The sequence below is a fragment of the Amycolatopsis sp. 3B14 genome (genome assembly GCF_050958625.1).
Classification (GTDB): Bacteria; Actinomycetota; Actinomycetes; order Mycobacteriales; family Pseudonocardiaceae; genus Amycolatopsis_E; species Amycolatopsis_E thermoflava.
The window spans coordinates 1-54,749 of record NZ_JBHZEN010000011.1 but is presented as its reverse complement, the minus strand read 5'-3'; the positions used below and the strand labels follow the sequence as shown (position 1 = coordinate 54,749).

Genomic DNA, 54,749 nt, shown 5'->3' with positions numbered 1-54,749 from the left:
GCGCTGGAGCAACGCGTCTGGGCCGATTCGCGGGCCCGCGGCGCCGCATACGCCGTGACCTGCGTCGGTGCCGCGGCGGGGCTCGGCGTGCTCGCCCAGGCCGCCGCCCGGCGGCCGTTCGCCCGCGTCGCGGTGACGGCGCTCGCCACGTGGACCGTGCTCGGCGGCCGGGGCCTGGCGGCGGAGGGGGAGGCGATGGCGGTCCGGCTCGAATCGGGCGACGTGCCCGCCGCGCGGCAGCGGCTGGGGCACCTGTGCGGCCGCGACGCCGCCGAACTGGACGAGAAGGGCCTGGCCAGGGCCGCGACCGAGTCGATCGCCGAGAACACCAGCGACGCCGTCGTCGCGCCGCTGGTGTGGGGCGCGGTGGCCGGGGTGCCCGGGCTGCTCGCGTACCGGGCGCTCAACACGCTCGACGCGATGGTCGGGCACCGCACGCCGCGCTTCGAGCGGTTCGGCTGGGCCGCGGCGCGCGGTGACGACCTCGCCAACCTGCTGCCCGCCCGCCTGGGCGCGCTCGCCACCGCCGCGTGCGCGCGCGTGGTGGGCGGCCGCCCCGGCCGGTCGCTCGCGGTGTGGCGGCGCGATGCCGCGCGGCACCCGAGCCCGAACGCCGGGCAGATCGAGGCCGCCTTCGCGGGCGCGCTCGGCGTGCGGCTGGGCGGCGTCAACACCTACGCCGGCCGGGTCGAGGACCGGGGCGCGCTCGGCGACGGCCCGGCACCGGACGCGGGCGACCTGCGGCGCGCCGTGCGGTTGTCCCGCGCGGTCGGGCTGGCCGCGCTCGCGCTGGCCGCGGCGGTGGCGCGATGAGGGGCTTGCTGGTCGCCGGGACCACTTCGGACGCCGGGAAGAGCCTCGTCACCGCGGGCATCTGCCGGTGGCTCGCGCGCCGCGGGCTGCGGGTGGCGCCGTTCAAGGCGCAGAACATGTCGAACAACTCGATGGTCTGCGCCGACGGCGCGGAGATCGGGCGCGCGCAGTGGCTGCAGGCGGTCGCGGCCGGGGTGGAGCCGGAGGCCGCGATGAACCCGGTGCTGCTGAAACCGGGCAGCGACCGGCGCAGCCACGTCATCGCGCTCGGCAAGCCGTTCGGGACGCTGGAAGCGGGCGAGTTCGCCACCGGCCGCCGTGAACTGGCGCGCGTCGCCTTCGAGGCCTTCGAGGAGCTGCGCACGCGGTTCGACGTCGTCGTGTGCGAGGGCGCGGGCAGCCCCGCCGAGATCAACCTGCGCCAGGGCGACTACGTGAACATGGGACTGGCGCGGCGGTTCGGGCTGCCGGTCGTGGTGGTCGGCGACATCGACCGCGGCGGCGTGCTGGCCGCGATGTACGGCACGGTCGCGTTGCTGGAGCCCGCGGACCAGGCGCTGCTCGCCGGCTGGGTGGTGAACAAGTTCCGCGGTGACGAGGCGTTGCTCCGGCCCGGACTGGACCGGCTCGCGGAGCTGACGCACCGGCCGTTGCTGGGGGTGCTGCCCTGGCTGGACGGGGTGTGGATCGACTCGGAGGACGCGCTCGCCGCGGCGGGCTGGCGGCACGAGCAGCAGGCCACCGGTGGTCTGCGGGTTGCCGTGGTGCGGTTCCCGCGCGCGTCGAACGCGACCGACGTGGACGCGCTCGCCGCCGAGCCGGGCGTGACGGTCACGCTGACCGCGGACCCGGACACCGTGCGGGCCGCGGACCTGGTGGTGCTGCCCGGAACGCGCGCCACAGTGGGCGATTTGCGGTGGTTGCGGGAGCGTGGCTTGGAGCCGGCGCTGGCCGCGCGGGCCGCCGCCGGGCGGCCGGTGCTCGGCATCTGCGGCGGTTACCAGATGCTGGCGGAGACCATTGTGGACGATGTCGAGTCGGGCGCGGGCACGGTGCCGGGGCTCGGCCTGCTGCCGACGCGGGTGTCGTTCAGCGCGGACAAGGTGCTCGGCAGGCCGGTCGCGCGGTGGCGCGGGCACGAGGTCGCGGCCTACGAGATCCACCACGGCAGCGCGACGCCGACTGGTGCGGCCGAGCCGTTCTTGGACGGCTGGCGCCGCGGCGCGGTATGGGGCACGACCTGGCACGGCACCCTGGACAACGACGGTTTCCGCCGGGCGTGGCTCGCCGAGGCGGCGGCGCAGGCCGGGGTGAGTTGGTCCCCGGCCGGGGACGCGCCCGGGTTCGCCACCCTGCGCGAGTCGATGCTGGACCGGCTCGCGGACGCCGTCGAGGAGCGCCTGGACACGGATGCCTTGCTGCGGTTGATCGAGCGTGGGGCGCCGGAGGGGCTGCCCGGCGTGCGCTGAGCGTGGTGCTCGCCTGTGGTCGCTGCCGCTGGGATGGGCCGGGGATGTGGTGGTGCGGTTGCGGCTGTCCGGGGCACGGTGTGCTGGGTGGGGTGAGTGGCGCTCGCCTGCGGGGCCGGCGCCGGTGCGCTTGGTGTGAGCGTGGCTTGCCCGCGGTGCTGGCACCGGGGTTCGGCTGGGCGGATGTGGTCGAGCGACGGTTGCGGCGGTTCGGGCGCGGCCTGCCGGGTGGTGCCAGTGCGGGCTGAACGCGGCCAGCGGGTTTCAGCTCAGACGAGCGTCACCCGCACGCCCTCGAGTTCGAAGGCCGACACCAGGCTCGGCTCGGCGGCCGAATCGGTGATCAGCAGGTCGATGTCGAGCGTCGGGCAGATGCGGGCGAACGCGTAGGCGCCCAGTTTCGAGCTGTCGGTCACCACCACGACCTTCTTCGCGCGGTGCGCCAGCAGCTTGTTGATCGCCGCCTCGGATTCGTGGTGCGCGTAGGCGCCCCGCAGCGGGTCGACGGCGTCCACCCCGATGAACGCGAGGTCCAGGCTGACCTCCTCCAGCACCATCCCCGCCAGGTGCCCGGTCAGCTCGAACGACTGCGGCCGCGCCACCCCGCCGGTGCTGACCAGCCGGATGCTCTGCCGCACGGTCAGCTCGTGCGCGATGTTCACCGCGTTCGTCACCACCGTCAGCACCGGCGAACTGCCGCGGTCGTTGAAATCCGGGCGGCTGGCGATCGCCCTGCTGACCTCGGTCGTGGTGGTGCCGCCGTTGAACCCGATCACCATTCCCCGATTCACCAGCCGGGCCGCGGCCTCGGCGATGCGGCGCTTTTCCACCGAGTGCCGGTCGGCGTGGTTGCGGCCGGGGAGGTTGTAGGCGACGTTGCCGGGCACGGCGCCGCCCCGGGCTCTGGTGAGCAATTGGCGGCCTGCCAAATGATCGAGATCGCGCCGGATCGTGGCGGGGGAAACGTTCAGTTTCGCCGCCGCTTGGTCTACCTCGATCCGCCCCTGCTGCCCGATCATTTCGAGCAGCGTGTTCAGCCGCTCATGCCTGTCCACGCATAAGTAATACCGCCTCGCGCGCGCCTTGGAAACCCGATCACCGCAACAGCCCGCCGCGAGGAAATCCGGCGGGCTGTCGGAATTTCACTCACAGACTCCGCAGGAAGGCAAGTGACGGCATGAAGAAATACTCGCCGCCCTTCATCGTGACCGCCTGCGGAATGGGATCGGTCGCCTCGACCACGTTGTTGTGGCCCCATTCCGGGGCGTATTTCTGCGGTGCCCGCGCGCCCTGCCCGATGACCGGGTCGAGACCCGGCCGCGAACCGTCCGGCGGGAACGGGAACGCGGGGTTGTCCGCCCAGATCTGCTGCGTGAACTCGAACTGGTTGCCCAGGTTCGAGTTGAAGGCCATGAACAGCAGGCCGACGTCCTTCGCCGGGCGCAGCCGCGGCGGCAGGTCCGCGTTCGGGTCGTCGTGGCGGCGGCCGTAGGTCTGGCCGCGCCGGGCCATCAGGTGCTTGCGCTCCTCCTCCGGCGCCTCCGCGCCGCCCGAACCACGGGGGTTGGTCTTGCGGATGTGCGCGTGGAACGGGCACTTCTGGCCCAGTTTGTCGCTGTCGTAGCTGAAGTCGTTGCCGACCGGGTGGTGCGAGCCGGGCGCGCTCTGCACGGTCAGCGGGGTGCCGTCCTCGAACCGGCCGACCAGCATCGCGCCTGCCCGCTCCCGGTCCTCGCCGCGCAGCCCGAGGTCGTGCGCGAGATCGCGCTCGGCCTCCTTGAACAGCCGGACGTTCTGCTCCAGCTTGCGGAACACGAAGTAGCTTCCGAAGTGGACGGTCGGGTCCGGCGCGGCCGGGTCGGGCACGAGGACCTGCTCCAGCGGCGCCGAGGGGTCCCAGTCGTTGACGCCGTCGGTGGTGTCCCGCTCGGCGTCGACGTCCTCGGTGAGGAACACCGGCTGGCTGCGCCCGTCGACGTAGCCGAAGTGCTCGATGCCGTCACCGTTCGCGTTGGCGAGCCCGAGCCCGGACTCCTCGCCCAGCACGATCACCGACGCCGGGCGCAGCGCCTCGACCTGGCGGCGCAGGGTGCGGACCGGTCCGGCGGCCGCGTCGCCGAGGAGGAGCACGGCGTCGATCGTCTGCTGGTAGTGGCCCTCCCACTCGGTGACGGCCGGGTCGGCGAGCTTCTCGACCGCCGCCTTCGCGCCCGCGGTGAACGACGGGTCGGCCGGCGCGGTGACGCCGAGCGTGGCGTAGCCGTGTGCGGTCAGGCCGACGCCCAGGTAGGGCGTGCCGCCTGTCTTCGTGAGCTTGTGCGCCTCGACCTCCTGCAGGTGGGTCCGTGCGGACTTCATCAGCCCGCTCAGCCCCTTCAGTAAGGCGCGGGCTTCGGCGGGGTCGCCGAAGCCGAGGAACAGCACGGTGAGGCGGTCCCGGACGTGCGCCTTCAGGATGTTCGGCTGCAGCTCGTCCAGCATGGCGGCCGCTTCACCGGTGGCGGACTTCCAGGACAGCGTGGTGGACAGGTCGACAGGCATGTACGCCCCCTCTTGGCTTCTCCCCAGTTACGGTGGCGGCGCCGCGAGGCCCCTGTCGTGCGGCGCCGTCACCTGCTCCTAAGTCGCGCTGAGTGGCGGCCAAGTACGGATCGGGCGGGTTTTCACCCGATCGGCTCAGGGGTCGAACGGGTCGGCGTCACTCTCCAGGCGTGCGCGCAGCCGGTCCAGGTCGGCGCGCGTCCACGTGTCCGGGCCGGGTTCGAGGTAGGTCTGCGTGATCGCGACCAGGCCGAGCGCGGGCCCCGGCGATCGTGGCCGCGGTGCGCTGCTCCGCCAGTTCCGGCGTGGTGGTCGCCTTCGTGATCAGGCCACGCACCAGCGCGTTGCCGAGGTGGGCGATGGTCTCGAACGACACGCCTGCCGGCCGCAGCCCGAGCAGGTCCGCCACCCCGCGGTGGCTGCGCGCGATCCGGGCGGTGAACGTGCGCTCCGAGTCGGCCAGCGCCGCGACGACCTGGTCGCGGAGGTCCCCGTCGGGAAGGCCGGCTGCGGTCGCGGTCAGCGCCAGGTAGGTCTGCCACACCGGCGAGCCGAGCAGGTGCCGGAAGTCCTGGAGCGCGCTCTCGCGGACCAGCTCCGCGGCGGCGGCGCGGCGGCCGTCCGGGGTGGTGAGCGTGTCCAGCCGCGCGAGGAGGATCCGCCGGACCAGGGCGCCTGCCGCCTCCCCGCCCGTCGCGCCGAGCGGGGCCTGGCCGCGGGCGAGTTCGAGGAGGAGGTCGCCGAGGAAGGCCTCCGTGTTCGGCCACTTCCGGTACACCGCGCTGCGCGCGTCGCCGGCCTGGCGGATCAGCTCCTCGAACGGGAGGTGGTCCAGGCCGACCGTGAGCCCGGTGCGGGCCACGACCTCGGCCGCGGTGGCCAGCATGCGTCGCTGCGTCTCCTGGTCGGAACCGGGCAGCCGCGACGCTGTGGGCCGGGCTGGTGCTGCAACTGGGCACGATCGCGGCGGCAGTCGCCTCGGCGGATTCGCTGGCGGAGCACCTGCGCGGGTGTATGCCGCCTACCGGCCGGACGAGGCCGGCCAGGCTGCGCCGCTGGTCCCGCGTACCTGGTGACGGTGGGGGTGCTGGGCGCGCTCGGCTGGCTCGGGACGGTGTGGGCGCACCGCCGCGGCCGCCGCTGGGCGTGGCCGCTGGCCGTGACGCTGCTGGTGCTCGGCACGGCGCTGGCGGTGACGAACCTGACGATCACCGAATACGGCGGGCAGTTGGTGCCGACGTGGCTCGGCGTGGTGGGACTGGCGCCGTCGATCGCGGGGCTGGTGGCGGTGATACTGCTCCGCCCTGAGCGCGACGCTTGACGGTGGCGGAATTCGCACCGCTGAATGTAGAACTCGCCACGCTGAACGTGGGACTCGCGTGCGTGAGCGTGGGACTCGTGAAGAGCTGGGCTCGGGGCGGGCCGTCGTGGCTTCGTTGCCGCGGCGGCCCGCCCCGGGGCTCTAGGCGATCGGCCGGTCCGTCGGCGCGATCGGCGCCGGCAGGACGTTCCGGCCGGTCAGGTAGGCGTCCACACCGGCCGCGGCGGAGCGGCCCTCGGCGATCGCCCACACGATCAGCGACTGCCCGCGGCCCATGTCACCGGCCACGAACACGTTCTCCACGCTGGTGCGGAAATCCGCGTCCCGCGCGACGTTGCCGCGCGCGTCCAGCTCCACGCCGAGCTGCTCGAGCAGGCCTTCGCGCTGCGGGCCGACGAAGCCCATCGCCAGCAGCACCAGCTGCGCGGGCAGCTCCCGCTCGGTGCCCTCGACCTCGACGAACTTCCCGCCCTCGTTGCGGACCTCGACCAGCCGCAGCGCCCGCAGGTTCCCGTCCTCGTCGGCGAGGAACTCCTGCGTGCTCACCGAGTACAGCCGCTCGCCGCCCTCCTCGTGCGCCGAGGACACCCGGAAGATCATCGGGTACGTCGGCCACGGGTGGGCCTCCGACCGGGTCTCCGGCGGGCGGGGCATGATCTCCAGCTGCGTCACCGAAAGCGCGCCCTGCCGGTGCGACGTGCCGACGCAGTCCGCGCCGGTGTCACCGCCGCCGATCACCACGACGTGCTTGCCCTCGGCCGAAATCGGTGACGACTCCAGCTCGCCCGACGCCACCCGGTTCGCCAGCGGCAGGAACTCCATCGCCTGGTAGATGCCCGGGATGTCGCGGCCCTTGACCGGCAGGTCGCGCCACGCGGTCGCGCCACCGGCCAGCACCACCGCGTCATACTCAGTCCGCAGCTCTTCCGCCGTGATGTCGACGCCGACGTTCACGCCGGTGCGGAACTCCGTACCCTCGGCCCGCATCTGGTCCAGCCGCCGGTCCAGCCTGCGCTTCTCCATCTTGAACTCGGGGATGCCGTACCGCAGCAGCCCGCCGATCGCGTCGGCCCGCTCGAACACGACCACGTCGTGCCCGGCGCGGGTCAGCTGCTGCGCCGCCGCCAGACCGGACGGACCGGACCCGACCACCGCGACCTTCTTGCCGGTGCGCGTCTTCGGGGGCTGCGGCGTGATCCAGCCCTCCTCCCACGCGCGGTCCACGATGGAGATCTCGACCCGCTTGATCGTCACCGGGTCGTCGTTGATCCCCAGCACGCACGCGGTCTCGCACGGCGCCGGGCACAGCGTCCCGGTGAACTCCGGGAAGTTGTTCGTGGCGTGCAGCCGCTCGATCGCGTCGCGCCAGTCGTCGCTCCAGACCAGCGTGTTCCACTCCGGGATCAGGTTGCCCAGCGGGCAGCCCTGGTGGCAGAACGGGATGCCGCAGTCCATGCAGCGGCCGGCCTGCTTCTCCAGCTTGCTGGACGCGAAGTCCTCGTACACCTCGCGCCAGTCGAGCAGCCGCAACGGCACCGGCCGGGTCTTCGGCGTCTCGCGCGGCGTCGTCAGAAAACCCTTGGGGTCAGCCATGTGCGGCCTCCATGATGGCTTCGTTCACGTCCCGGCCCTCGCGCTCGGCTTCCGCCTGCGCGGCCAGGACCCGCTTGTAGTCCTTGGGCATGACCTTGGCGAACCGGGCGATCGTGGTCTCCCAGTCGGCCAGCAGCTCCCGCGCCACCGGCGACTCGGTCTCCACGAAGTGCGCCTCGACCGCGTCCCGCAGGAACTCGACGTCCTCGTCGTCCAGCGGGTCCACGTCGACCATCTCCGGGTTCACCCGCAGCGGCGACAGGTCGAGCACGTAGGCGATCCCGCCGGACATGCCCGCGGCGAAGTTGCGGCCGGTCGGCCCGAGCACGACCACGCGACCGCCGGTCATGTACTCGCAGCCGTGGTCGCCGACGCCCTCCACGACGGCCAGCGCGCCCGAGTTGCGCACGCAGAACCGCTCGCCGACTTTGCCGCGCAGGAAGATCTGCCCGCCGGTCGCGCCGTAGCCGATCACGTTGCCCGCGATGATGTTCGCGGACGTGTCGAACTTCGCTTCCTTGGGCGGCCGCACGATGATGCGGCCACCGGAGAGGCCCTTGCCCACGTAGTCGTTGCCGTCGCCGAACAGCCGCAGCGTGATGCCCTTCGGGATGAACGCGCCGAACGACTGGCCGGCGGTGCCGGTGAAGGTCACGTCGATCGTGTCGTCCGGCAGGCCCTCGCCGCCCCACCGCTTGGTCAGCTCCGACCCGAGCATGGTGCCGACGGTCCGGTTCACGTTGCGCACCGGCAGTTCCAGCCGCACCTTGTCGCCGGAGTTCAGCGCGCCCTCGGCGAGCTGGATCAGCGTGTTGTCCAGCGCCTTCTCCAGGCCGTGGTCCTGCTTGACCACCTGGTGCCGCGCGGCGCGCGGCTCCAGCTCGGGCACGTGGAAGATCGGCGACAGGTCCAGCCCGCGCGCCTTCCAGTGGTCGACCGCGGGACGGGTGTCGAGCACCTCGGCGTGCCCGACGGCCTCCTCGATCGACCGGAAGCCCAGCCGCGCCAGGTACTCGCGCACCTCCTGCGCGATGAACTCGAAGAAGTTCACCACGTACTCGGCCTTGCCGCTGAACTTCTCGCGCAGCTTCGGGTTCTGCGTCGCGACGCCGACCGGGCAGGTGTCCAGGTGGCAGACGCGCATCATGATGCAGCCGGACACCACCAGCGGCGCGGTCGCGAAACCGAACTCCTCGGCGCCGAGCAGCGCGGCGATCACCACATCGCGGCCGGTCTTGAGCTGGCCGTCGGTCTGCACCACGATCCGGTCGCGCAGCCGGTTGGCCAGCAGCGTCTGCTGCGTCTCGGCCAGGCCCAGCTCCCACGGGCCGCCCGCGTGCTTGATCGAGGACAGCGGCGAGGCGCCGGTGCCGCCGTCGTGACCGGAGATCAGCACGACGTCCGCGTGCGCCTTCGACACACCCGCCGCGACCGTGCCGACGCCGACCTCGGACACCAGCTTCACATGGATGCGGGCCGCCGGGTTGGCGTTCTTCAGGTCGTGGATCAGCTGCGCCAGGTCCTCGATCGAGTAGATGTCGTGGTGCGGCGGCGGGGAAATCAGGCCCACACCCGGCGTGGAGTGCCGCGTCTTGGCGATCCACGGGTACACCTTCGCGCCGGGCAGCTGGCCGCCCTCGCCGGGCTTCGCGCCCTGCGCCATCTTGATCTGGATGTCGTCGGCGTTGACCAGGTACTCGCTGGTGACGCCGAACCGGCCGCTAGCGACCTGCTTCACGGCGCTGCGCCGCTCCGGGTCGTACAGCCGCTCCGGGTCCTCGCCGCCCTCACCGGTGTTGGACTTGCCGCCCAGCCGGTTCATCGCGATCGCCAGCGTCTCGTGCATCTCCTGCGAGATCGAGCCGTAGGAGATGGCGCCGGTGGCGAACCGCTTGACGATCTCGGAGACCGGCTCGACCTCCTCGATCGGCACCGGCGGGCGCACGCCCTCCTTCAGCTCGAACAGGCCGCGCAGCGTGAACAGCTTCTTCGACTGCTCGTCGACGGCGTTCGTGTACTCCTTGAACACCTCGTAGCGGCCGGTGCGCGTGGAGTGCTGCAGCTTGAAGACCGTGTGCGGGTTGAACAGGTGCGGCTCGCCCTCGCGCCGCCACTGGTAGTCCGAGCCGATCTCCAGCTCGCGGTGGTTCGGCCGGAACCCGTCGCGCGGGAACGCGCGGGCGTGCCGCTGCCGGACCTCCTCGTGCAGCACGTCGAAGCCGACGCCGCCCAGCCGCGAGGTAGTGCCGGTGAAGCAGGTGTCGATGACCTCCTGCGACAGGCCGAGCGCCTCGAAGATCTGCGCGCCGGTGTAGGAGGCCACAGTGGACACTCCCATCTTCGACATGGTCTTGCGGACGCCCTTGCCCAGCGCCTTGATCAGGTTGCGGGTCGCCTGCTGCGCGGTGACGCCCGGGATCTTGCCGTCGCGGGCCAGCTCCTCGACCGTGGCCATCGCCAGGTACGGGTTGACCGCGGCGGCGCCGTAACCCAGCAGCAGCGCGATGTGGTGCACCTCGCGGGCGTCGGCGGTCTCGGCGATGATGCCGACCTGCGTGCGGGTCTTCTGCCGCACCAGGTGGTGGTGCACCGCGCCGGTGAGCAGCAGCGACGGGATGGCCGCGTGGTCGGCGTCGACCCCGCGGTCGGACAGCACGATCAGCCGCGCGCCCTCGGAGATCGCGTTGGACACCTCGGTGCGGATCTCCTCCAGGCGCGCCAGCAGCGCGTCCCCGCCGCCGTGCACGTCGTAGAGACCGTGAATGGTGACGGCGGTGAACTCCGGCAGGTCGCCGTCGTCGTTGATGTGCACCAGCTTGGCCAGCTCGTCGTTGTCCAGCACCGGGAACGGCAGGACGACGCGGCGGCACGACTCGCCGGTGGCCTCCAGCAGGTTCGGCTGCGCGCCGAGCTGGGTGCCCAGCGACGTCACCAGCTCCTCGCGGATCGCGTCCAGCGGGGGGTTGGTGACCTGGGCGAACAGCTGGATGAAGTAGTCGAAGATCGGCCGCGGGCCGGACGACAGCGGCGCGAGCGGCGAGTCGTTGCCCATCGAGCCGATCGGCTCGGCGCCGGATTTCGCCATCGGCGACAGCAGCGTGTCCAGCTCTTCTTCGGTGTAGCCGAAGGCCTGCTGGCGGCGCACCAGCGACGCGTGCGTGGGCACCTCGCGCTCGCGCTCGGGCAGCTCTTCCAGGCGCACCAGGCCCTGGTCGACCCAGTCGCCGTACGGGTGCTCGGCGGCCAGCTGCCCCTTGATCTCCTCGTCGTCGATGATGCGGCCCTCGGCCGTGTCGACGAGGAACATGCGGCCCGGCTCCAGCCGGCCCTTCTTCACGATCGTCGACTGGTCCAGCTCCAGCACGCCGACCTCGCTGGCGAGCACGACCAGGCCGTCCTCGGTGACCCAGTACCGCGCCGGGCGCAGGCCGTTGCGGTCCAGCACCGCGCCGATCTGGGTGCCGTCGGTGAACGACACCAGCGCCGGGCCGTCCCACGGCTCCATCAGCGTGGAGTGGAACTCGTAGAAGGCGCGGCGCGCCTCGTCCATCTCCTCGTGGTTCTCCCAGGCTTCGGGGATCATCATCAGCACCGCGTGCGGCAGGCTGCGGCCGCCCAGGTGCAGCAGTTCGAGGACCTCGTCGAAGCTCGCCGAGTCGCTCGCGCCGCGGGTGATGATCGGGTAGATCCGCTTGAGGTCACCCGGGATCAGGTCGGTGGACAGCATCGACTCGCGCGCGTCCATCCAGTTCCGGTTACCGCGCAGCGTGTTGATCTCGCCGTTGTGCGCCACGTACCGGTACGGGTGGGCCAGCGGCCACGACGGGAACGTGTTGGTGGAGAAGCGGGAGTGCACCAGCCCGATCGCGCTCGTCACGCGCTCGTCGGTCAGGTCCGGGAAGAACCGCGGTACCTGCGGCTCGGTGAGCATTCCCTTGTAGACGATCGTCCGGGCGGACAGGCTCGGGAAGTACACGTCCTCGTCGGCCAGCAGGTGCTCGGCGCGCTTGCGCACGCAGAACGCGGCGCGCTCCAGGTCCAGCCCGGTGCGCAGGCCTTCGCGCGAGGCCAGGAACAGCTGCGCGAAGTGCGGCATGGTCGAGGCCGCGGTCGGCCCGACGTGCTCGGTGTCCACCGGGACCTCGCGCCAGCCCAGGACCCGCAGGCCCTCCTCCGCGACGAGGCCCTCGATCGCGCTCATCGCACGGCCACGAGCGGTCTCGTCGACCGGCAGGAACGCGGTGCCCACGGCGTAATGGCCCGCTTCGGGCAGCTCGAAGTCGACGACCTCGCGGAAGAACGCGTCCGGGACCTGGATCAGGATGCCCGCGCCGTCGCCGGTCTCCGGTTCCGCTCCTCTGGCGCCACGGTGTTCGAGGTTGCGCAGGGCCGTCAGGGCCTTGGTGACGATGTCGTGGCTGCGTCGGCCGGACATATCGGCGACGAACGCGACACCGCAGGCATCGTGCTCGTATTGCGCGTCGTACAAGCCTTCCGGCTTGCGAACACTGTGGCGGGTCACGGCTGGCCGTCTCCTCACACGTGGGCGCGGCACGGGCTGTTGTTAACGCAACAGCCCTCCTGCGCGATGGTCAGTCGAGAGCAGAAGTCCGAGTCGCCTGAACGAGGGCAGGACTCGGCACACCGGCCACACGTCGTTGGGTGGCCGCCGGTCGGCACGTCTTCGGGCCGCTGGCGCGCATCAGCGAGTTCCCCGGGTTGTGGTGGGCGGGTTCCCGCGGCGCGCCAGTTACCCCCGGGTTCGCCGGGTCTTATGACAGTAGTGTGAACTCGCCGTTATCGACATACGTCGAGCGGACCTCGTGGCATATGCCATACGGACGTTGACGCGACAGCCTCCGGTGTGGAAGTACCGTTGCACCAGCGTTGACCTGCGCAAAGATGTGCCGGTGGGGTGCCGTGATCGATTCACCGGTTCGAGTGAGTGTCCGATTAAGTAATCAAGGTGTTACGGACGCGGAGCGCCTTCCGGCCGGGATACTCGGGGTCATGGACGGCCTGGCGATGCGTTTCCTCGGCCACTCGACGGTCCGACTGGAGATCGCCGGCCGGGTCGTGCTGACCGACCCCGTGCTGACGCGCACGGTGGGTGGGCTGGTGCGAGTCGCGCCGCCGCTGGACCCCGCCGCCTACGCCGACGTCGATCTGGTGCTGATCTCCCACCTGCACGGCGACCACCTGCACGCGCCGTCGCTGCGGCTGCTGGGGCGGGACGTGCCGATCGTGGTGCCGCGCGGGGCCGGCGCGTGGATGCGGCGGCGGGGGTTTTCGGCGGTGGCGGAACTGGACATCGGGGAGCAGTTGCCGTTCGGCGACCTGCGGGTGACCGCGGTGCCGGCGGACCACTCGGGGCACCGCTGGGGGCCGCGTTTCACGCACGGCCCGCAGGCCCGCGCGAACGGTCATGTCGTGGAGGCGCCGGGGGTGCGGGTGTACGTCGCCGGGGACACGGACCTGTACCCGGGGATGGCCGAGCTCGGCCCGGTGGACGTGGCGTTGCTGCCGGTGTGGGGATGGGGGCCGAACCTCGGCCCCGGGCACCTGGACCCGACGCGGGCCGCGGAGGCGGTCGCACTGGTGCAGCCGCGCGTGGCGGTGCCCGTGCACTGGGGGACGCTGGCCGTCCCCGGCCTGGCGCGAACCCCCCGCATGCGGCGGTTGCTGGTCGCACCGCCACGAACGTTCGCGGCGGAGGTGGCGGACCGCGGCCTGCCGACCACGGTGGCCCTCACGGAGCCCGGCGAGCCGGTGCAGCTGCACAGGTCCCCCCGATGAGGCCACCCGCAGAGCCCGCAACCGCGGACTTCGCCCGCCTGAGCGTGGGACTCGCGGGGTGGTGCGCGAGTTCCGCGCTCGTCGGTGTGAGATCGGCGATCGTCGGCGCGGCGGTCACCGGGCCGGGGCGGGTGCGTGATGGGGTGGCTGGGTGAACTGGACCGACCTCTCCAGTGTCGGCTACCCGACCCTCTTCCTGGGCGTCCTCGTCGGCTCGATCGTGCCGATCGTCCCGACCGGGGCCGTCGTCGGTGCGGCGGCCGCGATCGCCATGACGACCGGGCACCTGTCGTTGCCCTTGGTGCTGCTGCTGGCCGCTGCGGGCGCGATGGTGGGTGACGTCGTGACCTTCGCCGTCGCGCGGCTGGGCAGTGACGCGGCGGTCCGCTGGCTGGCCCGCGGGCAGAAGCCGGAACGTCTCGTCGCGGCCCGGCGGCGGTTCGCGCGGCAGGGGTGGCAGCTCGTGGTCGTCGGGCGGTTGCTGCCGGCCGGGCGCATCCCCGTGCTGCTGGCCGCGGGCGCGATCGCCTACCCGTGGCGACGGCTGTTGCCCGCGACGGCCGTGGCGTGCGTGCTGTGGGCGGTCGCGTACGCGTTGCTCGGCGTGCTCAGCGGCGGCCTGTTCGACTCGCCGCTCGTCGCGACGTTGCTGGCCGCCGTGCTGGTCTTGCTGGTCACCGGGGTGATCAACCTGGTGGCGAAGCGCCGCAGGGAAAGGGTGGGGAACCGGGGATGACAACGGCGGAGAGGGGCCGGCTGTTCCGGCGTGGACGGTCGCTCGCGCGGTTCGCCCTGGTGTGGCTGACCACGTCGCTCGCGCTCGTCGGCATGGACGACCTGCTCGACGGCTTCGCGATGCCGGACTGGTGGCAACCACTGGTGTGCGGCCTGCTGCTGAGCCTGCTGACCGCCGTGGTGTGGCCGCAAGTCCTGCGGGTCGCGTTGCCGCTGGCGTTGTTCACGCTCGGCATCGGCAGCTTCCTGGTGCTCGGCGCGGGCGCGGTGGCGGCGTTCGCGGTCGTGCCGGGGGTCGAGGTCAACGGGCTGCGCACCGGGTTCCTCGTCGTGGTCGGGGTGTCCGCGGTCAGCGGCGTGGTGTCGAGCGTGCTGGCCATCGACGAGGACGAGGTGTTCTTCCGCCGCGCCCGCCGTCGGTCGCGCCGCTGCCCGGACCCCGGACCGGACCTGCCGCCCGGGCTGATCTTCCTGCAGGTCGACGGCCTCGGGTACGACGTCGTGCGCCGCGCGGTGCGGGACGGCGACATGCCGACCCTGGCGCGCTGGCTCGCCGAGGACAGCCACGCGCTGGTGCGCTGGCAGACCGATTGGAGCTCGCAGACCGGCGCGAGCGTGTGCGGCATCCTGCACGGCTCCAACCACGACATCCTCGGCTTCCGCTGGTACGAAAAGGACCGCGACCACGTGATGGCGTGCGCCCACCCGCGCGACGCGGCCGAGATCGAGCGGCGGCACTCGAACGGCCGCGGCCTGCTCGCCGTGGACGGCGCCAGCCACGGCAACCTCTTCACCGGCGACGCGCCCCACGTCAGCCTCACCATGAGCGCCGTGTCCGTGCTGCTGCCCAGAGGCCTGCGCCGACGCCGTGCGGACCGCGTCGGGGCGGGCTACTACGCCTACTTCGCCAACCCGGTGAACGCGTTGCGCACGTTGGGTTCCGCGCTGGTCGACATCGTCCGCGAGATCTCGGCGTCAGCGCGGCAGCGGCGGGCGGGCGTGGTGCCGCGGGTGCCGCGCGGCGGGATCTACCCGGTCGCCCGGACCGGCACCACGGTCATCTCCCGGGACGTCGTGGTGTCCGCGGTGCTGGAGGACATGCTCAACGGCCGCCCCGTGGTCTACGCGGACTTCCTCGGCTACGACGAGGTCGCCCACCACTCCGGCATCGAACGGTTCGACACGCTCGCCGTGCTGCGGGCGATCGACCAGCAGATCGGCCGGCTGCACCGGGCTTCCCGGCTCGGGCCGCGGCCCTACCACCTGGTGGTGCTGTCCGACCACGGGCAGACGCAGGGGTGGGCGTTCGCGCACCGGTTCGGCGAATCGCTGGAGCAGCTGGTAGGGCGGCTGTGCGGCGGGCCGGCCCCGGAAGCGGTTTCCGGCGGCCCGGTCGCCACCCGCCTGCGGGAGCGGGTGACCGGGGCGCGGCGCATCGAGCACCGGCCGCGGGAGGACGAGCGGCACGAGGTGACGCGCGTGGCGCCCGGCGTGGTCGTCGTGGTGTCCGGCCACGTCGGGATGGTGTCGTTCACCGAGCACGACGGCCGGGTCTCGTTGGAGACGATCGAGCGTGAGTACCCGGAGCTGCTGCCCGCGCTCGTCGACCACCCGGGCGTCGGGTTCATGCTGGTGCGCAGCGACGTCCACGGCCCGGTCGTGCTCGGCCGCGACGGCGTCCACCGGCTGGCTTCGGGCGAGGTGCTCGGGGAGGACCCGCTGGCGCTGTACGGGGAGCACGCCGCAGACCTGATCCGCCGCGTGGACACCTTCCCGCACTGCGCCGACATCATGATCAACAGTCGGTGGGACCCGGAGACCGGGGAGGCCTCGCCGTTCGAGATCCACGTCGGCTCGCACGGCGGGCTCGGCGGGGAGCAGGAGCGCGGGTTCCTCATCTACCCCAAGGAGTTCGAGCCGCCCGGTGAGCTGGTGGGGGCCGAGTCGCTGCACCGGTTGTTCCGGGTGTGGCTTACGAAGCTGGGCCATCCCGAGCCCGAGTGAGTCAGCCCGCGAGCGTCACCGAACCCAGGCTGGTGAAGTGTGCCGCCACCCGGGCGCCCGGCGAGATCGGCACGGCGTCGGTGAGGCCGCCGGTCAGCACGATCCACCCCTCCTCCAACGCCAGGCCCCGTTCCGCCAGTGCGTTGGCGGCCAGTGCGAGCGCCTCGCCGGGGTGACCGAGCACCGCCGCGCCGGTCGCGCTGTCCACGATCGCTCCGTCGGCCTCCAGCAGGCACGCCTCCAGCGTCAGGTCCAGCCCGGTGGGCGCGACCCCCACCGAGCCGACCCGGAAGACGCTCGACGAGGCGTTGTCGGCGATGGTGTCCGGTGCGGCGAACCGGAAGTCGGCGTACCGCGAGTCGATGACCTCGATCCCGGCGTACACCCGGTCCACCGCCGCCATCGCGGTGGCCGCCGTCACGCCGGGGCCTGCCAGGCGCGAGCCCAGCACGAACACGATCTCCGGCTCGGCCCGCGGGTGGATCAGCTTCGGCAACGGGTCCGCGGCAGGCAGCACCATGGCGTCGGTCAGCCAGGCCATCACCGGGCGGTCCACGCCCATGCGCTCCTGCTTCGCCTTCGACGTCAGGCCCAGTTTGAGCCCGATGAGTTTTTCGCCCCGCGCGAGCCGCAACCGCAACGCCTCGTCCTGCACCGCATACGCGGTGCGCACGTCCAGGCCGGGCCACTCCTCGGTGATCGGGCCGCGCGCCGTTCCCGCGTCCTCCGCCGCCAGCAGCACCCGCGCCGCCTCGGCGATGCTCCACCCGCTCACGCGTCCTCCTTCGACCCGAACACAGCCGTCACACTGCCCAGCCCCGCCACCGTCGAGACCACCGTGTCACCGGGGCGCAACGGGATCGCCTTCGTCATCGACCCGGGCAGCACCACGTGCCCCGGCTCCAGGTCGATGCCCAGCGGGCCGACGGTGTTCGCCAGCCACACCAGCGCGTTCAGCGGCGACCCGAGCACCGCGCCGCCCGCCCCGGTCGCCACCAGCTCACCGCCCGAGTGCAGCGTGCAGCCGGCCAGGCGCAGGTCCACCGAGGACAGTGCGGTCGGCCTGCTGCCCAGCACCACCCCGCCCGAGGACGCGTTGTCGGCGATGGTGTCGACGATCGAAATGCGCCAGTCCTCGATGCGGGAGTCCACGATCTCCAGCGCGGGCACCACGAAGTCCACGGCACGCACCGCGTCGGCCACCGTCACGCCGGGCCCGGACAGCTTCCGCCCGAGCACGAACGCGATCTCCGGCTCGATCCGCGGCTGCAGGAAGCTGTCGACCGGGATCGGCTGGTGCTCGAGGTGGAACATGGTGCCGGTGAGGTGCCCGTAGTCGGGCTGGTCGACGCCCATCTGACGCTGCATCGCGGCCGAGGCCAGGCCCACCTTGTGGCCCTTGATCTCGTCGCCGCCCTCGGTCCACACGCGCACCTGGTCGAGCTGGATCCGGTAGGCGTCCTCGACGGTCGCGCCCGGGTAGGTCTCGATCAGGGGCGCGATGGGCTTGCCCGCCGCGTAGGCCTGCAGCAGGAGGTCGGCCGCCTCCCGCACCGCTGTCGCATCCATGGCCTGAACTTTCGTGGCCGCCCACGCCGATCGCAACCATCGCGTCCCGCTGGGCGGTACGCGTCAGACCCGCGCCCCCTGGTCCGCCGCGACGATCTCCGCCGCGGTCGGGGCGTTGCCCGGATCGGTGAGCCACTGCAACGCGACCCCGACCAGCAGCGAGTAGTAGTGCGAGCCGACGATCCGCACCCGGTCCGGGTCCGCGTCCGGCCCGAGCCCGGCGAACGCCTGCGCGAGCGCCGTGCGCGCGGCCTGCTGGCCCCGCGCGTTCATCTCGCGGATCTTCTCGTCGTGCTGCAGGTAGGCGACACCCTCGAAGTTCACGAACCACAGCTGCCGGTTCGCCTGGATCGACTCGATGATCCGGCCCCAGCGCGCCTCGTTCGTGTCGCCCTCGCCGAGTGCCTGGAACAGCAGCTCGCCCCACTCGGCGTTCAGGTCGTTCAGCGCCCGCGTGAGCAGCCCCTCCTTCGACCCGAAGTGGTAGTTGATCGACGCCAGGTTCGCGCCGGAAGCGGCGGCCAGGTCACGCGCGGTGGTGCGCGCGTAGCCGGCGCGGAGGAGGCAGTCCCGTGCCGCGATCAGCAAGTTCTCCCGGTGTCCCATGTGTGCTACCGTATCATATAAACGTTCGTTTTAAACGGACGTTCAAGGGTTGAGGAAGGGATCTGACATGGGGACTCCTGCTGTGCGCATCCGGGGCTTGCGCTGCAGATTCGAAGGGGAAGCGGGGCCGGTCGACGCGCTGCGCGGCATCGACCTGGACGTGCCGAGGGGCTCGTTCACGGCGATCATGGGCCCGTCGGGCTCGGGCAAGACCACGTTGCTGCACTGCGCGGCCGGGCTGCGGACGCCGACCGCGGGCACGGCCGAGCTCGACGGGGTGAGCCTCGCCGGGCTCGACGAGACCAAGCTGGCCGAGCTGCGCCGGCGGCGCGTCGGGTTCGTGTTCCAGGCGTTCAACCTGCTGCCGGCGCTGACCGCGAAGGAGAACGTCGAACTGCCGCTGCGGCTGGACGGGCGCAAGCCCGACCCGCGCCGGACCGCCGCGCTGCTCGAGCGCGTCGGGCTGGGCAACCGCGGCGGCCACCGGCCGGACCAGCTCTCCGGCGGTCAGAAGCAGCGCGTCGCGGTGGCGCGGGCCCTGATCACCGACCCCGAGGTCGTCTTCGCCGACGAGCCGACGGGCGCGCTGGACATCCGCAGCGCCCGCGAGGTCCTGAGCCTGCTGCGCGGGCTCGCCGACCAGGGCCAGACGATCATCATGGTGACGCACGACCCGGTCGCGGCGTCCTTTTCGGACCGGGTGCTGTTCCTGGCCGACGGCCTGATCGTCGACCAGATGGCCCGCCCGGCGGCGGCCGCGGTCGCCAACCGCATGGCGACCCTGGTCGAGTCGGCAGAGCGGGCCGCCGCGATGGGGGTGAACTGACGTGGTGAGCCTCGCCCTGCGGCTGTTCCGCCACCACCGCGGCGCGGCGATCGCCACCGGCCTGATCGCGCTGATCGGGATGGCGCTGGTGTCGACGATGACCACCCTGCTCGCCACCGGGCTCGCGGACGGCACGGCCGAGGCGGACCGGTCGTTCCTGACCCAGTTCCCGATGATCATGGGCGGCTGGGTGGTGGCGATCGTCGTCTTCGCAATGGTGTCCACGATCGGCGTGACGCTCGGCGGCCGCGCCGGGGAGATCGGCGGGCTGCGCCTGATCGGGGCGACGCCACGGCAGATCCAGGTCATGGTCTCGGCGGAGACGCTCGCGGTTTCGGCGGTCGCCGCGCTGCCCGGTCTGCTGCTGGGTTACCTGCTCGGCTGGATCGTGCTGGCCGCGGTCCGGTCGTCGGGGCTCATCGCCGAATCCTCGGCCTACTCGCCGGGCCTGGCGCTGCCGGTCGCCGGGGTCGTCGTCGTGCTGCTCGCGAGCATCGCGGCGGCGTGGATCGGCAGCCGCAAGATCGCCGGGCGGAGTCCGGTGGACGGGCCCGCACCGGCGGTGCGCAAGCGGTCCCGCCGGTCGCCGCGCCGCGTCCTCGCGGCCGTGCTGCTGGTCGCGGGGATCGGGTCGTCCTCGGCCGTCCTCGCCATGGATGCGGACGACATCGCGACCACCGCGATGACCGGTCCCGCCACCGTGCTCGTCGCGATCGGGCTCGCGGTGCTGGCGCCGGAACTGGTCGTCCTGGTGAACCAGGTCCTGAAGGTCGCCTCGCCCCGCGGCGCGGCCGGGCACCTGGCGGCCGTGAACCTGTCCGCGGCGCCGGAACGGGTGCGGCCCGCGGTCACCTTCCTGACGCTGCTCGTCGGTGTGTCCGCCGGGACGCTCAGCATGCAGGGCATCGAGAACCGGCACTCGGCCGAGGGCAGCACCGCGCAGGTCCTGGCGTCGATCAACTACCTGGTGGTGGTCCTGATCGCGGTGTTCATGGCGATCGCGCTGACCAACAACCTGGTGGCGGCGCTGGGCAGGCGGCAGGAGGAGTTCACGACCATGTCGCTGATCGGGTCGACCTCCGGGCAGACCCGCGGGATGCTGCTGCGCGAGATCGTCGCCGCGACGCTCGTCAGCGTGATCGCGGCCGGGATCGGCGCGCTGGTGTGCGTCATCCCGTTCGCCGTCGTCAAGACCGGCAGCCCGGCGGCCGCGTTCGCCGCCGGGCCGTACCTGCTGAGCATCGTGCTCGGCGCGGTGATCGCGCTCGGGGTCACCACGGTCGCGGGCAACCGCGTGGTCCGCACGGCCGCGGTGCATTGACCTGGTGGCCCGCCGACGGGGCGGGCCACCAGGCGCGCTCACTTCTGGTGCGGCGCCACGTAATCCTTGGCGTCCGGGGCCTCGAACAGCGGCTTCACGTACTTGATGCCGCCCTCGACGCTCGCGTCGGGCTGCGCCACGTAGACCTCGCGGGTCGGCGGCGCACCGGGCTTCGAGAAGTCCAGCGCCGCGACCAGATCACCGGTGTCGGCCGAGGTCGTCTGCTGCAGCGCGGTGAGGATGCCGTCGCGGGTCAGGTCCTTGTTGTCGCAGGCCTTCTTCAGCACCGAACCCCACACCTCGGCCACCGCGTAGCCGTACGGGACACCGGCGTTCGGCGGCTCCGGGAACTTCGCGGCCTTGTACTTCGACAGCACTTCCTTCGCCTTGGGCACGTCCGCGGCCACCGGCACGCTGCTCGCGACGACGTACAGCCGGTCCAGCGCGTTCGCGGCGGGGCTGTTCAGCAGCACCGGGTCGAACGTCGGGTTGTTGCCCAGCAGCGGCACGTTCAGCCCGAGCGCCTTGTTCGCCGCGGCCACCGAACCGGTCTGCGCGGGCGTGGTGGTCAGCATGATCGCCTTGACGCCCTCGCCACGCAGGCCGGTGACGATGTTGGTCAGGTCGTTGTCCGACGAGGTGATCTTGACCTCGCGCAGGTTCAAGCCGTGCTTCTGCGCGTAGTAGCGGGAGCCACGCAGGCCGTTCGCGCCGTACTCGCCGTCGATGTAGATGTGCCCGACCGTGTCGCCGTCCTTGATCATGCCCTGTTCCTGCAGGTAGGACATGCCGTCGATCATCTCGACGTCGTAGGTCGTGCCGACGATCATCACGTACGGGTTGTCCAGCAGCTCCGACGACCAGGACGCCGGGGTCGTGGTCACCTTGTCGGACTTGATGTTCTGCTTCAGCGCCGCCATGATCGGCGACCCGACGACCTGCACGAAGCCGAGCACCTTCGGCTCCAGCTGCGGGTACAGGGTCTTCGCGGTGTCGGCCTTGTAGGCGTGGTCGACGACCTCCAGTTTGACCTGCCGCCCGCACACACCGCCCGCCGCGTTGAAGTCGTTGACCCACAACTGGTTGCCGTGCGTGATGCCGATCGAGAGGTTCTTGAACGGGCCCGTCATGTCGGTCATGACGCCGAGGGTGAGCTCGTTGGCGGTGACGCCGAGATCGGTCTTGACGCCGGAGGCGTCCGAACCGGACGATCCCTGATCGCCCGCCTTGGTGCCGCACGCGGCGATGACCAGCATCGCCGCGAGGACCAGGGAAAGCCGTCGCTTCATCGGGACGTTCCTTCCTTCTTCCGTTCCCTGTGCAGGCCGCCGGTGATCCGGCGCCCGATCGCCGCGAGCCCGCCCGGCTCGAAGAGCACGACGAGGATGATCGCGGCGCCGTAGACGAAGGTGCTGACGAGGATCGGGGTGAACGCGCCCTCGCCGCTCCCGGTGAAGATCCCCAGCTGCGTCGAGTAGAGCGACAACACCTGCGGCAGGCCGAACACGATGAGCGCGCCGACCAGCGCGCCCCCGATCGAGCCGAGGCCGCCGATGATGACCATCGCCAGGTAGGCGATGGAGACGTTGATCCCGTAGGTGCCGAACTCGTTCTCGTCCGGCTTGAGGATGTCGAACCACAGCACGGTCATCACGCCGGCCAGCCCGGCGTAGGCGGAGGACACGGCGAACGCGCCGGCTTTCGCGCGGGCGACGCTGACACCCATCGCGGCCGCGGAGGCCTCGTGGTCGCGCACCGCGCGCCAGGACCGGCCGACCCGGCTGTTCACCGCGCCGCGCGCCAGCACGAACGCGATCACCGTCAGGGCCAGGTAGAGGTACCACATCTTCTCGGCCTGCCGGAACGGCACGCCGAGCACCACGAGCCCGCCGGAGTTGTCGAAGGTGATCCCGAACAGCTCGAACGGCGCCGGGGTGCGGCCGGTGGACGTGCCGCCGGTCAGCCGGTCCGCCGACTGCCCGAAGTAGAGCCCGATGAACACCAGCGACAGCGACGCCACCCCGAGGTAGATGCCGCGCAGCCGCCCGGACACCGGCGCGAACGCCAAGCCGAGCAGGGCGGTCACGACGATCGCCGCGACCATCGAGAACAGCGGGTTCAGCTCGAAGCCGATGACCCGGCCGTCCTCGGTGCCGCTGGCCAGCACGGTGTAGGTGGTGCCACCCATGAGCAGGAAGAACGCGTGCGCCAGCGACAACTGACCGGCCTGGCCCACCAGCATGGTCAGCCCGATCGAGCCGACCGCGCCGGTCATCATCCACTGGCCCGCCTTGAGCCACTCCGAGCCGAGGTACAGCGGCAGCACCAGCAGCAGGGCGAGCAACGCCAGCCACGCCGCCAGCCGCAGCCAGCGCACGGGCTTCGCCGGGGCCTTCGCGGACGCCGAGGTGACCGTCGCCCGCGTCGCGAGTTCAGACACGGGTGATCTCCCTCGTTCCGAACAGCCCGGACGGCCGGATCACCAGGACCAGCAGCATCACCAGGAACACCGCGCTCTTGGAGAAGTCGAACGAGATGTACTGCGCGGACAGCGCCTCGACCAGGCCGACCACCAGCCCGCCCACGACGGCGCCCACGGTCGAGTCCAGCCCGCCGAGGATGGCGGCGGGGAACGCGGCCAGCGCGATCGCGTGCGTGCCGCGGGACAGGCCCGCACCGGAGAAGTCCTGCGTGGCCAGGAACAGCACGGCGACCCCGGCGAGCAGGCCGGCGACCAGCCAGGCCGTCATGGTGACCCCGCGGCTGCGGATGCCCATCAGCGCGGCCGCCTCCCGGTTCTCCGCCTGGGCCCGCATCGCGACGCCCCAGTTGGAGAACTTGAACGCCAGGTAGAACGCGGTGATCAGGACCGCGGCGACGAGCATCGCGACGAGGTGCGTGCGGAACAACGTGATGCCGCCGACCTGGATCGGTTTCGCGTCCCACGCCTCGCCGAGGAACGGGATGCCGACGCCGAGGCGCCGCACGAGCTCCTCGACGACGATCACGTCCACGCCGATCGTGAGCAGCGCCAGGCTGTGCGGATCGGCCAGCTTCGAGCGGGACAGCAGGAGCCGCTCGATGACCACCGCGAGCAGGCCGGCGCCGGCGATGCCGACCAGCGAGGCGCCGACCCAGCCCAGCGACTCCCTGGTCACCACGACCAGGTAGCCGCCGAACAGCACCAGCGAGCCGTGCGCGAAGTTGATCACCTCGGTGGCCTTGAAGATGATCACGAACCCCAGCGCGAGGAGCGCGTACACCGCGCCCTTGCCGAGGCCGTTCACCACCAGTTGCAGGAACGTCTCCATCTACGCGGCCTCCGTTCCCAGGTACGCCTTGATCACTTCCGGGTTCCGCTGCACCTCGGCAGGCGGGCCGTCGGCGATGCAGCGGCCGAAGTCGAGCACCGTCACCCGGTCCGCGATGCCCATCACCAGGCCCATGTCGTGCTCGACCAGCAGGATCGAGATGCCCAGCTCGTCACGCACGTCGTGGATCGTGGCCGCCAGGTCGGCGGTCTCCGCCGCGTTCATGCCCGCGGCCGGCTCGTCCAGCAGGAGCAGCACCGGTTCCACGGCCAGCGCGCGGGCGATGTCCACGCGCTTGACCTCGCCGTAGGGCAGCGCGGCGACCGGTGTGTGCAGCAGCCTGCCGATGCCGAGGAAGTCGCAGATCTCCTTGGCCCGTTCGGTGTGCTTGCGCTCGGCCCGCACCGTCCACGGCGCGCGCAGGGCGCACTCCAGGAACCCGCCGCGGGTGAGGGCGTGCCTGCCGAGCATCACGTTGTCCAGCACGGTCGAGCCCGGCGAGAGCGCCGCGTTCTGGAAGGCGCGGCCGATGCCGAGCTTCGCCATCTTGTGCGGCCGCATGCCGGTCAGCTCCTTGTCGCCGAGCAGCACGCGGCCCTCGCTGGCGCGGTAGAGGCCGCTGATCACGTTGAAGCAGCTGGACTTCCCGGCGCCGTTGGGCCCGATGAGGGCGTGCAGCGAACCGGGCGCCACGGTGAAGGAGACGTCGTCCAGCGCGGTCAGCCCGCCGAAGCGGAGCGTGAGGTGCTCGACGCGCAGTTCCGGGATCATCCGCCCCACCTCGACAGGAAGTGCTTGCGCGGCTCGGCGGCCGCCTCCGCGACCTGGGTGTCCGCGTGCCCGCCCAGGTACAGGCGCTGGACGTCCTCGCTGCGGGACAGCTCGTCGGAGCGCCCGGCGAGCGCTACGGTGCCGACCTCCAGCACCACGGCGTGGTCGGCGACGTTCAGCGCCATCACCGCGTTCTGCTCGACCAGCACGACCGAGGTGCCCTGGGCGTGGATCTCGCGGATGATGCCGCTGATCTGGTCGACCACCTTGGGCGCCAGGCCGAGCGACGGCTCGTCGAGCAGCAGCACCTGCGGCGTGGACATCAGCGCCCGCCCGATCGCGAGCATCTGCTGCTCGCCGCCGGAAAGCAGCCCGGCGCGCTGCCGGGCACGCTCGCCCAGCACGGGAAACAGCTCGTGCACGCGTTTGCGGGCCTTGACCCGCCGCTCCGGCGAGACGGCGATGCCACCGGCGCGCAGGTTCTCGTCGACGGACATGCGGGTGAAGATCTGGCGGCCCTCCGGCACGCCGACCACGCCGAGCCGGACGATGGCCGCCGGGTCGAGCCGGTCGATCCGCGTTTCGCCCAGCCGGACCTCACCGCGCGTGACGACGCCGCGGTGCAGCTTGAGCGTGCCGGAGATCGTCCGGAGCAGCGTGGACTTGCCCGCGCCGTTGCTGCCCAGTACGGCGAGGACCCCGTCGTCGGGTACCGCCAGGTCGACGCCGTGGAGTGCGGCGACCGAGCGGCCGTAGCGGACGTGCAGGTCTCGGACGTTCAACACCGGGGGCGCACACCTCCTCCGATCGCGTGACGGGCGTCACTCTCGGTGGCGGCAATCCTTGATCGGCCCTCGCCGGTCCGACACCCCCACTTGGAGAGGTTTGCCGGACTTTTGCCCAACCGTGCCCTCTCCAGGAGGGGATGTCCGGATCGGATCCGATGTGCGATCGTTGGCGCGTGACCGCAGAGCAGCGCGTCGCCGCGGATCGTGCCGTCGAGCACAGCAACGTGCTCGACGAACTACTGCGCGAGCGCGAAGGTCTGCTCGGGACCCTCGACCGGGTGATAGCCCTGCAGGGCACCGCGCACCTCATCCGGGAGTCACTGGGCGTGCACGCCGCGTTCGTGGGTGAGCTGGAGCGGCCCGGCACCGCCGTCATCCGGTGGATGGCGGGCAACCGGACCGACGCGATCCAGAACCTCGTGGTGCCCACCGGCCAGGGCGTCGGCGGCCGCGTACTGGCGTCCGGCAAACCGGTGAAGGTGTCGGACTACCTGCGGGCGCCGACGATCACGCACCAGTTCGACGCGCAGGTCGCGGGCGAGGGGCTCGCCGCGTTGCTGACCGTCCCGATCATCAGCCGGGTGCGCGGCAAACCGGAGACGCTGGCCATCGCCTACGCCGCGATGCGCGAGCCCGCCGACTTCGGCGACGACGCGGTGCGGCGGCTGGAGGGCATCGCCGACCAGGCCGCGTTCGCGCTCAAACTGGCCGGAGTCGCCGAGTCCGACCGCGCAGACGCGATCTCCGCCGAGCGACGCCGGATGCAGAGCGCGCTGCACGATTCGGTCGGGGCGCTGCTGTTCTCGATCGGCGTGCAGGTGCGGAACCTGCACCAGGACGTGGCGGGCGACCCGGTGCTGGAGGGCCGGTTGTGCCGCCTGGAAGGCGACGTGTCGGCGGCGTCGCGGGCGCTGCGGGAGTCGTTGCTGTCGCTGTCGGAGTCCACACCGGAACGGGCGCTGCCGGTCGAGCTGGCCGAGCACTGCCGCTCGTTCGAGGCGCGCTGCGGGCTGCCTGCCCGGTTCGTGCAGCTCGCGCCCGTGCGGCCACTGGACGCCGAGCGCACGGCACTGCTGGTGTGCGCGGTGCGGGAGGGGCTGCTCAACGTCGAGAAGCACGCGCGTGCCTGCTCGGTCGTGGTGAGCCTCGGGCCGAGCGGGGGTGGCGTGCAGGTCGTGGTCGCCGACGACGGCACCGGCGAGGACGCCGAGGATTCGCCCGGCACCGGGATGGGCCTGCGCTCGCTGGCGGAGCGGGCCGCGCGGCTGGGCGGGCGGGTGAGCCTGGTCCGCGACGAGGACGGCGGCTGCACGCTGCGGGCCTGGGTGCCCGAAGTGCCATGACGGCCACGGTGCTGGTGGTCGACGACCACCCCGTGGTCCGCGACGGGGTCACCCTGCTGCTGCGGGCTGAGCCGTCGCTGAAGCTGATCGGCAGCGCGGAGTCCGGGCGGGTGGCGCTGCTGCGGGTCGGCGAGCTGCGGCCCGACCTGATCCTGCTCGACCTGCGGCTGCCGGACATGCTGGCGCCGGAGGTGATCGCCGGGCTGCGCCAGGTGCACCCCGCGGGGCGCATCGTGGTGTTCACCGCGCACGGCGACCACCAGGGGCTGCTGGCCGCGCTCGACGCGGGTGCCAACGGATGCCTGCTGAAGGACGTGGCGGGCACCGATCTGGTGTCCGCGCTGCGGCGGGTGCTGCGCGGGGAGCGCGTGGTCGACCCGCGAATCATGCCGGACCACTCGTCGCGCTCGGACGCGCTGGCGCGCAGCGGCCTGACCCGGCGGGAGTACGAGGTTCTGCGGCTGGCCGCGCAGGGCCAGACGAACCCGGAGATCGCGGAGACGACCGGGCTGACGCGGAACACGGTGAAGACGTACCTGCAGTCCGCGCTGCACAAGCTGGGGGCGCGCAACCGTGTCGAGGCGATCGGGAAGGCGTCCGAGGCCGGGCTGCTGTAGTCAAGTGGCGCGCGGGGTGGTGCCGGTGAGGCGGCGGCAGAACTTGACGACGTCGCGGGGCGGAATCGTCGAGCTGCGGCGCTTCCCGGAGACCGGCGTGCTGCGCGGGCGGGTGCGCCGGCAGCCGGTCCGCCCGGACTTCCGCGGGTTGACCTGTTTCGACCACGGACCTGCCGATCCCGCCGGAGGCCGGGGCCGCCCTCGCCGCCGCGCTGCCGGCCGCCAAGCCGGTCGAGGTCCTCGACGGCGTGGCGCACACCCCGCCGGTGACGCATGCGGCCGAGTTCAGTGGGTTGTCGCACCGGTTTTTGGAGGCGCACCGCTGACCGGCCACCAGGTGTGAGCCAGCGCCTCCAGCGTCGGCTCCGCCGGTGCCGGGAGGTGCTTGAAGTAGGAGGCGAGGTTCGAGTAGCGGTGCAGCAGCAGGTAGGCGAGGCAGCGTGCGGGGAACTCGTCGTCCGGGGCGAGCCCGTACCCGTTCAGGAGGGCACGCAGGTACTCGGGCGAGCCGCGGGTCACGAAGATCCCGATCGCGGCGAACTCGTACTCGGGCGCACCGCGCATGGCGGGCTCGAAGTCGAACAACCCGGACAGCCGCCACCCGCTGCCGTCGGGGACGGCCAGCACGTGCTCGGCCATCACCTCGGTGTGCAGCAGGACCGGCGACGGCGATCCCAGGACGACCGAGTCCAGAAAGGACGGTATCTGCCGGGCCCACACGTCGTCGAGCGCCGGTTGCCGCGTCACCGCCGACGCCGCCTGCTCGGTGACGAACCCGGCCCAGCTGGACGGACCCAGATCCGGCGCGTTCAGGTCGTGCAGCGCCGCCAAGGCTTCGCCGAGGACGGGCGCCAGCCGGATCTGCTCGGCGGCCGGCACCTCGCCGAGCGGCACGCCGGGCAGGCGGGTCATCAGCAGGTACCGCCAGCCGTCCACCTCGCCGGCGTCCAGGACACGCGGCGTCGCGACCGGCAAGCGGCCGTCGACCACCTGCAGCACCCGGCTCTCGGTGGCGAAGTCGGCAGGGTAGACGGGCGGGTACAGCTTGAGGACCAGCTCGTCGCCACACGCGTAGACCGGCAGCGAACCCGTGACGAACCGGCTCACGTCACCGCGCAGCCCGAGCCGCCGGGCCAGCGCCTCGACTCCGGCGGCCAGGTCCTGGGGGCTCAGTGCCTCGAACTGCTCTTCGGTCTCCGCCGTTGGTAGTCCCACGCAGCGAAGATATCCGCGGCGGCCACCGGTTTTCGGTGGTCGCCATGGGTATGGCTAGGGCTTGCCGCGCGGCCCGAGCTACTGGGTCAGCGGCGCCGGTGGCCCGGTCTTGGGGGGCAGCGCTTGGAACGGCTTCTCGGTCTCCGCCGTCCGTAGTCCCACGCAGCGAAGATATCCGCGGCGGCCACCGGTTTTCGATGGCCGCCGCGGGCGCCGTTAGGGCAGGACCAGGAACGCCAGGCCGTTCGGCACGCCCAGCCCGGTCACGTTGTCGTACCCGGGCGTCGTGTGGATGGTCAGGCCCGGCCAGTCCAGTTCACGCGCCGAGGTGATCAGGCCGCCGCTCGCGTCCACCGAGTTGGCGTAGTCGACCCGCATCACCGCGCCGTCCACGTGGCGCACGTCCTTGATCGCCGGCGTGCCGCCCGCCCGGTAGATCACCGGGTTGACGAATCCGTGGTGGAACCCGGTCAGGCTGTCCGACACCGCCATGATCCCGGCCAGCAGCGGCGACGACAGGCTGGTGCCGCCGATCCGGTACTGGTCGTAGTACACGCCGTCGGGGAAGGTCTGCGTCTGCCCGACCAGGAAACCGGTGTTCGGGTCGCCCACCGCGGAGATGTCGGGCACCACACGGCCCTTCGCCTTGCCGTGCTGGTTCTGCGCCGCGAGCGCGTCCGGCACGACACCCCGCTGGTAGAACGGCTCGTCGAACAGCACGCTGGTGCCGCCGCCGGAACCGGACGTGTACGCGGCGGGGCCGTACGTCCCGCCGGTCAGGGTGCTCTTGCCAGTCTCCCAACCGGTTTCGAACAACGTCCGGCCGTCCTTGCCGACCGCGAGGCTCGTCCCGCCGACCGCGGTCACCCACGCGTCCGACGCCGGGAAGTCCGCCGAGGGGCTGCCCAGCCGCGCCGCCTCGTCACCGTTGTCGCCGGAGGAGAAGTAGACGCCGATGCCCTCCAACGCAGCCTGCTGCGCGATCTGCGTCCACACCCGCACCTCGGCGGCCGGGATGTCCTCGCCCGCGTCGCCGTAGGAGTTGGAGATGATGTCGGCCTCGTGCCCGGCGACGATCCAGTTCAGGGCCTCGTCGAGCGAGGCGTCCTGGCAGTCGGACCCGCCGACGTACAGGATCTTCGCACCCGGCGCCATCGCGTGCACGGCCTCGACGTCCAGCGTCTGCTCGCCGTACCAGCCTGCCGCGTCGCACTGGTCCGGCGGCTCCTGGTCGACGTTGGCGGGGAAGACCTTCTCCGCGAACTGGGACCGCCGCAGCGGGTGCGCCGGATCGTTCCGCCTGGCGTACTCGGCGGCGTCGGCGTACAGCGTGGGTGAGGCGAAAGCGTCCACAATGGCCACTGTGGTGCCGCTGCCGTCCGCCCGCACCCCGTCCAGCCCGTAGGCCGACCGCAGCTGCGCGGGCGTGTAGCCGCACGGCGCGTACGGCCGCTGCTGCCCCTGATACGCCGGGTCCGTGGTGTCGATCTTCTCGCCGTAGTAGGCGCTGCACGGCGGCGCGTTGCGGAAACCGTCCGACGGCGGCACGTCCGCGGGCGATCCGTCCGTGGTGTCCGGCTTCATCAGCGCGCCGGCCTGGTCGACGCCGATCACGCCGAGCACGTCCCCGGCCAGCGCGGCCGGCACCGACAGTTCGCGGTCCGCCGCCCGCAGCACCTGCCCGTCGACGCGGTAGCGCGCCAGGTCCACGCCGAAGGCCTGCTCGACCTGGCCGGTGGTGCCGGTCGCCTCGACGTAGGCCCGGTTGGCGGGGACGTCGCCGATGCTGAACCCGCTGCCGGACAACCAGTTCCGCACCGCGCCGAGCGTCGCGTCGGTCGCGGCGAACCGGTCGCGCACCTGGTCCGGCGTCAGGTACCGGCGGAACGACGGGCTGGACGGGTCGGACACGGCGCGGGCGGTGGCGTCCGCGCCGGCCTGGTCGCGCATGGTCAGGTACACCCGGAAGCTGAGCTTCGCGGACGGGGCGGAGTCGGCGACCTTGGCCTGCGGGGTCGCCCACAGCGGGTGGGACAGCGGGATCACCGCGCGCCCTTGGGCGGCGGCGGTGCCCGGCAGGAGCACACCACCCGCCAGCGCCAGCGACGCGACAACAGTCAATGCTCTTCGCATTGCGCAGACATTAGAACCGCGCCCGGGAAAAGCCAGCGCGTCCACGAATTCGTTACCAGGTTACCGAATAAGGTAGGGAATCCGGCAAACGGAATTCAGGGTGCCATCGGGCCCTTTTCGGTTACCACGGCGGTGATCAGCTCCGCCGGAGTCACGTCGAACGCCGGGTTGAAGACGTTCGTCCCGGGCGGTGCGACCGGAATGCCGGAAATGGTGGTGATTTCCTCCGGCGACCGTTCTTCGATGACGATGGATTCACCCGATGCCAGCTCCTGGTCCACAGTGGACGACGGCGCGACGACGACGAACGGCAGCCCGTGCCGCGCGGCGGCGATCGCCAGGCCGTAGGTGCCGATCTTGTTCGCCACATCGCCGTTGACCGCGATCCGGTCCGCGCCCACCACGACGCAGTCGACCATCCCGCGCGCCATCGCGGCGGCCGCCGCGGCGTCCGGCAGCACCCGGTGCGGCACGCCCGCCTCGGCGAGTTCCCACGCCGTCAGCCGCGCGCCCTGCAGCAGCGGGCGGGTTTCGTCGGCGAGCACGTACTCCAGGTGTCCGGCGGCCTGCAGGTGCCACACCACGCCGAGCGCGGTACCCCAGCCGACCGTCGCCAGCCGTCCGGCGTTGCAGTGCGTGAGCAGGCGCAACGGGCGGCGCCGGCACTTCTCCAGGATGAGCTCGGCGGCGCGGGCGGAGGCCTCCCGGTTGAGCCGCTCGTCCTCGTCGAGCAGGGCGAGCGCCTCGGCGAGGACGGCGTCGGGGCCGTCGCCGAGCCGGGCCAGCGCGCGGGACACGCCCCAGCTCAGGTTGACCGCGGTGGGACGGGCGCCGGCCAGTCGCTCCGCGTCCGCGCGCACCGCCGCCGGGTCGTCGTGGGCGAAGGCCGCCAGCGCGGTGCCCAGCGCCCCGGCGCCGCCGAGGGCGGGCGCGCCGCGCACGGCCAGCCTGCGGATCGCGTCGATCAGCTCGTCCACGGTGGTCAGCCGCACCGTCCGGTACTCGCCCGGCAGGGCTACCTGGTCGATGATCTCGACGGCACCGTTCACCCAGTCGATGGTCCTGCGCACGTCTTCCATTGAACGCCATCGCGAGCCAAGCTGGGGGAGCCGCCACGAGGGAGGTGCATCCGATGACCGGTCGCACGAAGTACCTGCTCGACGAGTCGGACCTGCCCACGACCTGGTACAACGTGATCCCCGACCTGCCCGAGCCGCCGCCACCGCCGCTGCACCCCGGCACGCGGGAGCCGGTCGGGCCGGACGACCTCGCGCCGCTGTTCCCGCAGGCGATCATCGCCCAGGAGGTCACTCAAGATCGCTTTGTCGACATCCCCGGCGAGGTGCTGGACGTCTACCGGCTGTGGCGGCCCTCGCCGCTGTACCGGGCGCGGCGCCTGGAGAAGGCGCTCGGCACGCCGGCCCGCATCTACTACAAGTACGAAGGCGTCAGCCCGGTCGGCTCGCACAAACCGAACACCGCCGTGCCGCAGGCGTTCTACAACGCGGCGGAGGGCATCCGGCGGCTGACCACCGAGACCGGCGCCGGGCAGTGGGGCAGCGCGCTGGCGTTCGCGTCGGCGACCTTCGGTCTGGAGTGCGAGGTCTGGCAGGTGCGGGCCTCCTACGACCAGAAGCCCTACCGCAAGATCATGATGGAGACCTTCGGCGCCACGGTGCACCCGAGCCCATCGAAGGAGACCGCGGCCGGGCGCGCCGTGCTGGAGTCCGACCCGGACTCGACCGGCAGCCTTGGCATCGCGATCAGCGAGGCCGTCGAGCAGGCGGCCGCCGACCCGGACACCCGGTACGCGCTGGGCAGCGTGCTCAACCACGTCCTGCTGCACCAGACCGTGATCGGCGAGGAGGCTCTGCTGCAGTTCGCGCAGGCCGGGGACACGCCGGACGTGATCGTCGGCTGCACCGGCGGCGGGTCCAACTTCGGCGGGCTGGCGTTCCCGTTCCTGCGGGAGAAGCTGGCCGGGCGGATCGACCCGGTGATCCGGGCGGTCGAGCCGGCCGCGTGCCCGTCGCTGACCCGCGGCCGCTACGCCTACGACTTCGGCGACACCGCCGGGCTGACGCCGCTGCTGAAGATGCACACGCTGGGCCACGACTTCATCCCGGACCCGATCCACGCCGGCGGCCTGCGCTACCACGGGATGTCGCCGCTGCTGTCGCACATCTACGAGCTGGGCCTGATCGAGGCGCTCGCGGTCGGGCAGCAGGAGTGCTTCGCGGCCGGGGTGCGGTTCGCGCGCAGCGAGGGCATCATCCCCGCGCCGGAGCCGACGCACGCGCTGGCGGCGTGCATCGCCGAGGCCCAGCGCTGCACGGAGACCGGGGAGGAGAAGGCGATCCTGACCGCGTTGTGCGGGCACGCGCACCTCGACCTGCCCGCCTACGCCGCGTTCCTGTCCGGGCAGATGACCGACAACGAGCTGCCGGAGTCCGCGCTCGCCGACTCGCTGGCGGGCCTGCCGTGACCTCCGGCGAGCACGCGTCCCTGACCTACACGTCGTACCTGGCGCTGGACGACCTGCTGGCCGCGCAGCACCCGCGATCGGAGGAACACGACGAGCTGCTGTTCATCGTGATCCACCAGGTGTACGAGCTGTGGTTCAAGCAGATGCTGCACGAGCTGGCGCACCTGCAGGCCAGGCTCGAGGCCGGCGACACCGCGCACGCGATCCGCACCCTGCGGCGGGTGCTGACGATCCTCAAGGTCGTGGTCGCCCAGATCGACGTGCTGGAGACGATGACGCCGAGCCAGTTCACCAGTTTCCGCACCCGGCTGGACGCGGCGAGCGGGTTCCAGTCGGCGCAGTTCCGGGAGCTGGAGGCGGTGCTGGGCCGTCGCGACCCGGGGATGGTCGCGCACTACCCCGAGGACAGCCCGGCGCGGGAGCGGATCGCGGCGGCGATGGCGCGCCCGTCGCTGTACGACTCGTTCCTGACGTTCCTGTCGGTGCACGGCTACGACGTCAACGGCGACCGCCGGAAGCTGCTGCTGGGGGTCTACACGGACGACGGCGGCCCGGCGACGGTGGCCGAGCACCTGGTCGACCTGGACGAGGGCGTGCAGGAGTGGCGGTACCGGCACGTGAAGATGGTGGAACGCACGATCGGCGACAAGGCGGGCACAGGCGGCTCGTCGGGCGCGAAGTACCTGCGGGGGACGCTCTTCCAGCCGCTGTTCCCGGACCTGTGGGCGGTGCGCGCCGACCTGTAGCCGCCGCGAACGACCGCCCGGCGCGGCACCGGGGAACTCGCCGGGCGCGGCGGGTTGGCTGTTCAGCGTGGCGAGTTGCCGGTACAGGGCAGTCAAGCGCCGCGTAGACGCGACAGCAGCGGGTCCAGCGCGGCGGGGTCCTCGACGTGCGCGTTGTGCCCCAGCCCGGGCAGGATCACCGCGCCGTCCGGCAGGTGCTCGGCCCGGCACATCGGGTCGTGCTCACCCGCCGCGAGGATCACCGGCGCCCGCGCCGTGGCCAGCAGTCCGTCCAGGTCCGGGGCACCCACCCCGAACGCGGCCTGGTCCAGCGCCGGCCGCTACCCCTCGGCGCCCGGATCTGTGGGCGGTGCGCGCCGACCTGTAGCGGTCAAGCGTCGCGCAGGCGCGCCAGCAGCGGGTCCAGGGCCGCGGGGTCCTCGACGTGCGCGTTGTGCCCCAACCCGGGCAGGATCACCGCGCCGTTCGGCAGGTGCTCGGCCGGGCACATCGGGTCGTGCTCACCCGCCGCGAGGATCACCGGCGCCCGCGCGGCGGCCAGCAAGCCGTCCAGGTCCGGCGCACCCACCCCGAACGCGGCCTGGTCCAGCGCCAGCCGCCACCCCTCGACCAGCCCGCTGTCCACGATCGGCGAGTCGGCGGGCACCAGGCCGTGCAGGCCGGACACCTTCAGCCAGCGCGCGGCGGCCTCCTCGCGGGAGCCGAACACCTTCGCCGGGCGCGTGGCCTGGTCGGCGGCCCGCGCCAGCTCCTCGTCGCTCCAGCGCACCTTCATCCCGAGTCCGCAAGCCCCGCTCACCCGCACCCCGAACCAACCGCTCGCCAGGGTGAGGGCCACCACCCCGCCGAGGGAGTGCCCGAGCACGGCGACCGTCGTGCCGGGCGGCACGACCTCGGCCACCGCGGCGGCCAGCGCCCCGAACGAATACCGGGGGAGCGGTTCCGACCGGCCGTGGCCGGGCAGGTCGGGCACGATCCAGCGGCCCGGCCACCGCTCGACCAGGTCGTTCCACACCGCCCCGGTCGCGCCGAGGCCGTGCAGGGCGAGCAGGGTTGGTCCGTCCGGACCACCGGTGCGCACGTGCATCGTCCGATCTTCCCATGGCTTTTCGCCCGAAGAACGCTAAGTTTCTCCTCAGGAGCCGACGGGAACGACCTTCCCGGGAGCTCCACCCACAACCGGTACCCCTCCGCGGCGCCACGAACGTCGCCGGACGGGTCGCAGATGAGGAGTCACCACCGTGACGGATGGAGTGTTCGGCCGCGAAAGCGGTCACGAACAGGTCGTGTTCTGCCAGGACCAGGCGACCGGCCTGAAGGCGATCATCGCCGTCTACTCGACCGCGCTCGGCCCCGCCCTCGGCGGCACGCGCTTCTACCCCTACAGCCGCGAAAGCGACGCGCTCGACGACGTCCTCGCGCTGTCCAAGGGCATGGCCTACAAGAACGCCCTCGCCGGGCTCGACCTCGGCGGTGGCAAGGCCGTCATCATCGGCGACCCGGCGACCACCAAGACCGAGGCGCTGCTGCGCGCCTACGGCCGGTTCGTCCAGTCGCTCGGCGGGCGGTACTACACCGCCTGCGACGTGGGCACCTACGTCGCCGACATGGACGTCATCGCCCGCGAAACCCGCTTCGTGACCGGCCGCTCCCGCGACGACGGCGGCGCGGGCGACTCCTCGGTGCTGACCGCGTTCGGCGTGTTCCAGGGCATGCGCGCCGCCGCCGAGTTCCGGTGGGGCAGCGCGGACCTGGCCGGGCGGCACGTCGGTGTCTCCGGCGTCGGCAAGGTCGGGCACATCCTCGTCGGGCACCTCGTCGAGGCCGGCGCCCGCGTGTCGGTCACCGACGTGTCTCAGGCGGCGGTCGAGCGCGTGAAGGCCGCCCATCCGGCGGTCGAGGTCGTCGAGGACAACGCCACGCTGCTGCGGATGCCGCTCGACGTCTTCGCGCCGTGCGCGCTCGGTGGCGCGCTCAACGACACCACGGTGCCCGAGCTGGGCGCCGAGATCGTGTGCGGCGCCGCGAACAACCAGCTCGCCCACCCCGGGATCGAGAAGTCGCTGGAGGACCGGGGCGTGCTGTACGCGCCGGACTACCTGGTCAACGCGGGCGGCGTGATCCAGGTGAGCGACGAGCTGCACGGCTTCGACTTCGAGCGGGCCAAGCGCAAGGCGGCGGGCATCTTCGAGACGACGAAGGCGGTGTTCGAGCTGGCCAAGGCCGAGGGCGTGCCGCCGGCGACGGCCGCCGACCGCCTGGCGGAGCGCCGCATGTCGGAGGTCGGCAGGCTGCGGTCCATCCTTACCGTGTGACACCAGGGAAGATCTTCGAAGCGGCGGGCGTGCGGGGTTGGCTGCACGCCCGCTGCCTCGACTGCGGCGGCGAAACCGGTCACCACCCGGACGAGCCGGTCGTGCTCGCCTCCGTCGTCAAGGTTCCGCTCGTCCTCGAACTGGCCCGACAGGTCGCCGCCGGTCAGCTCGACCCGGCCGACCGCCTGCGGGTCACCGCGGCCGACCGGCTCGGCGGCACCGGCACCGCGGGCTGCGCCGACGACGTCGAGATGAGCCTGCGGGACGCGGCGTTCTTCGCGCTCTCGGTCAGCGACAACACCGCTGCCGACCTGCTCTTCGACCGCGTCGGCCTGGACAACGTGCGCTCACTGCTGCGCGAGCTGGGGCTGGCGGACACCCGCGTCATCGGTTCACCGCGCGACGTCGTCGCCACCATGGCCGAGGACATCGGCGCCCGCGACGCCGCCGATTTCGCCCGCCGCTTCCCGGCCCTGTCCGCCGAGGAGGTCTTCGCCACCCGCGCACTCGACCCGCTCCGGACCTCGGCGAGCACCCCGCGCGACATGACCACGCTGCTCGCCGCGATCGCCGGCGACACCGCGGGCCCGCCGGAGGCGTGCCACTGGGTCCGGCAGCTGATGGGCCAGCAGGTCAACTGGCACCGCCTCACCGCCGCGTTCCCGCCCCAGGTCCGGGTGTGGGGCAAGACCGGCTCCCTGCTCGCGGTGCGCAACGAGATCGGCGTCGCCGAGTACCCCGGGGGCGAGCGCTACGCCGTCGCGGTGTTCACGAAGGCGCCGACGCTCGAATCGCGCCTGCCGGACGTCGACCACGCCATCGGCGAGGCCGCGAAGGCCGCGATCGAGGAGATCGTTCACGACCGCCCGAACACCACGCTCCACGGCCGCTGCACCGGGTCCTGAACCGGCGCGAGCGTGGTCACCCCGTCGCGCGCCAGCACGTCCGCGACGACCTCCGCCAGCCGCGCGGCCTCCGGGTGCGGGTTCACCGCGGGCCAGGCGACCGACATCCGCCACGACAGCGACCCCGCCGCCAGCGGCCGCCACACCACGCGCGGCTCCTTGCGCGCCACCAGACCCTGGTCGAACGCCACGCCCTGCCCGGACAACACGAGCCCCAGCACGAACTCCGGGTTCCGCGCGTGCCGCACGTGCGACGGGCGGAACCCCTGCTCCCAGCACGTCCGCAGCGTCGCGTCGTACAGGCCGGGCGCGGCGGCCCGCGGGAACAGCACCAGCCCGTGCCCGGCCAGGTCGCCCAGCGCCAGCTCGGACCGGGCCGCCAGCGGCGAATCCCGCGGCAGGACGACCCCCAGCGGCGTCTGCACCGCCGGACCCAGCTCCAGCCCCGAGACGTCCACCGGGTGCTGCAGCAGGCCGGCGTCCAGCTCGCGGTCGGCCAGCAGCCGCACCTGCTCGGTCGTCGTCAGCTCCTGCAGGTCCAGCCGCACGTCCGGGCACGCGCGACCGAACTCGGTCAGCAGGTCGGCCAGCACCCGCCCGGCCAGTTCCGGCGGCACGCCGACCCGCAGCGCGTCGATCTCGCCGCGGTGCGCCTTCCCGACCAGCGTGCGCATCCGCTCCCACCGGGCCAGCAGGTCCCGTGATTCGGCGAGCAGGATCTGCCCGGCCTCGGTCAGCTCGACGCGACGGCTGTCGCGTTCGAACAGCCGCGCGCCGAGGTCGGTTTCGAGCCTGCGGATGCGCTGGCTCAGGGGCGGCTGGGCGATGCCGAGCCGCTCCGCGGCGCGTCCGAAGTGGAGTTCTTCGGCGACCGCGACGAAGTAGCGCAACGCGCGCAGGGGGTCCACGCTGTGACGATATCCGGGGGCGTATCACGGCAGGCCAGGACTGGTCTTGGACAGCCGTACCAGTTCCGTGCTGGGCTGGCGCCATGACTGATCGACTGAGCAGGCGCGGGGTGTTCGGGGCGGGCCTGGGGGCCGCCGCCGTCCTCGCCGGCGTGGCGCCCGCGGCCGCCCGTGCCGCGACCGGTGGGGGACTCACGTTGCGCTGGTGGGGCAACAACAGCTGGGAGATCCGGATGCCCAGTGCCGACGGCAAGACCACGAAGACGGTCCTGATCGACCCGTGGCTGACCCGCTTCCACACCGGCACCTACTCGCCCGCGGGGGCGGACCCGAAGACCCGGCTGTCGGTGGACACCGTCCTCATCGACCGCTACGTGGACAGCGGCGAGCTGCGAGCCGACCACATCCTGGTGACCCACGGCCACTACGACCACCTGACCGATGTCCCTTACCTGGCGCGGAAAACCGGGGCGACCGTGTACGGGACGGAAACGCACCTGAACCTGATGGCCGCGCTCGGCGCCCCCGAGGACCAGCTCGCGGTCGCGAGCGGCGGCGAGTTCCTCACCTTCGACGGCTACACGATCCGCATCCTGCGCTCACTGCATTCGGCGGCCGGGGCGCGGGCGGCGGTGCCGTTCCCGGGGACGCGGCCGGGCCTCGGACTCGGCAACCTGCCCAAACCGAAATATATTCAGGATCTTGTGGAGGGTGGAACGCTCGCGTACCACGTGACCTCCGCCCGGGGCGGCAGCGTGATCGACTTCGGCGGATCGAACTACGTCGAGTCGGAACTGGCCGGTCTGCGCCCGGACGTGGTGCTGCTTCCCGCCGGCGGCGGCAAGATCGCCGACTACGTCGGCCGCCTGCTGCGCGTGCTCGGGCAACCGCCCTACGTGATCCCCACGCACTGGGACGACTTCGACCATCCGCTGACCGAACCGGCGCGCGACTGGGGCGGCCTGGACGCGCTGCGGTCCGCGGTGGCGGCGACGTCCCCGGCCTCGCGGTTCGTCGTGCTCGACCACCTGCGGACCTTCACGCTCTGACCCGGGGTGGCGTGGGTGCCGGCGCGGGCACCCACGCCGTCCGGTCAGCCGCTCTTGCGGCGGAAGGTGCGCTTGCTGGCCGCCGGGCCGTGTCCGTGGACGTGGCCGCCCTTGCCACCCCCGCTGTCGTGCTTGCCGGACGACTGGGCGTTCGCCTGCTTGCGTTCGAGGGCCTCGCGGAACCTGCGCTTGACGTCGTCTTCCGATTCGCCTGGTGAACTGTTCTCGGACATACGACCTCCTGGGTGTCACGCGCTTGCTCGTCCAGCCTCCCAGGCCCGGTCCGCCTTGGCGAGCCGTTTTCGTCACGATTCACGGCGGTGTTGACTGGCGCGCCAACACGAGGGAGCTACTGTTACGCCATGGCGAAGTCTGCTCCCGTGCCCGGCCGTCCGCGCTCCCGTGACGCGGCGGGGTTGCCCGCGGTCACCCCGGATCGCATCATCGACGCGGCGCTCGAGCTGACCGCCAGGCACGGGGTGGAGTCGTGGACGCTGCGCCAGCTCGCCGGCGCGGTCGACGCCTACCCGGCGGTGATCTACCACCACGTCGGCGACCGGGACACGGTCGTGACCGCGGTCGTCGACCGCGTCATAGCCATGTACGAGCTGCCGCCCGCCGAGCTGGAGTGGCGGGCCTGGTGGCGCCAGTTCCTCACCAACCTGCGGCTGGTGTTCATGCGCTACCCCGGGGTGGCGCGCCGGGTCGCGCTCAACGGCCCCTCGGTCGAGGCGGGCGGGCCCACTGTGGACCGTGCGATGAGGACACTCCTGGGCGCCGGGTTCGAGCAGGACGAGGCCACCATGGTGTGCCGGCTGCTGGTGAGCCAGGCCTGCCTGTTCATCTCGCTGGAGGACGACCAGCGCAAGGCCAGCGAGGTGAAGGCCCAGATCTCCGGCGGGTGGGGCGAGCCAACGGCGGATCCGGACCTGTCCGGCCTGGCCACCCTCAGCGAATCGGTCCACGAGCGCCTCGCCGACCCGGAGAAGAACCGCGACTACTTCGCCGAGCTGTTCGACTACGCGGTGGACCGCGTGCTGGACGGCGTTCAGGTGCGGCTCGACGAGATCAAGCGCGGCTCCTGACCGACGCGAAACGGGGCCGCACCGGATCGGTGCGGCCCCGTTTTCACGCCCCCGTCAGGGGCAGACGATCTTCGGCTGCGGGTTGTAGTGGACGGTGCGGGTCTCGCGCTTGACCTCGCGGCCGGTCTTCGCGTCGCGCAGCACCCGGGTGTCGCTGGTGGTGAAGCCCTGTGCCCCGTTGGAGGGGTGGCAGTTCTCCGCCGGGCCCGGCTTCTCCTGCGGCGGGACGAAGTTCGACTTCGGCCCCGGGATCGACTCGACGGTGTACCGCTTGGTGCCCCACAGCTTCACCGTGATCGACGACGGCGTCCAGATCGTCTGGATCGCCACGCCGGTGTCGGAGTCGTTGGTGAACTTCAGGTCGATCACGCTGCTGCCGCCTGCGCTCTGGAACACCGTCGCCTCCCGTGCGGCGGGGTAGCGGCTGATGTAGTAGCTGTGCTCCTTGTGCCCGGCGTCCTTCAGCCCCGCGAAGTAGGCCGCGTTGTACAGCGTGGTGGCGAACTGCGAGATACCGCCGCCGACCTCGCGGGCCGGGGCGCCGTTCTCGATCACGCCGGCCTCGACGTAGCCCTGTGCCTTGCCGCGCGGCCCGGTGAACCCGTTGAGGCTGAACGTCTCGCCCGGCTTCACGATCGCGCCGTTCACCTTCTGCGCGACGGTCCGGATGTTCACGCCCGAGTCGGCGGCGAACCCGCCGGTGGTGAACTCGCCGATGACCTCGGTGATACCGAGCTGGTTGGCCTGCTCGGTGGTCACCTTCGCCGGGGTCGTGTGGTACTTCGCGACCAGCTCGTGCGCGCCCGGCGCCTTGAGCACGTCGAACAGCGGCTGCAGCGTCGGGTTCCAGTCGACGCCCTTGCCGTCCACCGACGGCTGCACCGTGGGACGACCGCCCTCGAACACGATCTGGGCGTCCTTGCCCTCCTTCTCGGAGGACTTCAGCTGCGGGCCGGCCGCCTCGACGATCTTGTTGTGGTCGACCTTCGGCATCAGGGTGCCGCCGTCGCCCGGCTCGAACGACAGTGCGGCGGCCACGGCCGCCGGGGCGAGCGTCGCGGTGGCGCCCTCGCCGCGGATGACCAGCGGCGCGGACACGGCGGGCCTGGCGAACCCGTCCAACGTGGCCTGCACGGCCTCGGCCGAGACCTGGACCGGCGTGGTCGTCACCGGCAGGGACAGCGTCTGGCCGGTCGCCCAGTGGCGCAGCACCTCGTTCTTGGCGGCGTCGGCGTCAAGCTGCTGGCCGGGCTGCGGGGGCACCGCGACCGGCTGGGCCTGCTCGAACCGGATCGTGCCCTCGACGGGGAGGCGGTCCGTGCGGGCGCGCAGCTCCTCGATGGCCGCGGCGAGCTTGCCCTCGTCCGCGTGGGTGACCACGCCGACCTCGCGGTCGCTGAAGAACGACGCGATGCGGGTGAACGGGTTGAGCGGCTGATCGCCAGCTTGGTCCAAAGTGGACGGCCAGTCGAGCGTGAGGCCCGCGGTGGACGGGTCGATCGCGGCGGTGGCGTCACCGGCGCGCACCGGGATCGTCTGCGTCAGCCGCGGCTCGATCTCCTCCCGCAGCTTGTCCTCGGCCGCCGTGCGCTTGAGACCGCCGACCTCGACCCCGGCGACGGTGACCCCGCGGGGCACGTTGCCCTGGCTCACCAGCAGGTCGACGGCGTAGAGCGCGGCCAGCACACCGAGCACCGAGCCGGCGATGATCGCGGCGCGCTTGGCGGACTTCTTCTTCCGCGGCGGCTCCTGCGTCACCTTCGGCAGCACGTCGGTGACCGGGGCCATGACCTCGGTCCGCTCGTCGTCGGACGTGGGCCACGCGGGTTCCTGCGTCAAGGCTCACCCCTCCTGATCCGGACAACCCGGATGAAGGTTACGGGCGGGGGGATCGGCGCCCTGCTCCGGGTGGCCCAGCGTGATACACCGGTGACCATGCGGCTCCTCGTCATGTCCGACACCCACGTGCCGAAGCGGGCGCGTGATCTGCCGGAACAGCTGTGGCAAGAGGTCGCGCGCGCCGACGTCGTGGTGCACGCGGGCGACTGGGTGGAGGTCGCGCTGCTGGACGAGCTGGAGAAGCGCAGCAGGCGGCTGATCGGCGTGTACGGCAACAACGACGGCCCGGAGCTGCGCGCGAGGCTGCCCGAGGTGGCCAGGGAGGAGTTGGACGGCCTGCGGCTGGCGGTGGTGCACGAGACGGGCCCGGCGAAGGGCCGGGAGGCGCGGTGCGCGCGGGACTACCCGGATGCCGACGTGCTGGTCTTCGGGCACAGCCACATCCCGTGGGACACGGTGGCGCCCAACGGGCTGCGCCTGCTCAACCCCGGTTCACCGACAGACCGGCGCCGCCAGCCGGAGCACACGTACCTGACGGCACGGGTGCGCGCGGGGCGGTTGGAGCAGGTGACGCTGCACGCGCTGCCGCCCCGCTGATCCGGTCTCGCGGAGCCGTGCCGCCGCGGTCCCGGTGATCCCGGCGCTGCTGGTGCCCCGGCGATCCGGGTGCTGCTGGTGTCCTGGCGCTGGTGGCGGTGCTCGCTCCCGCTCCCCCCGGGGGGCCGTGTCGCTGCAGTTCCGGTGATCCCGGCGCTGCTGGTGCCCCGGCGATCTCGGTGCACGCTGGTGCGCCGGCGCTGCTGGCAGTCGCGTTGCCCGCCGCCGGCGGGCAGGCAGTGTTCGCTCCCCGCTTCCCGGGGCTGTGTCGCTGCGGTCGTGGTGATCCGGGTGCTGCTGGTGTCCTGGCGCTGGTGGTGGTGTTCGCTCCCCGCTTCCCGGGGCTGTGTCGCTGCGGTCGTGGTGATCCGGGTGCTGCTGGTGCCCTGGCGCTGCTGGCAGTGCTCGCTCCCGCGCCGCGGGGCGCCGTTGGTGCAGTGCCGCCGCGGTCGCAGCGCTGCTGGCGCCCCCGGTGCTGCTGGCGGCAGCGCGCGCCGCTTGGCGGGCGAGACGGCGCCCCGGCCCGGTTCTCGGCTCGGCGCTGCTCGCCGCGCGCCAAGGCCCGGCGGGCGGGCGGATGCCGCTCCCAGCTTCGCGGGGGCGCAGCCAACCGCGCCGCCCCGCGGGCTCAACCGGTGGTCACTCCAGGTTCGAGTCGGCGTCCGCAGTCGCCGAGCGCGCCTCCGGCACCTTCACCTCCGCCGGCTGCGCCAGCAGCCGCACGATCGAGGTGAACGAATCCACCCCGATGGCCGGGTCCACGGAGCGCAGCAGGCCCAGCCCGAGCGTGATGCTGAACAACGCGTACGCCGCCTGCCGGGCGTCCATCGGCAGCCGCACGCCCAGGCGCCGCGCGTTGGTGTTCAGCAGGCCGGTCACCAGGTCGGCGATCTCGGCGTTGCTCTTCGCCAGCCGCCCGAGGAGTTCCGGGTCGCGGCGGCAGTTGAGCAGGTACTCCGCCTCCAGCCGGATCCACTCCTGGTCGCCGCCGGTGCCCGCGGCCCACACCGCGAACGCCGCCAGGAGCTCGTCGAGGCTGTCGGTGCCTGCCAGTGTCGCGTCCACCGACGCCGCCTTCTCCGCGCGCACCCCTTCCAGGACGGCCAGGCACAGCTCGTCCTTGTTGCGGAAGTTGGAGTAGACGGCGCCCTTCGAGAACCCCGCCTCCTCGGCCACCCGCTCCAGCGAGGTGCCGGTGTAGCCCTCGCGCAGGAACAGCTCCGTGGCCGTGGCCAGCAGGCGGCGGCGCGTGTGCGCCTGACTTTCAGCGCGCGTCAGTCGAGCCATGCGATCACTGTAAGGCTCGACTTGAACTGTGTTTAAGCCTGGTCGGGGTTTCGGTTTTGACTATCCCCCGTCCGGGTGGTTCAGGACGGTAGCGTGCGGAACGCCAGACCCGCGTTCTTCAGCCGGGTCAGCAGCGCGTCGCCCATCGCGGCGGCCGGGGAGAGCTGCCCGGCGCGGGACGGCAGGTCGTCGTGCGCCAGGCAGAGCGCGGACTCGGCGAGCATCTTCGCCGTCTCGTCGTAGCCGGGGTCGCCGCCGGAGACCTCGGTGACCACCCGCTTGCCGCCGCCGTCGGCGACGAACCGGACCTTGAACCAGGACTTCGCGCGCCGCTGCTCGCTCGGGCCCTCGCCGGGCTTGCGCAGGTTGCCCAGTGCCTTGCGCACCGGCGACAGCTGCACGAGCGCGACCGCGGCCCCCAGACCGGCGAGCCCACCCGCCAGCACCGGCAGGTGCTTGACCGCCGCGTAGTGGCTGTAGGTGAAGTCGGGCCCGTACTCGGACAGCTCCCGTGCCGAGGCGACGACGATCTGCGGGTCGATGGTCGGCAGCGGCACCAGCCAGTGGCCGGTCTCGCCGTCGCGCCGCGGGGTGCCGGTCACCGCGCGTACGCGGCGGCCCTCGGGCCGGTGCTGCATCTTCCGTCGTTCGCGCGCGCCCTGGGCCATCGGCAGCAGCCGGGACGCGGCGCCGAGCGCGGAGGCGTAGGTGCCGCCGGAGAACGTCGCGCCGACGCGCACCTGGCCGCGCACCCGGATGGGCACGTCGTCCGGCAGCTGCTTGACCGTGTAGTAGACGCCGAGGTCGTGTGGGATCGAGTCGAAGCCGCACGCGTGCACGATGCGGGCCCCGGTTTCGGCGGCGCGGGCGTGGTGGCGGACGTACATCAGGTCGGTGAACTCGGGCTCGCCGCACAGGTCCACGTAGTCGGTGCCGGCCTCGGCGCACGCGGCCACCAGCGGCTCGCCGTACTGCACGTAGGGGCCGACCGTGGTGATCACGACCTTCGCCGACCCGGCAACCGCTTTCAGCGACGCGGGGTCGGTGACGTCGGCGTAGAGGAGCGGCAGCTGGGCGAACTTGGGCCCGAGGCCGTCGCGCACGCCCTCCAGCTTGGCGCGGCTACGACCGGCGAGCGCCCACCGGCAGTCGTCGGGGGCGTGCCGGGCGAGGTACTCCGCGGTGAGCCGGCCGGTGAAGCCGGTCGCGCCGAACAGGACCACGTCGTAAGCCATGCGCGCCACCCTAACGGCTGCCTAGGCTCGATGGATGATCAATGGCGCTCACGTGATCCTGTACAGCCACGACGCGGAGGCCGACCGCGCCTTCCTGCGCGACGTGCTCGGGCAGCCGCACATCGACGCGGGCGGCGGCTGGCTCATCGTGAAACTGCCCCCTGCCGAGATCGCGGTCCACCCCACGGATGCCGCGCAGGCGCACGAGCTGTACTTCCTGTGCGACGACGTGGAAGGGACGGTCCGGGAGCTGACCGCGCGGGGCGTCGAGTTCACCGAGCCGGTCACCGACGCGGGCTGGGGCCTGCTCACCCGGCTGCGGCTGCCCGGCGGCGGGGAGGTCGGCCTGTACGAGGCCCGGCACCAGCGGGCCACCGATCTCTGAAAATCCGCTGGACCGTCCCGTCACGATGGACCCGTGTGGACGATCAACCCGGTCCCGGTGACGGACCCCGCCGCGCAAGCGATCCTGCGCGCCTACTTCGACGACGTCGCCAGCCGCTACTACGGCCGCCCGGCGACGGTGGCCGAACTGGACACCGCGATGGCCGACGACCCGAGCGACGACCTCGTGCCGCCGACGGGCCTCTTCCTGCTCGCGCGGTCGCACGATGAGGTGACCGGCTGCGTCGGCATCCGCGTGCTCGACGTCACGACCGCCGAGCTGACCCGGATGTTCGTCCTTCCCGGAGCACGCGGCCGGGGAGGTGGTGACCAACTGCTCCGCGCGGCCGAAACCGCAGCTCAGGCACTGGGTTGCGAGCGGATGAGGCTGGACACGCGGCACGATCTGGTGGAGGCTCGTGGGCTCTACGCCAAACACGGCTACCGCGAGATCGAAGCCCCTGAACAACGCTTGTACGCCGATCACTGGTTCGAGAAGCGGCTGGCGCTCGGCCGGCAGGTGTAGTGGCCGAAAAACCGGGGTAGTCCTGCGCGCAACTGAGATGGTCGCGGAGGTGAGGTCGAGATGGCGGACACGTCACGGCTCCCGGTGCCTGTTGCCGAAACGTGGGAGTGGCAGAGGCACGGCAACTGCCGGAACTTGGACAGCTCGGTGTTCTTCCACCCGGACGGCGAACGGGGTTTCGCGCGGGCGGACCGGGTCGCGCGGGCGAAGCAGATCTGCATGTCCTGCCCGGTGATCGTCGAATGCCGGCACCACGCGCTCACCGCCGAAGAGCCCTTCGGCGTCTGGGGTGGGCTCGACGAGACCGAGCGGCGCGCGATGATCTCGCGGCGCAAGCAGCTGCTGGCCGGTGCTGAGAAGGAGCAGGAGTGCGTTTCGGCTACACCCTGATGACCGAACAGGCCGGGCCGAGGGAGCTGGTCCGGCACGCGGCGGCCGCCGAGCAGGCGGGGTTCGCGTTCGAGGTGTGCAGTGACCATTACTCGCCCTGGCTCGACGAACAAGGGCATGCCCCGTACGCGTGGAGCGTGCTGGGCGCGGTCACCCAGGTGACCGAACGCGTCGAGCTGCTGAGCTTCGTGACCTGTCCGCTCATGCGGTACCACCCGGCGGTGGTGGCGCAGAAGGCGGCGACCGTCTCCCTGCTGTCGGGCGACCGGTTCACGCTCGGGCTGGGTGCTGGGGAGAACCTGAACGAGCACGTCGTCGGCCGCGGGTGGCCGCCGGTGAACGTGCGGCACGAGATGCTGAACGAGGCGCTCGCGATCATCGGCGACCTGTTCGACGGCGGGTACGTCAACTACTCGGGTCAGCACTACCGCGTCGACTCGGCGAAGCTGTGGGACCTGCCGGAGCGGCGCACGCCGATCGGTGTGGCCGTGTCCGGCAAGCAGTCGGTGAGGCGCTTCGCCCCGGTGGCCGACGCGCTGATCGCCACCGAGCCGAAGCCGGAGCTGGTGCACGCCTGGGACGAGGAGCGCGCCCAGCTGGGGCAGGACTCATCGCGCAAGTACGCGCAGCTGCCGGTGTGCTGGGACCCCGACCCGGGGGCGGCCAAGCAGCGGGCGCACGAGCAGTTCCGCTGGTTCGGCGGCGGCTGGAAGGTCAACGCCGAGCTGCCCGGCACGTCCGGGTTCGCCGGCGCGACCCAGTTCGTCACGCCCGACGAGGTCGCCCAGGCCATCCCGTGCGGCCCGGACGTCGAACCGATCGTGAAGAGCGCGCAGGCCTTCGCCGACGCGGGCTTCACGGATCTGGCGCTGGTCCAGATCGGCGGCGACCACCAGGACGGGTTCTTCGAGTTCGCGTCGCGCGAACTCCTGCCCGCCCTGAACGAGGCCTACGGCTAGGAGCCCATTTCAGAACCCGCGGCGGCGCCAGGTGACGGCCACCGCAAGCGGCTCCGCCGCTTACGAAACAGAACCTAGTCGAGCAGGTCGCCGTCGCGGGTGATCATGGCGCGCAGCTTGCCGAGGGCGCGGTGCTGCGTGACGCGGACGTTGCCCGCCGAGATGCCCAGCGCCTCGGCCGTCTCGTTCGCCGACAGGCCGACCGCGATCCGCAGCGTCAGGATCTCCTGCTGCAGCTGCGGGAGGGTGGCCAGCAGCTTGGTCATCCGGTCGCCGAGGTCGACGTCGAGCGCGTGTTTCTCCGGCTCGTTGTCGGCCAGCGGGCGTTCCGGCAGCTCGGCGACCGGGTCCGACCGGTCCCGCGAGACCAGGCGGTAGGCGTCGGCGACCTTGTTGGACGCGATGGCGTGCACCAGGTAGAGGAACGATCCGCCCCGGTCCTGGTACTGCGGCAGCGCGTGCAGGACGGCCAGGCAGACCTCCTGCGCGACGTCGTCCGCCGAGAGGTAGGACAGATCGCGTCCGCCCAGCCGGGCCCGGCAGTACCGGACGGCGACCGGGGTGATCATCTGGATCAAGCGGTCCACGGCTCCGCGTTCACCGGTGGCGGCTTCGCGGACGACCGGGTCGAGCTCTTCCTTCGTGAGCCGCTGTGATGCCCGAGGAAAGGCCTGGGGTGTCAGCCCCGGCGCCTCGGGCTCGGCTCTTCCGGCAGTGACAGGCGGGACACTCGTTCGCATGGTCGGCTCCCCAACGACAACAACGATGACCCGTCGACCGGTCGCCGTCGGGGGCCCGCGTTTCTTGTTACTCTCGGTGAACGGGTACTCCCTCTAGGTCCCTGCCGACCCGTTCCCGATGAAACTGTGCGTAATCGTATGTGGTGGCCGCCCGGCAGTCCAGATTTCAACTAGACATACCCCATTCGCAGCAAGAGCCCGCTCGATCGAGTTCTCCAGGTGTGTGAACCGAGCACTCGCGAACAATCAAGCGCAAAAGTGACACACTTCTTGGCTATGTGACAACACCCAGGTCATGGACGTGCGAAGACCCACCAACGCAGTACCGCGAACCGGGCGACGCCGCCAAGGCCGCTCGCCAGCGCGAGTGCGACCGCCTGGAGGGTGGCCGACGGATTCGCGGTGAACAGGTGTAGCGAAAGCAGCACGAGCGATCCGTAGCCCGCGTAGAAGGCGAATGTCCCCGCGGACTGGAGGTGCAGCCGAACGGGTGACGTGGAATGGCCGGCGAACGTCACGCGGCGCTGGAACTCGGTGTTCGCGAGGGTGGTCAGCGCGATGGCGAGCACGTTCGCGGTCACGGCGCCCAGCAGCGGGCGGGCGCCGAGGAAGAGGAGTTCCTGCAGACCCGTCGTCAGCACTCCGGCGACGACGTACCAGGCGACCGGGTGGTGTTCGGCCGGACGGTGTGCGGCGGGAGCCTGCCGCGTCACCGGCCCGCTGATCCACGTTGCGGTCATACCCAAAACTTATCTACGCTCAGCAATTGTTTGTACTGTACAACCACGTGAGCTTGATCTCGGGTTTGCCTGTTCCGCCACTCGGGTATCGCCACCGCTAGGACAGCAGGTGAGGAGGACCGATGAGTGAGGCTCATGGCCATCCCGTGCCGGACGCGGTGGAGAGCGACCCGGCCGCGTTGAACAGCGCGGAGGACCTCGACGAGGACCGGTTGCGCGTCGACCCGCTCGAGGAGGGCGTCGAGCCGCCGGAGCGGTACATGGCCTCCGACCGGTTCGGCACGACCCCGAACGAGGAGCGCGAGGGCGAGAGTCTCGACGGGCGGCTGGCCCAGGAGCGGCCGGACGTCCAGCCGGAGGACGTCCCCGCCGACGAGACCGAAACCCGCGACGGCCTCGACGTCGCCGATGCGGGGCAGAACCTCGGCGACGCGGTCGACCAGAAGGCGGACAACCCGCCCGGCTCGGTGCCGGACGCCATCCGCACGCCGCCGGACGAAGACCCCGTGTGAAATCGGTCACATTGGCGCTGACCTGGTGAAACCCAGGGTGAGCGGCGATGACGGCCGGTGCAGGACAGCGCTCGCGCTGGGGTGCCCCTACGGTCGGAGGTACGAGTGCACGTGACGCGAAGGGACTGACACGATGCTCGCTTTGACCGATGCCGCCGCCGAGGCCATCAGCGCCCTGACGGCACAGGAGGGCCAGACCGACAGTGGTGGCCTGCGCTTCGCCGTGCAGGCCCAGCAGGACAGCGGCGCGCAGCTGGCGCTGTCCGTGGCACCGGCTCCGGAGGACGGGGACCAGGTCGTGGGTGCGGACGGGGGCGCGAAGGTGTTCCTGGAGCCGCAGGCCGCGATCTTCCTGGACGACAAGGTGCTGGACGTCCAGCAGGACGAGCAGGGGCAGCTGAACTTCGCCGTCCTGCCGCAGCCGGACGCGCAGCAGCCGGGCCTGTAGAACAACGGACTTCCGCTGAGGGAGGGCGCCGCTGCGGCGCCCTCCCTCAGCGCGTTCCGGGGGCCGCGCAACCATGCGCGGCGCGGGACTTCTCAGAAGTGGCGCACGAGCTCCCGGAACGAGCCCAGCGTCAGCACGCGCTCGTCGGCGTCGTCCAGCTCGTCGTGTTCCAGCACCCAGGTGTGCGCGTTCGGGATGAACACCGCGTTCATGCCGGCCGCGCGGGCGGGGCGGATGTCCGACTTCGGCGAGTTGCCGATCATCCAGGTCGACTCCGGTACGAGCATGCGCGCCGACGCCAGGCCGCGGTACACCTCGACGTGCTTCTCCGGCACGATGTGCACCTCCCGGAAGTGGTGGGCCACGCCGGAGGCGTCGATCTTGCGCTGCTGTTCCTCGCGGTCGCCCTTGGTCAGCAGCATCAGCTCGTGCCGCGAACCCAGCTCGCCGAGCGTCTCGGCGACGCCCGGGATCAGCTCGACCTCGTGGTTGATCAGCGCCGACGCCAGCTCCTCGATGCGGGCGCGCTCGGCCGCGGTCGCCGGACGCTCGCGCAGCTTCTCGAAGCACTCGCCAAGACTGTGCAGGAACACCTTGGTCCCGTAGCCGTGCGACACCGCGTTCGCCCGCTCGATGTCGTCGAGGATCTCCCGCACCGCGGCGCGCTCCAGCGTGGGGTGCGCGATCCAGTCGAGGTAGTCGTCGATGACCCGCTCGAAGATCACGTTGTTCTCCCACAACGTGTCGTCGGCGTCGAGGATCAGGACCTGTCCACTCAGTCGCACGCTGCGCAGACTAGGAGCGGTCACCGTCCGGGCGCACCTCATTAACGGCGCCATCGCCCGCCAGCACCGCCGCGACGTTGCGCGCCGCGAGCAGGGCCATCTCGGTCCGGGTCTCGACCGTCGCGGAGCCCAGGTGCGGTGTCACCACCACGTTGTCCATCTCCAGCAGCCGCGGCTCGACCTCCGGTTCCTTTTCGAACACGTCCAGCCCGGCGCCGGCGATCTCCCGGCGCAGCAGCGCGTCGGCCAGCGCGGCCTCGTCCACGACCGGTCCGCGGGTGGTGTTGATCAGGAACGCGCTGTGCTTCATCGCGCCCAGCGCCTCGGCGTCGATCAGGTGCCGCGTCTCCGGCGTCAGCGGGCAGTGCAGCGACACCACGTCGGCGGTCCGGAGCAGCTCCAGGAACGACAGGTGCTCCGCGTGCAGCGCCGATTCCACCTCCGGCTTCGCGCGGGACCGTCCGCTGTAGACGATCCGCATGCCGAACGCGCGGGCCCGGTGGGCCATCGCCTGCCCGATCTGGCCGAGCCCGACGATGCCGAGTGTCTTGCCCTGCAGGCCGGAGCCGAGCATGAACCCGAGGTGGAACGACCAGGGCGTGCGGGACCGCAGCAGCCGTTCGCCCTCGCCGATGCGCCGCGTCACCGCGAGCAGCAGCCCGAACGCGAGGTCCGCGGTGGCGTCGGTCAGCACCCCCGGCGTGTTGGTGACGGTCACGCCCCGCTCGGCCAGCGCGGGCACGTCGATGTTGTCGTAGCCGACCGCGACGTTGGCCACGACCTTCAGCTGCGGCCCGGCCGCGTCGGCCACCGCGCCGTCGATGCGGTCGTGCAGCATGCACACCACCGCGTCCGCGCCGCGCACCGCTTCGCGCAGCTCGTCGGGGCTGAGCGGCCGGTCCTCGCCGGACACCCAGACCTCGCCCGCCTCGCGGAGCACCACCATCGCTGCTTCCGGAACCCGCCGCGTCACCACGATTCGCATGGGCTCCAGCTTCGCAGGATCGGCGGCCGCTCGCGCTATTCGGGGTCCATGCCCCCGGGGCCGCCCTCGCCCTCCGGCTCGGCCTCGTCGGTGCCGACCTCGGGGTCCTGGTCGCGGGAGGTGGGCTCGGTGTGCTCGCCGTCGATGTCGGCGTCCTGTTGCTCGCTCTCGGCCGTCACCGGATCGATTTCGGGTCCGCTCATGCGTCCACCCTTCCTTGCGTGGCTCCGGTCGGCCAGCTATGTTCATATGTAGAACTTGTGTGCGGAATGCGAACGGAAGCAGCTCAATGGCCGAGATAACGTCGCTCCGTGACGCCGTCGCCCAGCTGGTGCACGACGGGGACACGGTCGCCCTCGAAGGATTCACCCATCTGATCCCGCACGCGGCGGGGCAGGAGATCATCCGCCAGCGGCGCAGGGACCTCACGCTGGTCCGGATGACGCCCGACATCGTCTACGACCAGCTCATCGGCGCCGGGTGCGCGAAGAAGCTGATCTTCTCCTGGGGTGGCAACCCGGGCGTCGGTTCGCTGCACCGCTTCCGCGATGCCGTGCAGAACTCCTGGCCGGTGCCGTTGGAGATCGAGGAACACAGCCACGCCGGCATGGCGAACCGGTACGTCGCCGGCGCGTCCGGGCTGCCGTTCGCGGTGCTGCGCGGCTACCGCGGCACGGACCTGCCCAAGCACACGGACACGATCAAGACGATCACCTGCCCGTTCACCGGCGAGGAACTGGCCGCGGTGCCCGCCATCAACCCGGACGTGTCGATCATCCACGCGCAGCGGGCCGACCGGGCGGGCAACGTGCAGATGTGGGGCCTGGTCGGGGTGCAGAAGGAGGCCGTGCTGGCCGCCAAGCGCAGCCTGGTCACCGTCGAGGAGATCGTCGACGAGCTGACCCCGGTGCCCGGCCAGGTCATCCTGCCGACCTGGGCCGTCACGGCGGTCGCCGAAGTTCCCAACGGTGCGCACCCGTCCTACGCGGCTGGGTACTCCGAGCGCGACAACGAGTATTACGCCTATTGGGATTCCATTGGGCGGGAGAGGGACTCGTTCCAGCGCTGGCTGGACGAGAAGGTGTTCGGCACGGAGGCAGCCACGAGCGACCATGGCGAAGCCCCGCTCGTGGATGCCGACCGGGTGCGGGTGTCCCGCAAGACGCAGGAGGTGGCCCAGTGACGATGGTCGAACGGACGTACACGTCCGACGAGATGATGTCGGTCGCCGCGGCCCGCGCCCTGACCGGCGGTCAGCGGGTGTTCGTCGGCATCGGCCTGCCCTCCACCGCGGCCAACCTCGCGCGCCGCACCCACGCCGAGGACCTGGTGCTCATCTACGAGTCCGGCACGCTCGGCTCGAAGCCCACCCGGCTGCCCGCGTCGATCGGCGACGGCATCCTCGCCGACACCGCCGACGCGGTCATCAGCGTGCCGGAGGTGTTCAACTACTGGCTGCAGCCCGGGCGGATCGACGTCGGCTTCCTCGGCGCGGCCCAGCTGGACAAGTTCGGCAACATCAACACCACGGTCATCGGCGCCGACTACGCCGACCCGAAGGTCCGCCTGCCGGGCGCCGGTGGCGCGCCGGAGATCGCCGCGAACTGCCACGAGGTCTACGTCGTGGTGCGGCAGAGCAAGCGCAGCTTCGTCGAGCAGGTCGACTTCATCACCTCCTTCGGGCACGGCCGCGGCAAGGGCGAGCGCGAGAAGCTGGGCCTGCCCGGCGCCGGCCCGACCCTGGTGATCACCGACCTCGGCGTGATGCGCCCGGACCCGGAGACCGCCGAGCTGGTACTGACCCAGATCCACGAGGGCGTCACGGTGGAGCAGGTCAAGGACGCGACCGGCTGGGACCTGAAGGTCGCGCCGGAGCTGGAGACCACGCCGCCCCCGACCGAGGCCGAACTCACGGCCCTGCGTGAACTGAAGGCGGCCAAGTGATGACCGAGGCATACGTTCTCGACGCCATCCGGACCCCGTTCGGCCGCTACGGCGGCGCCCTGGCCGGGGTCCGTCCCGACGACCTCGCCGCGCACGTGCTGCGTGAGCTGGCGTCCCGCAACGACCTCGACCCCGCCACGGTGGACGAGGTCGTGCTCGGCGACGCCAACCAGGCGGGCGAGGACAACCGCAACGTGGCGCGCATGGCCGCGCTGCTCGCGGGCTGGCCGACCTCGGTGCCCGGCACCACCGTGAACCGGCTCTGCGGCTCCGGTCTGGACGCGGTCATGCAGGCCAGCCGCACCATCGCGACCGGCGACGCGTCGCTGGTCGTCGCGGGCGGCGTGGAGTCGATGACCCGCGCGCCGATGATCCTGCTCAAACCGGAGAAGGCGTACTCCCCGGCGGCGCAGACCCTGCATTCGAGCACCCTCGGCTGGCGCATGGTCAACCCGGAGATGCCCGAGCAGTGGACGATCTCGCTGGGTGAGAGCACCGAGCGGCTGGCCGAGAAGTACGGCATCAGCCGCGAGGCGCAGGACGAGTTCGCGCTGCGCAGTCACCAGAACGCGGCGAAGGCGTGGGACGCGGGCTTCTACGACGACCACGTCGTGCCCGTCCCCGGCACCGACCTGACCCGCGACGAGGGCATCCGCGCCGACTCGACGCTGGAGAAGCTGGGCAAGCTCAAGCCGGCGTTCCGCAAGAACGGCACCATCACCGCGGGCAACGCCTCGCCGCTCAACGACGGCGCGTCCGCCGTCCTGCTGGGCGACCAGGCCGCGGCCGACCGGCTCGGCAAGACGCCGCTGGCCCGCATCGCCGGGCGCGGCGCGGCGGGCGTCGACCCGGACGTGTTCGGCATCGGCCCGGTGCGGGCGGCGGAGATCGCGCTGGAGCGTGCCGGGATCGGCTGGGAGCAGCTGGCCGCGGTCGAGCTGAACGAGGCGTTCGCCGCGCAGTGCCTGTCCTGCTTCGCCGAATGGCCCAAGCTCGACCCGTCGATCGTGAACGTCAACGGCGGCGCGATCGCGATCGGGCACCCGCTGGGCGCCTCCGGCGGCCGCATTCTCGCGTCGCTGGCCTACGAGCTGCGCCGCCGCGGCGGTGGCC

Annotated in this window: 54 protein-coding genes (1 of these 54 running past the window's edge); 26 read left to right on the top strand and 28 right to left on the bottom strand. The window is 71.8% G+C overall.

Annotated features, from left to right (window positions below; translation table 11 throughout):
• Together ACCP09_RS07305 and ACCP09_RS07300 are read left to right on the top strand one after the other, a co-directional pair.
• Positions 1–813 carry the 3' portion of a cobalamin biosynthesis protein gene (locus ACCP09_RS07305; protein WP_433744294.1) on the top strand. Its footprint begins 117 nt before the window's first position, so the window shows 813 of its 930 coding nt (coding positions 118–930); its start codon lies beyond the left edge, outside the window; its stop codon occupies positions 811–813.
• The gene (locus ACCP09_RS07300; protein ID WP_433744291.1) at positions 810–2,282 is read left to right on the top strand and encodes a cobyric acid synthase; all 1,473 of its coding nucleotides are present in this window, start codon (positions 810–812) and stop codon (positions 2,280–2,282) included. Before ACCP09_RS07305 ends, ACCP09_RS07300 begins: the two co-directional genes overlap by 4 nt.
• Before the next feature lie 269 nt (positions 2,283–2,551).
• Here the strand turns inward: ACCP09_RS07300 and ACCP09_RS07295 are convergent, their stop codons facing one another.
• The 3 genes from ACCP09_RS07295 to ACCP09_RS07285 form a co-directional block, all read right to left on the bottom strand.
• Positions 2,552–3,337 (bottom strand): DeoR/GlpR family DNA-binding transcription regulator, encoded by a 786-nt coding sequence (locus tag ACCP09_RS07295; RefSeq protein WP_027934444.1) that lies wholly within the window; start codon positions 3,335–3,337, stop codon positions 2,552–2,554.
• A 91-nt stretch (positions 3,338–3,428) separates the two neighbouring features.
• Positions 3,429–4,823, bottom strand: coding sequence for a Dyp-type peroxidase (locus ACCP09_RS07290; RefSeq protein ID WP_433744288.1), 1,395 nt, complete (start codon positions 4,821–4,823; stop codon positions 3,429–3,431).
• Positions 4,824–4,980: 157 nt separating this feature from the next.
• Positions 4,981–5,709: a hypothetical protein gene (locus ACCP09_RS07285; RefSeq protein ID WP_433744285.1), complete on the bottom strand. Its 729-nt coding sequence runs from the start codon at positions 5,707–5,709 to the stop codon at positions 4,981–4,983.
• Positions 5,710–5,895: 186 nt separating this feature from the next.
• Here ACCP09_RS07285 and ACCP09_RS07280 point away from each other — a divergent pair, with 186 nt between their 5' ends.
• A complete protein-coding gene (locus ACCP09_RS07280; protein WP_433744282.1) occupies positions 5,896–6,144 on the top strand; it encodes a hypothetical protein in 249 nt (82 codons plus the stop codon).
• A 141-nt stretch (positions 6,145–6,285) separates the two neighbouring features.
• On the opposite strand, the gene ACCP09_RS07275 is transcribed toward ACCP09_RS07280, so the two are convergent.
• Positions 6,286–7,737: a glutamate synthase subunit beta gene (locus ACCP09_RS07275; protein ID WP_123685145.1), complete on the bottom strand. Its 1,452-nt coding sequence runs from the start codon at positions 7,735–7,737 to the stop codon at positions 6,286–6,288.
• Positions 7,730–12,259, bottom strand: a complete 4,530-nt coding sequence (gltB, locus tag ACCP09_RS07270; protein WP_433744279.1) for a glutamate synthase large subunit — start codon at positions 12,257–12,259, stop codon at positions 7,730–7,732. The genes ACCP09_RS07275 and gltB overlap by 8 nt, the downstream gene beginning before the upstream one ends.
• Before the next feature lie 488 nt (positions 12,260–12,747).
• Here gltB and ACCP09_RS07265 point away from each other — a divergent pair, with 488 nt between their 5' ends.
• The 3 genes from ACCP09_RS07265 to ACCP09_RS07255 all read left to right on the top strand — a co-directional run bounded on the left by ACCP09_RS07265 (position 12,748) and on the right by ACCP09_RS07255 (position 16,272).
• Entirely contained in the window at positions 12,748–13,533 is a 786-nt protein-coding gene (locus tag ACCP09_RS07265; protein ID WP_027934448.1) for an MBL fold metallo-hydrolase, read from the top strand.
• A gap of 151 nt (positions 13,534–13,684) precedes the next feature.
• The gene (locus ACCP09_RS07260) at positions 13,685–14,269 is read left to right on the top strand and encodes a DedA family protein (RefSeq protein WP_020421754.1); all 585 of its coding nucleotides are present in this window, start codon (positions 13,685–13,687) and stop codon (positions 14,267–14,269) included.
• Complete coding sequence (locus tag ACCP09_RS07255) at positions 14,266–16,272, top strand: phage holin family protein (protein WP_378335422.1); 2,007 nt, start codon at positions 14,266–14,268, stop codon at positions 16,270–16,272. Before ACCP09_RS07260 ends, ACCP09_RS07255 begins: the two co-directional genes overlap by 4 nt.
• 1 nt (position 16,273) lies before the next feature.
• On the opposite strand, the gene ACCP09_RS07250 is transcribed toward ACCP09_RS07255, so the two are convergent.
• The 3 genes from ACCP09_RS07250 to ACCP09_RS07240 form a co-directional block, all read right to left on the bottom strand.
• Positions 16,274–17,047 carry a 2-keto-4-pentenoate hydratase gene (locus tag ACCP09_RS07250; RefSeq protein ID WP_433744273.1) on the bottom strand — a complete coding sequence of 258 codons (774 nt, stop codon included), beginning with the start codon at positions 17,045–17,047 and terminating at the stop codon, positions 16,274–16,276.
• The gene (locus ACCP09_RS07245) at positions 17,044–17,841 is read right to left on the bottom strand and encodes a 2-keto-4-pentenoate hydratase (protein ID WP_027934451.1); all 798 of its coding nucleotides are present in this window, start codon (positions 17,839–17,841) and stop codon (positions 17,044–17,046) included. Before ACCP09_RS07245 ends, ACCP09_RS07250 begins: the two co-directional genes overlap by 4 nt.
• Positions 17,842–17,904: 63 nt before the next feature.
• Positions 17,905–18,447 carry a TetR/AcrR family transcriptional regulator gene (locus ACCP09_RS07240; protein ID WP_433744270.1) on the bottom strand — a complete coding sequence of 181 codons (543 nt, stop codon included), beginning with the start codon at positions 18,445–18,447 and terminating at the stop codon, positions 17,905–17,907.
• 67 nt (positions 18,448–18,514) lie between these two features.
• Between ACCP09_RS07240 and ACCP09_RS07235 the strand changes: the two genes are divergently transcribed.
• A complete protein-coding gene (locus ACCP09_RS07235; RefSeq protein ID WP_027934453.1) occupies positions 18,515–19,273 on the top strand; it encodes an ABC transporter ATP-binding protein in 759 nt (252 codons plus the stop codon).
• Positions 19,274–19,277: 4 nt separating this feature from the next.
• Entirely contained in the window at positions 19,278–20,594 is a 1,317-nt protein-coding gene (locus ACCP09_RS07230) for an FtsX-like permease family protein (protein ID WP_433744266.1), read from the top strand.
• Between the two features lie 38 nt (positions 20,595–20,632).
• Here ACCP09_RS07230 and ACCP09_RS07225 read toward each other — a convergent pair whose 3' ends face one another.
• Genes ACCP09_RS07225 through ACCP09_RS07205 form a run of 5 tightly spaced genes read right to left on the bottom strand, consistent with a single transcriptional unit; the run spans position 20,633 to position 25,461 of the window.
• A complete protein-coding gene (locus ACCP09_RS07225; RefSeq protein WP_017984363.1) occupies positions 20,633–21,883 on the bottom strand; it encodes an ABC transporter substrate-binding protein in 1,251 nt (416 codons plus the stop codon).
• On the bottom strand, positions 21,880–23,034 hold the full coding sequence (locus ACCP09_RS07220) for a branched-chain amino acid ABC transporter permease (protein WP_027934455.1): 1,155 nt from the start codon (positions 23,032–23,034) through the stop codon (positions 21,880–21,882). The genes ACCP09_RS07225 and ACCP09_RS07220 overlap by 4 nt, the downstream gene beginning before the upstream one ends.
• The gene (locus ACCP09_RS07215; RefSeq protein WP_027934456.1) at positions 23,027–23,905 is read right to left on the bottom strand and encodes a branched-chain amino acid ABC transporter permease; all 879 of its coding nucleotides are present in this window, start codon (positions 23,903–23,905) and stop codon (positions 23,027–23,029) included. The genes ACCP09_RS07220 and ACCP09_RS07215 overlap by 8 nt, the downstream gene beginning before the upstream one ends.
• Complete coding sequence (locus ACCP09_RS07210; RefSeq protein WP_037322969.1) at positions 23,906–24,676, bottom strand: ABC transporter ATP-binding protein; 771 nt, start codon at positions 24,674–24,676, stop codon at positions 23,906–23,908.
• A complete protein-coding gene (locus tag ACCP09_RS07205; RefSeq protein ID WP_123685152.1) occupies positions 24,673–25,461 on the bottom strand; it encodes an ABC transporter ATP-binding protein in 789 nt (262 codons plus the stop codon). The genes ACCP09_RS07210 and ACCP09_RS07205 overlap by 4 nt, the downstream gene beginning before the upstream one ends.
• Positions 25,462–25,619: 158 nt before the next feature.
• Between ACCP09_RS07205 and ACCP09_RS07200 the strand changes: the two genes are divergently transcribed.
• A complete protein-coding gene (locus ACCP09_RS07200; protein WP_378335457.1) occupies positions 25,620–26,807 on the top strand; it encodes a GAF domain-containing sensor histidine kinase in 1,188 nt (395 codons plus the stop codon).
• Positions 26,804–27,424: a response regulator gene (locus ACCP09_RS07195; RefSeq protein ID WP_020421741.1), complete on the top strand. Its 621-nt coding sequence runs from the start codon at positions 26,804–26,806 to the stop codon at positions 27,422–27,424. The genes ACCP09_RS07200 and ACCP09_RS07195 overlap by 4 nt, the downstream gene beginning before the upstream one ends.
• 285 nt (positions 27,425–27,709) lie before the next feature.
• Here the strand turns inward: ACCP09_RS07195 and ACCP09_RS07190 are convergent, their stop codons facing one another.
• From ACCP09_RS07190 to mtnA, 3 genes are all read right to left on the bottom strand, one after another.
• Positions 27,710–28,639, bottom strand: a complete 930-nt coding sequence (locus ACCP09_RS07190) for a phosphotransferase family protein (protein WP_433744258.1) — start codon at positions 28,637–28,639, stop codon at positions 27,710–27,712.
• 216 nt (positions 28,640–28,855) lie between these two features.
• The gene (locus ACCP09_RS07185; protein ID WP_433744255.1) at positions 28,856–30,772 is read right to left on the bottom strand and encodes a S53 family peptidase; all 1,917 of its coding nucleotides are present in this window, start codon (positions 30,770–30,772) and stop codon (positions 28,856–28,858) included.
• A gap of 95 nt (positions 30,773–30,867) precedes the next feature.
• Positions 30,868–31,851, bottom strand: a complete 984-nt coding sequence (mtnA, locus tag ACCP09_RS07180) for an S-methyl-5-thioribose-1-phosphate isomerase (RefSeq protein ID WP_433744252.1) — start codon at positions 31,849–31,851, stop codon at positions 30,868–30,870.
• Positions 31,852–31,904: 53 nt separating this feature from the next.
• Here mtnA and ACCP09_RS07175 point away from each other — a divergent pair, with 53 nt between their 5' ends.
• Together ACCP09_RS07175 and ACCP09_RS07170 are read left to right on the top strand one after the other, a co-directional pair.
• On the top strand, positions 31,905–33,257 hold the full coding sequence (locus tag ACCP09_RS07175) for a TrpB-like pyridoxal phosphate-dependent enzyme (protein ID WP_378335429.1): 1,353 nt from the start codon (positions 31,905–31,907) through the stop codon (positions 33,255–33,257).
• Positions 33,254–34,003, top strand: coding sequence for a tryptophan 2,3-dioxygenase (locus ACCP09_RS07170; RefSeq protein ID WP_027934463.1), 750 nt, complete (start codon positions 33,254–33,256; stop codon positions 34,001–34,003). The genes ACCP09_RS07175 and ACCP09_RS07170 overlap by 4 nt, the downstream gene beginning before the upstream one ends.
• 92 nt (positions 34,004–34,095) lie before the next feature.
• Here ACCP09_RS07170 and ACCP09_RS07165 read toward each other — a convergent pair whose 3' ends face one another.
• Positions 34,096–34,293 carry a hypothetical protein gene (locus ACCP09_RS07165; RefSeq protein WP_027934464.1) on the bottom strand — a complete coding sequence of 66 codons (198 nt, stop codon included), beginning with the start codon at positions 34,291–34,293 and terminating at the stop codon, positions 34,096–34,098.
• Positions 34,294–34,373: 80 nt separating this feature from the next.
• Positions 34,374–35,090 carry an alpha/beta fold hydrolase gene (locus ACCP09_RS07160; protein ID WP_433744247.1) on the bottom strand — a complete coding sequence of 239 codons (717 nt, stop codon included), beginning with the start codon at positions 35,088–35,090 and terminating at the stop codon, positions 34,374–34,376.
• A 154-nt stretch (positions 35,091–35,244) separates the two neighbouring features.
• On the opposite strand from ACCP09_RS07160, the gene ACCP09_RS07155 reads away from it, so the two are divergent.
• Both ACCP09_RS07155 and ACCP09_RS07150 read left to right on the top strand, forming a co-directional pair.
• A complete protein-coding gene (locus tag ACCP09_RS07155; protein WP_027934466.1) occupies positions 35,245–36,318 on the top strand; it encodes a Glu/Leu/Phe/Val family dehydrogenase in 1,074 nt (357 codons plus the stop codon).
• The gene (locus tag ACCP09_RS07150; protein WP_123685159.1) at positions 36,315–37,223 is read left to right on the top strand and encodes a serine hydrolase; all 909 of its coding nucleotides are present in this window, start codon (positions 36,315–36,317) and stop codon (positions 37,221–37,223) included. Before ACCP09_RS07155 ends, ACCP09_RS07150 begins: the two co-directional genes overlap by 4 nt.
• Here the strand turns inward: ACCP09_RS07150 and ACCP09_RS07145 are convergent.
• A complete protein-coding gene (locus ACCP09_RS07145) occupies positions 37,175–38,131 on the bottom strand; it encodes a LysR family transcriptional regulator (RefSeq protein ID WP_123685160.1) in 957 nt (318 codons plus the stop codon). The genes ACCP09_RS07150 and ACCP09_RS07145 overlap by 49 nt on opposite strands.
• Positions 38,132–38,214: 83 nt before the next feature.
• Between ACCP09_RS07145 and ACCP09_RS07140 the strand changes: the two genes are divergently transcribed.
• Positions 38,215–39,180 carry an MBL fold metallo-hydrolase gene (locus tag ACCP09_RS07140; RefSeq protein ID WP_027934468.1) on the top strand — a complete coding sequence of 322 codons (966 nt, stop codon included), beginning with the start codon at positions 38,215–38,217 and terminating at the stop codon, positions 39,178–39,180.
• 44 nt (positions 39,181–39,224) lie between these two features.
• Here ACCP09_RS07140 and ACCP09_RS07135 read toward each other — a convergent pair whose 3' ends face one another.
• Complete coding sequence (locus ACCP09_RS07135) at positions 39,225–39,413, bottom strand: DUF5302 domain-containing protein (RefSeq protein ID WP_027934469.1); 189 nt, start codon at positions 39,411–39,413, stop codon at positions 39,225–39,227.
• A gap of 129 nt (positions 39,414–39,542) precedes the next feature.
• On the opposite strand from ACCP09_RS07135, the gene ACCP09_RS07130 reads away from it, so the two are divergent.
• A complete protein-coding gene (locus ACCP09_RS07130; RefSeq protein ID WP_433744241.1) occupies positions 39,543–40,265 on the top strand; it encodes a TetR/AcrR family transcriptional regulator in 723 nt (240 codons plus the stop codon).
• 54 nt (positions 40,266–40,319) lie between these two features.
• Here ACCP09_RS07130 and ACCP09_RS07125 read toward each other — a convergent pair whose 3' ends face one another.
• A complete protein-coding gene (locus ACCP09_RS07125; protein WP_433744238.1) occupies positions 40,320–42,104 on the bottom strand; it encodes a VanW family protein in 1,785 nt (594 codons plus the stop codon).
• A gap of 96 nt (positions 42,105–42,200) precedes the next feature.
• Here ACCP09_RS07125 and ACCP09_RS07120 point away from each other — a divergent pair, with 96 nt between their 5' ends.
• Positions 42,201–42,701 carry a metallophosphoesterase family protein gene (locus ACCP09_RS07120; protein WP_433744236.1) on the top strand — a complete coding sequence of 167 codons (501 nt, stop codon included), beginning with the start codon at positions 42,201–42,203 and terminating at the stop codon, positions 42,699–42,701.
• Between the two features lie 639 nt (positions 42,702–43,340).
• Here ACCP09_RS07120 and ACCP09_RS07115 read toward each other — a convergent pair.
• Complete coding sequence (locus ACCP09_RS07115; protein ID WP_027934473.1) at positions 43,341–43,988, bottom strand: TetR/AcrR family transcriptional regulator; 648 nt, start codon at positions 43,986–43,988, stop codon at positions 43,341–43,343.
• 80 nt (positions 43,989–44,068) lie between these two features.
• On the bottom strand, positions 44,069–45,223 hold the full coding sequence (locus ACCP09_RS07110; protein ID WP_433744233.1) for a saccharopine dehydrogenase family protein: 1,155 nt from the start codon (positions 45,221–45,223) through the stop codon (positions 44,069–44,071).
• Positions 45,224–45,257: 34 nt separating this feature from the next.
• Between ACCP09_RS07110 and ACCP09_RS07105 the strand changes: the two genes are divergently transcribed.
• The 4 genes from ACCP09_RS07105 to ACCP09_RS07090 are packed head-to-tail and all read left to right on the top strand — an operon-like array spanning position 45,258 to position 47,482.
• Positions 45,258–45,608 (top strand): VOC family protein, encoded by a 351-nt coding sequence (locus ACCP09_RS07105; RefSeq protein WP_378362800.1) that lies wholly within the window; start codon positions 45,258–45,260, stop codon positions 45,606–45,608.
• A 33-nt stretch (positions 45,609–45,641) separates the two neighbouring features.
• Positions 45,642–46,133 carry a GNAT family N-acetyltransferase gene (locus tag ACCP09_RS07100; RefSeq protein ID WP_378335437.1) on the top strand — a complete coding sequence of 164 codons (492 nt, stop codon included), beginning with the start codon at positions 45,642–45,644 and terminating at the stop codon, positions 46,131–46,133.
• A 60-nt stretch (positions 46,134–46,193) separates the two neighbouring features.
• The gene (locus ACCP09_RS07095) at positions 46,194–46,523 is read left to right on the top strand and encodes a WhiB family transcriptional regulator (RefSeq protein ID WP_027934477.1); all 330 of its coding nucleotides are present in this window, start codon (positions 46,194–46,196) and stop codon (positions 46,521–46,523) included.
• Positions 46,502–47,482 (top strand): TIGR03557 family F420-dependent LLM class oxidoreductase, encoded by a 981-nt coding sequence (locus tag ACCP09_RS07090; RefSeq protein WP_027934478.1) that lies wholly within the window; start codon positions 46,502–46,504, stop codon positions 47,480–47,482. Before ACCP09_RS07095 ends, ACCP09_RS07090 begins: the two co-directional genes overlap by 22 nt.
• A 74-nt stretch (positions 47,483–47,556) precedes the next feature.
• Here ACCP09_RS07090 and shbA read toward each other — a convergent pair whose 3' ends face one another.
• Together shbA and ACCP09_RS07080 are read right to left on the bottom strand one after the other, a co-directional pair.
• Positions 47,557–48,222, bottom strand: a complete 666-nt coding sequence (gene shbA / locus ACCP09_RS07085) for an RNA polymerase sigma factor ShbA (RefSeq protein WP_026153409.1) — start codon at positions 48,220–48,222, stop codon at positions 47,557–47,559.
• A 293-nt stretch (positions 48,223–48,515) separates the two neighbouring features.
• Complete coding sequence (locus ACCP09_RS07080) at positions 48,516–48,962, bottom strand: GtrA family protein (RefSeq protein ID WP_433744227.1); 447 nt, start codon at positions 48,960–48,962, stop codon at positions 48,516–48,518.
• Positions 48,963–49,084: 122 nt separating this feature from the next.
• Between ACCP09_RS07080 and ACCP09_RS07075 the strand changes: the two genes are divergently transcribed.
• Entirely contained in the window at positions 49,085–49,474 is a 390-nt protein-coding gene (locus ACCP09_RS07075; protein ID WP_027934480.1) for a hypothetical protein, read from the top strand.
• Between the two features lie 133 nt (positions 49,475–49,607).
• A complete protein-coding gene (locus ACCP09_RS07070) occupies positions 49,608–49,922 on the top strand; it encodes a HesB/IscA family protein (protein WP_017984337.1) in 315 nt (104 codons plus the stop codon).
• A 92-nt stretch (positions 49,923–50,014) separates the two neighbouring features.
• On the opposite strand, the gene ACCP09_RS07065 is transcribed toward ACCP09_RS07070, so the two are convergent.
• Genes ACCP09_RS07065 through ACCP09_RS07055 form a run of 3 tightly spaced genes read right to left on the bottom strand, consistent with a single transcriptional unit; the run spans position 50,015 to position 51,895 of the window.
• Complete coding sequence (locus tag ACCP09_RS07065) at positions 50,015–50,707, bottom strand: HAD family hydrolase (protein ID WP_228685123.1); 693 nt, start codon at positions 50,705–50,707, stop codon at positions 50,015–50,017.
• A gap of 10 nt (positions 50,708–50,717) precedes the next feature.
• Positions 50,718–51,692 (bottom strand): 2-hydroxyacid dehydrogenase, encoded by a 975-nt coding sequence (locus ACCP09_RS07060; protein ID WP_433744222.1) that lies wholly within the window; start codon positions 51,690–51,692, stop codon positions 50,718–50,720.
• Positions 51,693–51,727: 35 nt separating this feature from the next.
• Entirely contained in the window at positions 51,728–51,895 is a 168-nt protein-coding gene (locus ACCP09_RS07055; protein ID WP_433744219.1) for a hypothetical protein, read from the bottom strand.
• Between the two features lie 86 nt (positions 51,896–51,981).
• On the opposite strand from ACCP09_RS07055, the gene ACCP09_RS07050 reads away from it, so the two are divergent.
• The 3 genes from ACCP09_RS07050 to ACCP09_RS07040 all read left to right on the top strand — a co-directional run.
• Positions 51,982–52,875, top strand: coding sequence for a CoA transferase subunit A (locus ACCP09_RS07050; RefSeq protein WP_378335439.1), 894 nt, complete (start codon positions 51,982–51,984; stop codon positions 52,873–52,875).
• Between the two features lie 2 nt (positions 52,876–52,877).
• Positions 52,878–53,636: a CoA-transferase subunit beta gene (locus ACCP09_RS07045; RefSeq protein ID WP_433744358.1), complete on the top strand. Its 759-nt coding sequence runs from the start codon at positions 52,878–52,880 to the stop codon at positions 53,634–53,636.
• The coding region (locus tag ACCP09_RS07040; RefSeq protein ID WP_433744216.1) for a thiolase family protein at positions 53,636–54,749 on the top strand (1,114 nt) is incomplete at its 3' end. The genes ACCP09_RS07045 and ACCP09_RS07040, both read left to right, overlap by 1 nt.

Coding starts and splice junctions, on each gene's coding strand:
- ACCP09_RS07060 (WP_433744222.1), bottom strand. CDS start 51,692: ATGCGAATCGTGGTGACGCGGCGGGTTCCGGAAGCAGCGATGGTGGTG.
- ACCP09_RS07255 (WP_378335422.1), top strand. CDS start 14,266: ATGACAACGGCGGAGAGGGGCCGGCTGTTCCGGCGTGGACGGTCGCTC.
- ACCP09_RS07275 (WP_123685145.1), bottom strand. CDS start 7,737: ATGGCTGACCCCAAGGGTTTTCTGACGACGCCGCGCGAGACGCCGAAG.
- ACCP09_RS07240 (WP_433744270.1), bottom strand. CDS start 18,447: ATGGGACACCGGGAGAACTTGCTGATCGCGGCACGGGACTGCCTCCTC.
- ACCP09_RS07195 (WP_020421741.1), top strand. CDS start 26,804: ATGACGGCCACGGTGCTGGTGGTCGACGACCACCCCGTGGTCCGCGAC.
- ACCP09_RS07110 (WP_433744233.1), bottom strand. CDS start 45,223: ATGGCTTACGACGTGGTCCTGTTCGGCGCGACCGGCTTCACCGGCCGG.
- ACCP09_RS07290 (WP_433744288.1), bottom strand. CDS start 4,823: ATGCCTGTCGACCTGTCCACCACGCTGTCCTGGAAGTCCGCCACCGGT.
- ACCP09_RS07245 (WP_027934451.1), bottom strand. CDS start 17,841: ATGGATGCGACAGCGGTGCGGGAGGCGGCCGACCTCCTGCTGCAGGCC.
- ACCP09_RS07200 (WP_378335457.1), top strand. CDS start 25,620: ATGTGCGATCGTTGGCGCGTGACCGCAGAGCAGCGCGTCGCCGCGGAT.
- mtnA (WP_433744252.1), bottom strand. CDS start 31,851: ATGGAAGACGTGCGCAGGACCATCGACTGGGTGAACGGTGCCGTCGAG.
- ACCP09_RS07095 (WP_027934477.1), top strand. CDS start 46,194: ATGGCGGACACGTCACGGCTCCCGGTGCCTGTTGCCGAAACGTGGGAG.
- ACCP09_RS07160 (WP_433744247.1), bottom strand. CDS start 35,090: ATGCACGTGCGCACCGGTGGTCCGGACGGACCAACCCTGCTCGCCCTG.
- shbA (WP_026153409.1), bottom strand. CDS start 48,222: ATGCGAACGAGTGTCCCGCCTGTCACTGCCGGAAGAGCCGAGCCCGAG.
- ACCP09_RS07080 (WP_433744227.1), bottom strand. CDS start 48,962: ATGACCGCAACGTGGATCAGCGGGCCGGTGACGCGGCAGGCTCCCGCC.
- ACCP09_RS07215 (WP_027934456.1), bottom strand. CDS start 23,905: ATGGAGACGTTCCTGCAACTGGTGGTGAACGGCCTCGGCAAGGGCGCG.
- ACCP09_RS07070 (WP_017984337.1), top strand. CDS start 49,608: ATGCTCGCTTTGACCGATGCCGCCGCCGAGGCCATCAGCGCCCTGACG.
- ACCP09_RS07105 (WP_378362800.1), top strand. CDS start 45,258: ATGATCAATGGCGCTCACGTGATCCTGTACAGCCACGACGCGGAGGCC.
- ACCP09_RS07135 (WP_027934469.1), bottom strand. CDS start 39,413: ATGTCCGAGAACAGTTCACCAGGCGAATCGGAAGACGACGTCAAGCGC.
- ACCP09_RS07235 (WP_027934453.1), top strand. CDS start 18,515: ATGGGGACTCCTGCTGTGCGCATCCGGGGCTTGCGCTGCAGATTCGAA.
- ACCP09_RS07265 (WP_027934448.1), top strand. CDS start 12,748: ATGGACGGCCTGGCGATGCGTTTCCTCGGCCACTCGACGGTCCGACTG.
- ACCP09_RS07140 (WP_027934468.1), top strand. CDS start 38,215: ATGACTGATCGACTGAGCAGGCGCGGGGTGTTCGGGGCGGGCCTGGGG.
- ACCP09_RS07130 (WP_433744241.1), top strand. CDS start 39,543: ATGGCGAAGTCTGCTCCCGTGCCCGGCCGTCCGCGCTCCCGTGACGCG.
- ACCP09_RS07210 (WP_037322969.1), bottom strand. CDS start 24,676: ATGATCCCGGAACTGCGCGTCGAGCACCTCACGCTCCGCTTCGGCGGG.
- ACCP09_RS07120 (WP_433744236.1), top strand. CDS start 42,201: ATGCGGCTCCTCGTCATGTCCGACACCCACGTGCCGAAGCGGGCGCGT.
- ACCP09_RS07300 (WP_433744291.1), top strand. CDS start 810: ATGAGGGGCTTGCTGGTCGCCGGGACCACTTCGGACGCCGGGAAGAGC.
- ACCP09_RS07055 (WP_433744219.1), bottom strand. CDS start 51,895: ATGAGCGGACCCGAAATCGATCCGGTGACGGCCGAGAGCGAGCAACAG.
- ACCP09_RS07175 (WP_378335429.1), top strand. CDS start 31,905: ATGACCGGTCGCACGAAGTACCTGCTCGACGAGTCGGACCTGCCCACG.
- ACCP09_RS07050 (WP_378335439.1), top strand. CDS start 51,982: ATGGCCGAGATAACGTCGCTCCGTGACGCCGTCGCCCAGCTGGTGCAC.
- ACCP09_RS07285 (WP_433744285.1), bottom strand. CDS start 5,709: ATGCTGGCCACCGCGGCCGAGGTCGTGGCCCGCACCGGGCTCACGGTC.
- ACCP09_RS07185 (WP_433744255.1), bottom strand. CDS start 30,772: ATGCGAAGAGCATTGACTGTTGTCGCGTCGCTGGCGCTGGCGGGTGGT.
- ACCP09_RS07115 (WP_027934473.1), bottom strand. CDS start 43,988: ATGGCTCGACTGACGCGCGCTGAAAGTCAGGCGCACACGCGCCGCCGC.
- ACCP09_RS07225 (WP_017984363.1), bottom strand. CDS start 21,883: ATGAAGCGACGGCTTTCCCTGGTCCTCGCGGCGATGCTGGTCATCGCC.
- ACCP09_RS07045 (WP_433744358.1), top strand. CDS start 52,878: ATGGTCGAACGGACGTACACGTCCGACGAGATGATGTCGGTCGCCGCG.
- ACCP09_RS07075 (WP_027934480.1), top strand. CDS start 49,085: ATGAGTGAGGCTCATGGCCATCCCGTGCCGGACGCGGTGGAGAGCGAC.